The organism is Klebsiella sp. Ech2A (assembly GCF_030078455.1).
Taxonomy (GTDB): Bacteria; Pseudomonadota; Gammaproteobacteria; order Enterobacterales; family Enterobacteriaceae; genus Klebsiella; species Klebsiella terrigena.
The window spans coordinates 51,614-108,794 of sequence record NZ_JAQGFU010000003.1 but is presented as its reverse complement, the minus strand read 5'-3'; the positions used below and the strand labels follow the sequence as shown (position 1 = coordinate 108,794).

The window sequence follows — 57,181 nt, the reverse complement described above, 5'->3', positions numbered from 1 at the left end:
GATGCACTACCACGGCAGCAATACCGGCAACGGCGGAGTAGTGGAAAGCGAGGCTATCGCCAGCCACGGCCGTGAGCACTCGCTGTCGATTACCCTGCCGCCGCTGGCAACCGTCTGGCTGGTACGGGAGGCGGAATGACGACGCTCTTGCCAGGAAAGCCCGCTCCGCTGGGCGCAAGCTATGACGGAAAGGGGGTGAACTTCACCCTCTTTTCCGCCCATGCCGAGCGGGTAGAGCTATGCCTGTTCGATGAGCAGGGGAACGAACGACGTGTTGATCTTCCCGCGCGCAGCGGCGACGTCTGGCACGGCTGGCTGGCCGGCGTTGGCCCGGGTTTGCGCTACGGCTATCGCGTCCACGGCCCGTGGGAGCCCGAGCAGGGGCATCGCTTTAACCCGGCGAAGCTGCTGCTCGATCCCTGCTGCCACCGGGTGGATGGCGCGCTGCCTGACGATGAGCGTCTTCACGGCGGCGACCGGCAGCCCGATAACCGCGATAGCGCGGCAACCGCGCCGAAGTCGCGGGTCGTTGACCTGCATTACGACTGGCTGGGCGACAAGCCGCCGCGCACGCCCTGGGGTCAGACGGTCATTTATGAAGCCCACGTCAAAGGGCTGACGTACCTGCATCCCGGGCTGCCTGAGGAGATTCGCGGCACCTACCGGGCGCTGGGTCATCCGCTGATGATCGACTATTTCAACACGCTGGGTATTACCGCGCTGGAGCTGATGCCGGTGGCGCAGTTTGCCAGCGAACCGCGCCTGCAGCGGATGGGGTTGAGCAACTACTGGGGCTACAACCCGCTGGCGATTTTCGCCCTCGACCCGCGCTATGCCAGCGAGCCCGAGCGTGCGCTCGACGAATTTCGCGACGCGATAAAGGCGCTTCACGCCGCAGGCATCGAGGTGATCCTCGACGTGGTGCTGAACCACAGCGCTGAAATCGATCTTGAAGGACCGACCTTCTCCCTGCGCGGAATCGATAACCGTAGCTATTATTGGATAAGAGAAGACGGCGACTACCATAACTGGACCGGCTGCGGGAACACCATCAACCTCAGCCATCCTGGGGTCGTGGAGTACGCCCGCCAGTGCCTGCGTTTCTGGGTGGATGAGTGTCACGTTGACGGCTTCCGCTTCGATCTGGCTTCGGTTATGGGACGGACGCCGGAGTTTCGTCAGGATGCGCCGCTGTTTGAGGCGATCCGCCGCGATCCGCAGCTGGCAGAGGTGAAGCTGATTGCTGAGCCCTGGGATATCGGCGCCGGTGGCTATCAGGTGGGCAATTTCCCGCCGCTGTTTGCCGAGTGGAACGACCATTTCCGCGATGTTTCGCGCCGTTTCTGGCTGCAGCAAAACGCCTCGCTGGGAGAGTTCGCCCAGCGCTTTGCCGCTTCCAGCGATCTCTTTCAGCACAGCGGGCGGCAGCCTGCGGCGGCGGTCAATCTGATTACCGCCCATGATGGTTTCACCCTGCGCGACTGCGTCTGTTTCAATCAGAAACATAATGAGGCGAACGGGGAAGAGAATCGCGATGGGACTAACAATAACTACAGCAGCAATCATGGTATAGAGGGCTTAGAGGCTACGCTCGACGTGATTGAAAGGCGGCGGGACAGCGTTCACGCCCTGCTGGTGACGCTCCTGCTGTCGCAGGGCACGCCGATGCTGCTGGCGGGTGATGAACACGGCCATAGCCAGCATGGCAACAATAATGCGTACTGTCAGGATAACGCGCTGACCTGGCTCGACTGGGACAAGGCGAACCGCGGGCTGACCGCGTTCACCGCGGCGCTTATTCATCTACGCCGCCGTATCCCCGCCTTAACCGGCAACCGCTGGTGGCAGGAGGGAGACGGCAGCGTTCGCTGGCTCAATCAACACGCTCAGCCGCTGAGCGCTGATGAGTGGCAGCATGGCGCGATGCGTTTGCAGATCCAGCTATCCGAACGCTGGCTGATAACGCTGAACGCCACCCCAGAAGTCACCAATATGGAATTACCCGCGGGGGAATGGCACGCCGTTCTTCCGTTCGCCGGAGAGAGCAATCCGGTCATCATGGATGTCTGGCATGGGCCCGCGCACGGAGTGTGCGTATTTCAAAGGTCGTAAGCCCTGAGGCTTCCGGTAAGTTTCGCGGCGGCAACGCGGCGGGAAGGGCAGGAAGGCTGGGATGTAAAAAGGAGTTAATCATGGTTAGGCTAGAAAAGAACGATCCGTTGATGCTGGCGCGTCAGCTGCCCATCAAAACCGTTGCGTTGATTCTTGCGGGTGGTCGCGGTACCCGACTGAAAGATTTAACGATTAAGCGCGCAAAACCGGCCGTCCATTTTGGCGGTAAGTTTCGCATTATCGATTTCGCATTATCTAACTGCATTAACTCAGGTATTCGCCGCATTGGCGTTATCACCCAGTATCAATCGCACACGCTGGTACAGCATATCCAGCGCGGCTGGTCGTTCTTTAGCGAAGAGATGAACGAGTTCGTCGATTTGCTGCCGGCGCAGCAGCGCGTGCATGGTGAAAACTGGTACCGCGGTACCGCGGATGCGGTGACCCAGAACCTCGATATTATTCGCCGCTACAAGGCGGAGTACGTGGTGATCCTCGCCGGCGATCATATCTATAAGCAGGACTACTCGCGCATGCTTATCGATCACGTCGAAAAAGGGGCACGCTGCACCGTGGCCTGTATGCCGGTGCCCATCGAAGAGGCATCCGCTTTCGGCGTGATGGCGGTTGATGAGAGCGACAAGATCATTGAGTTTGTCGAAAAGCCTGCCGTACCGCCCGCCATGCCGAGCGATGTCAGCAAATCGCTGGCCAGCATGGGTATCTATGTCTTTGATGCCGATTATCTTTATGAGCTGCTGGCGGAAGATGATAACGATGAAAACTCCAGCCACGACTTCGGCAAAGACATCATTCCGAAGATAACCGAAGCTGGCATGGCTTATGCACATCCTTTCCCACTCTCCTGCGTACAGTCGGACCCCGAGGCGGAACCCTACTGGCGCGACGTGGGGACGCTCGAGGCCTACTGGAAAGCCAACCTCGACCTGGCATCGGTGACGCCGGAGCTGGATATGTACGATCAGAACTGGCCGATTCGCACCCACATGGAATCGCTGCCGCCGGCTAAATTCGTTCAGGACCGCTCCGGTAGCCACGGCATGACGCTGAACTCGCTGGTCTCCGGCGGATGCATTATCTCCGGTTCGGTGGTGGTGCAGTCGGTGCTGTTCCCGCGCGTGCGGGTGAACTCATTCTGTAACATTGATTCGGCAGTCTTATTGCCAGAAGTTTGGGTCGGACGCTCGTGCCGCCTGCGCCGCTGCGTGATCGATCGCGCCTGCGTGATTCCGGAAGGCATGGTGATTGGTGAACACGCGGAAGAAGATGCGCGTCGGTTCTACCGCTCAGAGGAAGGTATTGTGCTGGTCACCCGGGATATGCTGCGGAAGTTGGGGCACTCACAGGAGCGATAATGCAGGTCTTACACGTATGTTCAGAGATGTTCCCGCTGTTAAAAACCGGCGGTCTGGCGGATGTCATCGGCGCGCTGCCAGCGGCGCAAATTGCGGAAGGTATCGATACGCGCGTGCTGCTGCCCGCGTTTCCTGATATTCGTCGCGGGATAACCGATGCGCAGGTGGTGACGCGCAGAGACACCTTTGCCGGCCGCATCACGCTGCTGTTTGGCCATTTTAACGGCGTGGGCATCTATCTTATTGATGCACCACATCTTTACGATCGCCCGGGGAGCCCTTACCACGATACCAACCAGCATGCCTACACCGATAACGTGCTGCGCTTTGCGCTGCTTGGCTGGGTAGGTAGCGAAATGGCCTGCGGTCTGGATCCCTTCTGGCGCCCTGACGTTGTGCATGCCCACGACTGGCATGCGGGCCTGACGCCGGCCTATCTGGCGGCGCGCGGCCACCCGGCGAAATCGGTTTTCACGGTGCACAACCTGGCCTATCAGGGGATGTTCTACTCCTGGCATATGAATGAGATCGAGCTGCCGTGGTCGTTCTATAACATGCACGGCCTCGAGTTCAACGGCCAGCTCTCGTTCCTGAAAGCGGGCCTCTATTATGCCGACCATATTACGGCGGTCAGCCCAACCTACGCCCGTGAGATAACCGAACCGCAGTTCGCTTACGGCATGGAGGGGCTGCTGCGCCAGCGGCAGCATGAGGGGCGCCTGTCGGGCATCCTTAACGGCGTAGATTCAAACATCTGGAATCCGCAAAACGATCTGCTGCTGGCCGCGCGCTACGACCGCGATAGTCTCGAAGATAAAGCGGAGAACAAGCGCCAGCTGCAAATTGCGATGGGGCTGAAGGTGGACGACAAGGCGCCGCTGTTTGCCGTGGTCAGCCGCCTGACCAGCCAGAAGGGGCTGGACCTGGTGCTTGAAGCGCTGCCGGGCCTGTTGGAGCAGGGCGGGCAGCTGGCGCTGCTGGGCGCCGGCGATCCGGTGCTGCAGGAGGGCTTCCTGGCCGCGGCGGCGGAGCATCCGGGTAAAGTGGGCGTGCAGATTGGCTACCATGAGGCCTTCTCGCACCGCATTATGGGCGGCGCCGACGTCATCCTGGTTCCCAGCCGCTTTGAACCGTGCGGCCTGACGCAGCTGTATGGCCTCAAGTACGGCACGCTGCCGCTGGTACGGCGTACCGGCGGCCTGGCGGATACCGTCACCGACAGCTCGCTGGAAAACCTGGCCGATGGCCTGGCCAGCGGGTTTGTCTTTGAAGACAGCAACGCCTTGTCGCTACTGCGAGCAATTCGGCGCGCATTCGTTCTGTGGTCGCGCCCTTCGCTCTGGCGTTACGTGCAGCGTCAGGCGATGAGTATGGATTTTAGCTGGCAGGTTGCGGCGAACTCTTATCGCGAACTTTATCAACGCTTGATGTAACCCCAGGAGTCATTGCGATGAATGTACCCTTTAGCTACGCATCACCCACGCTGAGCGTTGAGGCACTGAAGCACTCTATCGCCTATAAGCTGATGTTCATCATCGGCAAGGATCCGGCGATCGCCAACAAGCATGAATGGCTTAACGCCACGCTGTTCGCCGTGCGTGACCGAATGGTGGAGCGCTGGCTGCGCTCGAACCGCGCCCAGCTTTCGCAGGAAGTTCGTCAGGTCTACTATCTGTCGATGGAGTTTTTGATTGGCCGCACTCTCTCTAACGCGCTGCTGTCGCTGGGCATTTATGAAGATGTGAACAAAGCGCTGGAAGAGATGGGGCTCAACCTTGAAGAGCTGATCGACGAGGAGAATGACCCGGGGCTGGGCAACGGCGGGCTCGGGCGCCTGGCGGCCTGCTTCCTCGACTCTCTGGCGGCCCTCGGCCTGCCGGGCCGCGGCTACGGCATCCGCTATGACTACGGGATGTTTAAGCAAAATATCGTCGACGGTCGGCAAAAGGAGTCGCCGGACTACTGGCTGGAATACGGCAACCCGTGGGAGTTTGAGCGCCATAACACGCGCTACAAAGTGCGCTTTGGCGGCCGAATTCAGCAGGAGGGGAAAAACGCCCGCTGGGTGGAAACCGAAGAGATCCTGGCGGAAGCCTACGATCAGATTATCCCGGGCTTCGATACCGATGCCACCAATACCCTGCGGCTGTGGAGCGCTCAGGCCAGCAGCGAAATCAACCTCGGTAAATTCAATCAGGGCGACTACTTCGCGGCGGTAGAAGATAAAAACCACTCCGAAAACGTATCCCGCGTGCTCTATCCGGATGACTCCACCTATTCCGGGCGCGAGCTGCGCCTGCGCCAGGAGTATTTCCTCGTCTCCGCGACGGTGCAGGATATCCTTAGCCGCCACTATCAGCTGCATAAAACCTACGCCAACCTGGCCGACAAAATCGCTATCCACCTCAACGACACCCATCCGGTGCTGTCGATCCCGGAGCTGATGCGTCTGCTGATTGACGAGCATAAGTTTAGCTGGGATGAGGCGTTCGAGGTGACCTGCCAGGTCTTCTCCTACACCAACCATACCCTGATGAGCGAAGCGCTGGAGACCTGGCCCGTTGATATGCTGGGTAAAATTCTGCCGCGCCATCTGCAGATTATCTTTGAGATTAACGACTACTTCCTCAAGACGCTGCAGGAGCAGTATCCCAACGATACCGCGCTGCTGAGCCGGACTTCGATTATCGATGAGTCCAACGGCCGCCGGGTGCGGATGGCCTGGCTGGCGGTGGTCATTAGCCATAAGGTGAACGGCGTTTCCGAGCTGCACTCGAGGCTGATGGTGGAGTCGCTGTTCGCCGAGTTTGCGCGGATTTTCCCGATGCGCTTCACCAACGTGACCAACGGCGTGACCCCGCGCCGCTGGCTGGCGCTGGCGAACCCGCCGCTGTCGAAGGTGCTGGATGACAATATCGGCCGCACCTGGCGTACCGATCTCAGCCAGCTCAAGGAACTGGAGCAGCATATTGATTATCCGACGGTGAACCAGGCGGTGCGCCAGGCGAAGCTGGAGAACAAGCAGCGGCTGGCAAACTATATCGGCCAGCAGCTTAACGTGGTGGTTAATCCGAAGGCGCTGTTTGATGTGCAGATCAAGCGCATCCATGAGTACAAGCGGCAGCTGATGAACGTGCTGCACGTGATTGCGCGCTATAACCGCATCAAGGCCGATCCCGACGCCGAGTGGGTGCCGCGGGTCAATATCTTCGCCGGGAAAGCCGCTTCGGCCTACTACATGGCCAAGCACATTATTCATCTCATTAACGACGTGGCGGCGGTGGTCAACAACGATCCGCAGATCGGCGATAAGCTGAAGATCGTGTTTATCCCTAACTACAGCGTCAGCCTGGCCCAGCTGATTATTCCGGCGGCGGATCTCTCCGAGCAGATCTCGCTGGCGGGAACGGAAGCCTCCGGGACCAGTAACATGAAGTTTGCGCTCAACGGCGCGCTGACCATTGGCACCCTCGACGGGGCTAACGTTGAAATGCTCGAGCACGTGGGCGAGGAGAATATCTTCATCTTCGGCAATACCGCGGAGGAGGTTGAGGCGCTGCGGTCCAGCGGCTACAAACCGCGCGACTACTACGAGCAGGACCCGGAGCTGCACCAGACGCTGACCCAGATCGGTACCGGCCTGTTCAGCCCGTCGGAGCCGGGCCGCTATCGCGACCTGCTGGATTCGCTGATTAACTTTGGCGACCACTATCAGGTGCTGGCGGATTACCGCAGCTACGTTGATTGTCAGGATAAGGTGGACGAGCTCTACCGTCAGCCGGAAGAGTGGGCCAACAAAGCGATGCTCAACATCGCCAATATGGGCTACTTCTCTTCTGACCGTACGATTCAGGAGTACGCCGACCATATCTGGCATATCGATCCGGTGCGGCTGTAACCACCGCGATACCATAGAAAACGGGGCCGTCAGGCCCCGTTTTTTTATCCTTCTTATCCTCTCAGGCCGCGCTTTTCGGCCTGCGAGAAACCCCGCCGGGGCGCCTACGAGGCCAGAGAGAGCTCAGACTTTCCCACGTGCTGCGCCAGCCATTCGCTAATGCGCGCCTGCTGCACGGGGCTGAGCCACATGCCCTGTTTGGTTCGACGCCAGATGGCGTCATCGAGGCTGCGAACCCACTCATGCTCCACGAGGTATTTCAGCTCGGCTTCATAGAACTCGTGGCCAAAATCTTCACCCAGATCGGCAAGCGATGTCGCCTCGCCGAGCAGCCACTCGCTGTTGCTGCCGTAGGTGCGGGCGTAGTGGCGCGCCATCGATTCGCTGATAAACGCGAAGCGGCGGCGCAGTTTGGCGGCGTAATCGTCGCGATCGCCGTCGATCTCGCCCCCGGGCAGAACGGCGGTTTTGGTCCACGCCGGGCCGATACCTTTATAGTACGGCGTCAGCTTTTCCAGCGCGTGCTCTGCCAGCTTGCGGTAGGTCGTGAGCTTGCCGCCAAAGACCGACAGCAGCGGCGCCTGGCCGTTTTCGTCATGAATATCGAGCGTATAGTCGCGGGTGATCGCCTGCGGTGAATCAGATTCATCGTCACACAGCGGGCGGACGCCGGAATAGGTCCAGACGATATCGTCGCGGGACAGCGTCTTTTTAAAGTGCGCGTTGTAGGCGTTGAGCAGGTAGCTAATCTCTTTCTCATCGATCGCCACCTTCTGCGGATCGCCGTTGTACTCTACGTCGGTGGTGCCGATTATCGAGAACTCGTCCATCCACGGGATCACGAATACAATTCGCTTGTCTTCGTTTTGCAGAATGTAGGCCTGCTTCTGGGTATGCACGCGCGGCACCACGATGTGGCTGCCCTTAATCAGGCGGATGCCGTATGGGGAGCGCAGGTGCATCCCTTCATCAAAGAAGTGTTTGACCCACGGGCCGGTGGCGTTCACCAGGCCCCGCGCCTGCCAGGTAAACTTCTCGCCGCTGTCGATATCTTCCGCCTCGACAATCCACAGCCCGTTTTCACGCCGGGCGGAGACGGCACGGGTGCGGGTACGAACCTCGCCGCCCTTGCGCACCACCATCTGCGCGTTCGCCAGCACCAGCCGCGCATCGTCTACCCAGCAGTCGGAATATTCGAAACCGCGCACGATTTCAGGTTTAAGTACCGATTCTGCGCCAAATCGCAAGCCGGTTGAGCTGGGTAAGCTGGTGCGTTTTCCCAGGTGATCGTACATAAACAGACCAATACGGATCATCCACGCCGGGCGCAGATGCGGGCGGTGCGGCAGGCGGAAGCGCATCGGGAACGCGAGATGCGGCGCCATTTTTAGCAGCACTTCACGCTCTGCCAGCGCTTCGCTGACCAGGCGGAATTCGTAGTGTTCAAGGTAGCGCAGCCCGCCGTGAATCAGCTTTGAGCTGGCGCTGGAGGTGGCGCAGGCGAGATCGCGCGCTTCCAGCATCAGTACGGATAAACCACGCCCGGCGGCGTCTGCCGCGATACCGGCACCGTTGATGCCTCCGCCTATCACAATCAGATCTTTGGTTTCCACGTTCGCTACCTCTTGCACTTTCGTTTAAGCTCACAAATGTTCGATATCGCTCAATATAGCAAACAAACGCGCTATTGGTAACATCAAAAAAACATTTCAGAGTGATGCATGTAACATATTGGCGTTTATTTCCCGTCTGACGGTAAACTAGGCAGTAGAATCATGGCCGGCAATCAGCCCGCTATATCACCCCGCAATAAAGAGACAAGAGCACATGGATCACTTTGAATGTATCAACGTAGAAGAGGCGCATCAGAAGCTGCAGCAGGCCATGGCGGTACTGGTGGACATCCGCGACCCGCAAAGCTATGCGATGGGCCACACTCCGGGTGCGTTTCATCTGACCAACGATACGCTGGGCGCGTTTATGCGTGATAACGACTTTGAGACGGCGGTGATGGTGATGTGCTACCACGGCAATAGCAGTAAGGGCGCCGCGCAGTATCTGCTGCAGCAGGGCTATGACAAGGTCTACAGCGTGGACGGCGGGTTCGATGCCTGGCATCGTCACTTCCCGGCGGAAGTGGCTCACGGGACGCTCTGACCCGTTACCGTATACGCTTTAGGGTTCAAACGGCCCCCGTGCCGGGCGCCTGTGCTCGTCCGCGGCTGCCGTCGCCACGCACCTTGAATGATTTTGCGTATATACTGTCCCCCTTTGTGTGGAATAAGCGATCCGCTGCATGTTAATGATTACCTCTTTTGCCAACCCGCGCGTGGCCCAGGCGTTTGTCGACTATATGGCGACCCAGGGCGTTATCCTGACTATTCAGCAGCACAGCCAGAGCGACGTTTGGCTGGCGGACGAGAGCCAGGCCGCGCGGGTTCAGGCTGAACTGACTCGCTTTCTCGACAACCCCGCCGACCCGCGCTACCTCGCGGCAAGCTGGCAATCGGGGCAAACTAACAGCGGGCTGCACTACCAGCGCTTCCCCTTCTTCGCGACCCTGCGCCACAACGCCGGGCCCGTTACGTGGTCGGTTCTGACGCTCTGCGTGCTGGTCTTTGTGCTGCAAAATGTCCTTGGCGACCAGCCGGTTATGCTGCTGCTGGCCTGGCCATACGACCCCTCGCTGAAGTTTGAGGTCTGGCGCTACTTTAGCCATGCGCTGATGCACTTCTCGCTGATGCACATCCTGTTTAACCTGCTATGGTGGTGGTACCTTGGCGGTGCGGTTGAGAAACGGATTGGCAGCGGTAAGCTGGTGGTTATCACCGTCATTAGCGCGTTGCTTAGCGGGTTTGTTCAACATCAGTTTAGCGGCCCCTGGTTTGGTGGCTTATCCGGCGTAGTGTATGCGCTGATGGGCTACGTCTGGCTGCGGGGAGAGCGCGATCCGCAGAGCGGCGTTTATTTACAGCGTGGCTTGATACTCTTCTCCTTAGTATGGTTAATTGCTGGATGGTTTGATGTTTTTGGCATGTCGATTGCGAACGGCGCGCACGTAGCCGGCCTGGTGACCGGACTGGCGATGGCGTTTGTAGATACTCAGCATGTGCGAAAACGAACATAGAGACTCCCCGTCATCCATGATAAGCGAGTCAAATTTTCCCAGGGATATTGCATGAAACAAACACAACGTCATGACGCTATTATCGAGCTGGTAAAAAAACAGGGATATGTCAGTACGGAAGAGCTGGTGGAGCAGTTTGCCGTCAGCCCGCAGACCATTCGTCGTGACCTGAACGATCTCGCCGAACAAAAAATGATCCTGCGCCATCACGGCGGTGCCGCGCTGCCTTCCAGCTCGGTGAACACCTCCTGGCACGACAGGAAGGCGACCCAGACCCAGGAAAAAGAGCGCATTGCCCGCAAGGTTGCCAGCCAGATCCCCGACGGGGCGACGCTGTTTATTGATATCGGCACGACGCCGGAAGCGGTGGCGCACGCGCTGCTGGAACACAACGATCTGCGCATCGTGACCAACAATCTCAACGTTGCGAACACGCTGATGGTGAAGGATGACTTCCGCATCATTCTGGCGGGCGGCGAGCTGCGCAGCCGCGACGGCGGCATTATCGGCGAAGCGACGCTGGATTTTATCTCCCAGTTCCGCCTTGATTTTGGCATTCTCGGCATCAGCGGCGTCGATAGCGACGGCTCGCTGCTGGAGTTTGACTATCATGAGGTCCGCACCAAGCGCGCGATTATTGAAAACTCGCGGCACGTGATGCTGGTGGTGGACCATTCGAAATTCGGCCGTAACGCGATGGTGAACATGGGCAGCATCAGCATGGTTGATGCGGTTTACACCGACGTGATGCCGCCGGCGGGCGTGCTGAAGGTTATTAAGGACAATAACCTGCAGCTGGAGCTGTGCTAAACGGCGTCAGACGCCGTATCCCATCATTTTAAGCAACCGCTGGGCGTGCTGAACGGCATCCTGGCGGTGCGCGACCCCGAGCTTCTGATACAGATTGCGAATGTGCGTTTTAATGGTCGTTGCCGCGACGTCAAGCTCGCCGGCGATCTGCTCGTTGCTGTAGCCGGAATAGATCAGGCCGAGCACCTGCCATTCGCGCTGGGTCAGCGGGCTGGTGCGGATAAGCTCCGGCACTTCCGGGTGGTTGAGCAGCCGTTCGACAAAGCCCTCATCGAAGTGGGCAAACTTGTGGCGATGGTGCTGGTTGATATCGCGCAGAATGCGCTGAGCGCGATGCTGCTCCAGCTCCGGCAGCGTATTGAGCTGAATAAGCTGACGCAGCTGCTGGGCCATGGCCTCGCCTTCAATAACAAAGTGATTGATAAATCCGGTACGGTTGGCGAGGGTGAGCGCTTCCAGCAGGACCTTCTGCGCCTCGCTCTTACGTCCCGCCTGCCAGTAGAGCTGGTTGAGCAGCAGCAGGTTGCGGTTAATATCGCTCATCAGGCGCAGCGAACGTGCGTTTTCATTGAGCTCTTCCAGCACCATTTCGGCGGAATCGAAATCACCGAGCAGGATTTGCGCTCTGGCGATGTTGCGCCATTGGCTCTGCAGGAAGTGGTTATTGGCAAACTCGGGCTTCGGCGTCTGGCGCAGCCAGTTGGCCGCGGCGGCTTTATCGCCGATCATCTGCCAGTAGATCACCCGCACCTTGTCGGCATTTGACACCCAGTCGCTGTGATAGTGGCCGTTGCCGAGCAGGTTTTCCAGCCGGTTCAGGTGGCTGCGGGCGTTGTCCAGATCGCCGCGCGCCAGCGAGCACTGCACCATTAGCGCCAGGCACTGCAGCTGCTGCTGCGGTTGATAGGTTGAAAGGACGTCCATCCCGCCGCGCGCAGAGGCCTCGGCTTCGTCCAGCCGCGCCCAGGCCCACAGCAGCTGCGCGCGAATGCGCAGCAGGAATTCGTGCATCGGCAGCTGCTCGAGATGCTGGTCGCGGATGAGCTGGAAGGCCTTCTCCTGAATTTCCCACGCCGCCTGCAGGAAGCCCTGGGCAAAGAGAATCTCGCTCTGCTGGATCATGCTCCACAGGGCGTAGTGCCAGATATCGTGGCGACGCGCCATCTGCTCGGTCTGCTGCATCACCGCCAGCGATTTGCTCAGCTGGCCCTTGCAGTGCAGCACTTCGCCGTGCACCGAGGTGGCGACGATGCGGCTGTAGTAGCTTGCCAGCGGCAGCTCTTCTAAGGCCACCATCGCCAGGCGTTCGGCTTCTTCCTGATCGCCGGCGTTAATGGCGACCTGCGCGCGCAGGGCGTTAAAGTCGCCGTGCATGGCGATATCCATCTCCGCGTCCATCTCCTGCTCGGCGCGGGCCAGCAGGGTGTTCACTTCGCTGTAGCGGTGCTGGCTCTGCATCAGCCAGGCCTGCAGCAGGATCAGCCGCGGGTTTTCCAGCAAGTTTGACCACGGCAGCGCCGCCAGCGACTGCTCGAGCAGCCCCAGCTCGCTGTGGTTGAACATGCCCCAGGCGTGATTCAGTAAAATGTCGCGCAGCATTTTGGCATCGCCGGCCGCCAGCGCGTGGTGAATCGCTTCGCTGGGGAAGCCCTGCGCCATCCAGCCTTCTGCCGCACAGCGGTGAATTTCGGGCAGCTCGGTCGCCAGCTCCCACTGACAGCGCTGGCGCAGGAAGTTGCCGAACAGCGGATGGTAGCGGAACCACTCGCCGGAATCGTCCATGCGCTGCATGAACAGCCCCTGGCGTTCGATCTCTTCCAGCTGCATCTGGCCGTTCTCTTCGCCGGTAACGCGAACGATGAGCGCATCGTTCATCGAGCGCAGCAGCGAGCTTTTTAGCAGCACGTTACGGGTGCGCGCGTCGACGTTGTCCAGCACCTCATCGACGAGGTAGTCGGAAAGGTGGCTGGCGTTAATGCCGGCGAGGCGGCGGGCGGAGTGCTGGGCGGAGGAGTTATTCTGGCGCGCGGAGAGGGCGATGAGCTGGAGGGCCGTTGCCCAGCCGGCGACGTCGTCACACAGCCTGCTGCTATCTTCGGCCTCAATCGGTGAGGCGAGGCGACAGTCGAAAAATTGTTTTGCTTCCTGGTGGGTAAAGGCCAGCTGCTGGCTGCCAATCTCCAGCAGCTGATCGCGCACGCGCAGGTTGGCAATGCCCAGCTGCGGCAGGTTACGCGACAGGACGACCAGCGTCAGGTTTTCCGGCTGATGGCGCAGGAAGAAGCGCATGGCGTCGTGGATCACCGGGTTATTGATCAGATGATAATCGTCGATGACCAGGAATAATGGACGCTGCCACTCGGCAAGCTCGATGAACAGCTGGGCAAACAGCGAGGGCAGGCTGGCATACTGGCGCTTTTGCACCATCGTTTCGCTGGCCACGCAGTGGCCCCCGGTCGCCTGTTGAATAGAGGCGATCAGATAGCTGGCAAAACGCTCCTGCTGGTTATCGCCTTCATCCAGCGAGAACCACCCGAGCTCATTTTTTCCTGCCGCCCACTGAGAAATGAGCGTGGTCTTGCCGTACCCGGCGGGGCTGGTGACCAGCGCGAGACGATAATTGTTCGCGCCGGAAAGTTTCGCCAGCAATCGTTCGCGAACCACGGTGTGTTCAAGGCGGACTGGGCGACTTAATTTAGACGGAATCAACATAGTTCAACATTTCGCTGTGCAAGAGAGGGGCGATTTTTTTTGCGCTTCGTAATTAATACCTAATAAGGTCGGCGATAATGAAAGTTATTGCAAGTTATGTCCGAATTTTATGCTCTTGAATTTGCACCGTGTCACAAATTCTCAATAAGATCGTCAGCATCCTAAAACCGGTACCAGTGTGCATGCCGTCTGGGTTTGCCTCACTTCCGCCTGCCGGGAAATCACTTTTATTCCCATTTTTTGTAGTTGTTTGTTTTTATTAAGTTAATGTCAGTTAATTCTGATAAGTAATCTCTTTGACGTATTTACATCATCAAACATGTTTATTTTGCTGCAGGCCTAATTGTTATTTGCTGATAATTACCAGGGGCTTTTTTATTCATCCGTGCGGTATTGGGCTGTAACAAATCTGTTAGTACGGTAATTGAACGGTATATTGTTTCCTGGCGGTGAATTTTGCAGCATCTTTTTAGCGGGAGGCTAACGTTATAGTGGCCGCGATCACACTTTTCGCTCATCCCTGCTACTCCTCCCTGCCTAATCCCTGCCGGGATGAGGACGTTACCCCGGGAGGTCGGCACACTAACGCTAACGTTTTAGTAAAGGACCCGGATTTCTTATGTCACAGACTTCTTTTAACAAAGATCGGTTTCAGGCTGCACTGACGCGTCAGTGGCAGCATTTTGGCCTACAGTCCGCTTCTGAGATGACCCAGCGTCAGTGGTGGCGTGCCGTGAGCGGCGCGTTAGCCGAGCTGCTGGCGGCTCAGCCGGCGGCCAGGCCTGCCGAAGGCCAGCGCCACGTTAACTACATTTCGATGGAGTTTTTAATCGGTCGTCTGACCGGTAACAACCTGCTTAACCTTGGCTGGTATCAAGGGGTGAGCCATGAGCTGAAGGCGCACGACGTTCACCTGACTGACCTGCTGGAAGAGGAGATCGATCCGGGCCTGGGTAACGGCGGTCTGGGTCGCCTGGCGGCGTGCTTCCTGGATTCGATGGCCACCGTCGGCCAGTCGGCAACCGGCTATGGCCTGAACTATCAGTACGGCCTGTTCCGTCAGTCTTTCGACGACGGCCAGCAGGCGGAAGCGCCGGATGACTGGGGACGCAGCAGCTATCCGTGGTTCCGCCACAACGAGCAGCTCGACGTGCAGGTTGGGCTTGGCGGCAAGGTCTCGAAAAACGGACTTTGGGAGCCGGCGTTCGTGATTACCGGTGAAGCCTGGGATCTGCCGGTGCTGGGCTATCGCAACAACGTCGCGCAGCCGCTGCGCCTGTGGCAGGCTAAGCACGCGCATCCGTTCAACCTGACCAAATTTAACGACGGCGATTTCCTGCGCGCCGAGCAGCAGGGCATCGACGCGGAAAAGCTGACCAAGGTGCTCTATCCGAACGACAACCACCAGGCCGGGAAAAAGCTGCGCCTGATGCAGCAGTACTTCCAGTGCGCCTGCTCGGTTGCCGATATTCTGCGTCGCCATCACCTGGCGGGCCGTAAGCTGGCCGAGCTGGCGGATTATGAAGTCATTCAGCTGAACGATACTCACCCGACGATTGCGATCCCTGAACTGCTGCGGGTGCTGATCGACGAGCACCAGCTGAGCTGGGACGACGCGTGGGCAATCACCAGTAAAACCTTCGCCTACACCAACCACACGCTGATGCCTGAAGCGCTGGAGTGCTGGGACGAGAAGCTGGTCAAAGCGCTGCTGCCGCGCCATATGCAGATTATCAAAGAGATTAACGCCCGCTTTAAGACGCTGGTGGAGAAAACCTGGCCCGGCGACGAGCAGGTATGGGCTAAGCTGGCGGTGGTGCATGACAAGCAGGTTCGCATGGCGAACATGTGCGTGGTCAGCGGTTTTGCGGTAAACGGCGTGGCCGCGCTGCACTCCGAGCTGGTGGTGAAGGATCTGTTCCCGGAATATCACCAGCTGTGGCCGAACAAGTTCCACAACGTGACCAACGGCATCACGCCGCGCCGCTGGATTAAACAGTGCAACCCGGCCCTGGCCGCGCTGCTCGATAAATCGCTGAAAAAAGAGTGGGCGAACGATCTCGACCAGCTGATTAACCTGGAAAAGTACGCGGATGATGCGGCGTTCCGCCAGAGCTATCGCGAGATTAAGCAGGCCAACAAGGTTCGCCTCGCCGAGTTTGTGAAGGCGCGTACCGGGATCGACATTAACCCGCAGGCGATTTTTGATATCCAGATTAAGCGCCTGCATGAGTACAAACGTCAGCACCTCAACCTGCTGAATATCCTGGCGCAGTATAAAGAGATTCGCGAAAACCCGCAGGCCGACCGCGTACCGCGCGTGTTCCTGTTCGGCGCGAAGGCGGCACCGGGCTACTACCTGGCGAAGAATATCATTTTCGCTATCAACAAGGTGGCGCAGGCCGTCAACAGCGATCCGCTGGTGGGCGATAAGCTGAAGGTGGTCTTCCTGCCGGACTACTGCGTGTCGGCCGCGGAAATGCTGATCCCGGCGGCGGACATCTCTGAACAGATCTCGACGGCGGGTAAAGAAGCCTCCGGTACCGGCAACATGAAGCTGGCGCTGAACGGCGCGCTGACCGTCGGCACGCTGGACGGCGCGAACGTTGAAATCGCCGAGCAGGTGGGCGAGGAGAACATCTTTATCTTCGGTAATACCGTGGAAGAAGTTAAGGCGCTGAAGGCCAAAGGCTACGATCCGCTGAAATGGCGTAAGAAAGACAAGCTCCTGGACGCGGTGCTGAAAGAGCTGGAAAGCGGTAAGTACAGCGGCGGCGATAAGCACGCGTTTGACCAGATGCTGCATAGCCTGCTCAAAGGCGGCGATCCGTACCTGGTGCTGGCTGACTTCGCGACCTATGTGGCCGCGCAGAAGCAGGTGGATGAGCTCTACCGTGACCAGGAAGCCTGGACCCGGGCAACGATCCTGAATACCGCCCGCTGCGGCATGTTCAGCTCCGATCGCTCAATTCGCGATTATCAGCAACGTATCTGGCAGGCAAAACGCTAAGGACAGGCCTATGGAGACGAAACGCCTTGATAACGCCGCGCTAGCGGCGGGGATCAGCCCGAGCTACATCAACGCGCACGGCAAGCCGCAGTCGATTGCCGCGGTGACCAAGCAGCGTCTGCTTGATGCGATGCATCGTACGACCACCGTCGCGAAGGCGGCGGTTAACCCGCTGCCGAACGTACAGGTTTTCACCCACGGCAAAAAAATGTCGCTGCCGGTGGCCGGGCACGGTGAGTTTCACTGGATCCTGACCACCGAAGAAGGGAAGCAGTATCAGGGGCAGGTAAAAGGCGGCGACACGCTGTCGCTGCCGACCAAACTGCCGGAAGGCTACCATACCCTGACGCTCACCCGGAACGGTGACCGCTGGCACTGTCGGGCGATTGTCGCCCCGGTGCGCTGCTACGAGCCGCAGGCCCTGAAAGAGGGGCAGAAGCTGTGGGGCGCCTGCGTGCAGCTGTATACGCTGCGTTCGGAAAAAAACTGGGGGATTGGCGACTTCGGCGACCTGCGCGCGATGCTGCCGGAAATCGCTCAGCGAGGCGGGGCGTTTATTGGCCTCAACCCGATTCATGCGCTCTATCCGGCCAACCCGGAAAGCGCCAGCCCGTACAGCCCCTCCTCGCGCCGCTGGCTGAACGTTATCTATATCGACGTTAACGCGGTCGAAGATTTCCGCCTGAGCAAAGAGGCGCAGACGTGGTGGCAGCTGCCGGCGACCCGGCAGGCTTTACAGGCGGCGCGGCAGACGGATGATGTTGACTACACCGCCGTCACGGCGTTGAAGATGACCGCGCTGCGCATGGCCTGGAAAGGCTTCTCTGCCCGCAGCGATGAGGCGATGACGGAGTTCCGTCAGTTCGTGCAGCGCGAAGGGGAAAGCCTCTACTGGCAGGCGGCGTTTGATGCGCTGCACGCGCGGCAGGTTCAGCAGGATCCGCTGCGCTGGGGCTGGCCGGCCTGGCCAAAGGCGTACCAGGATATCTCCAGCCCGGAGGTGAAAGCGTTCTGTTCGGAACACGCTGATGAGGTGGATTTTTACCTCTGGCTGCAGTGGCTGGCCTGTTCGCAGTTTGCCACCTGCTGGCACACCAGCCAGCGCGATGCGATGCCGATTGGCCTCTATCGCGATCTGGCGGTTGGCGTAGCGGAAGGCGGGTCTGAGACCTGGTGCGATCGCGAGCTTTACTGCCTGAAAGCCTCGGTAGGGGCTCCGCCGGATATTCTGGGCCCGCTCGGGCAAAACTGGGGCCTGCCGCCGATGGATCCGCACATCATCGTCGCCCGCGCCTATGAGCCGTTTATCGAGCTGCTGCGCGCCAATATGCAAAACTGCGGCGCGCTGCGTATCGACCACGTGATGTCGGTGCTGCGCCTGTGGTGGATCCCGTACGGCGAAACCGCCGATCATGGGGCCTACGTTCAGTATCCGGTAGACGATCTGCTCTCTATTCTGGCGCTGGAGAGTAAGCGCCATAGCTGCATGGTGATCGGTGAAGATCTGGGCACCGTGCCGGTGGAAATTGTCAGCAAGCTGCGTAAGAGCGGCGTCTACTCCTACAAAGTGCTCTATTTTGAAAATGACAATGAGAAAACGTTCCGTGCGCCGCAGACGTATCCGGAACAATCAATGGCTGTGGCAACAACGCATGACCTGCCAACGCTGCGCGGCTACTGGGAAAGCGGCGACCTGACGCTCGGTAAATCCCTCGGGCTCTATCCGGATGAAGTGGTGCTGCGCGGGCTATATCAGGACCGGGAGCTGGCGAAGCAGGGGCTGCTGGATGCGCTGCATAAGTACGGCTGTCTGCCCAAGAGGGCCGGGCATAACGCGTCGCTGATGACGATGACCTCAACCCTCAACCGCGGGATGCAGCGCTACATCGCCGACAGCAACAGCGCGCTGCTGGGCCTGCAGCCGGAGGACTGGCTGGAGATGGCTTCACCGGTTAACATTCCGGGCACCAGCACCGAGTATCCGAACTGGCGGCGCAAGCTGTCGACTTCGCTCGAGCAGATGTTTGCCGATGCGCAGGTCAACAAGCTGATCAAGGATTTAGACAAGCGTCGCAGGGCGGCAGCAAAGAAGAAACCGTAATGAGGTAGCGCTTCCCCGGCGGCGGGGAAGCGGCCAAAACGATAAATAAAAAAGGCCGGGTAGCTTCACGCATACCCGGCCTTTTTTATGCTTAATCGACCTTTACACGACCATTCCCAGCAGCAGACAGCCGATCAGGCCGCAGACCGAGATAATCGTTTCCAGCATCGACCACGACTTAATGGTCTCGCCGATGGTCAGGTTGAAGTACTCCTTGAACAGCCAGAATCCCGGGTCGTTGACGTGAGAGAAAATCACGCTGCCGGAGCCGACGGCGATAACCATCAGCTCAGGGCTGACGCCGGTGGTGGCGATCAGCGGAGCCGCGATACCGCCCGCGGTAATGGCCGCAACGGTCGCCGAACCCAGCGCAATACGCAGAACCGCCGCAATGGACCACGCCATAAACAGCGGAGACATGCTGGAACCATGCATCATCGAGGCGATGTACTTATCCATGCCGCTATCAACCAGAACCTGCTTAAAGGCGCCGCCGCCGCCGATAATCAGCAGCATCATGGCGATGATTTTAATGGACGAGGTCAGCGTTTCGTTGATCTGTTCCATCGAGCGGCCGCGGTTGAGGCCAAAGGTAAACAGGGCAATCAGAACGGCGATCAGCGTTGCCATCACCGGGTCACCAAAGAATTCGGCGTATCTGAGGAACGCGTGGCCTTTCGGCAGCAGCATTTCGGCAACGGCACGCATCGCCATCAGCACCACCGGCACCAGAGAGGTCCAGACGCTGACGCCAAAGCCAGGCATCTCTTCTTCAGTGAAGGTCTTCGGGTTGTGCAGGCCTTCCGGAATCGGCTTATCGATGTTTTTCAGGAAGCGGGCGAAGACCGGGCCGGCAAGGATCACGGTCGGGATTGCCAGCAGCGTACCGTACAGCAGGGTTTTACCCATATCGGCGTGGAAGATAGTGGCGATCGCCGTCGGGCCCGGGTGCGGTGGCAGGAAGCCGTGGGTCACGGAGAGCGCGGCTGCCATCGGCACGCCAACGTACAGTAGCGGGATGCGGGCAGATGCGGCGATGGTGAACACCAGCGGCAGCATAAGGACGAAGCCCACTTCATAGAACAGCGCGAAGCCGACGGTGAAGCCGGTCAGAACGACCGCCCATTGGATATGCTTTTTGCCAAATTTAGCGATAAGCGTGGTGGCAATTCGCTGCGCGCCGCCGCAGTCTGCCAGCAGCTTGCCGAGCATTGCGCCAAAGCCCATGATCAGCGCGAGGCTGCCGAGGGTGCCCCCGACGCCGTTTTTGATGGATACGATGACTTTATCCAGAGGCATGCCCTGCATAAGTCCGACGGCGAGCGCCACCAGAATCAAAGCGATGAAGCCGTTCATTTTGAAGCGGATCATCAGCAGTAATAACAGGGCGACCCCGATAGCAACGATGACTAATGGCATAATTTACCTGGCCTTTCATTTGTTATGGGTAACGTAAAACTTCAATCTTGTTCCGTTTGCTCCGGGCGGGGACACAAACTGTATGGCGCCATAAAATCGACTATCACTTCTTATCAGAAAGGATAGCTGGCTATTTTTATAGCAGCGGAACCTGAGAGAGATGATACGGGTAACATATGAAGGTTGAGAATCACCCTGGCGGTGAATATTTTAAATATGAGACTTAAGTCATACTCTTTCCCGGGTTTTTTGCACGTACGACTAGCGATAAGGCGGGAGGGGATGCGTCAGAAGGGAGCGGCCCGGCAGCAAAATACGGCCGGGCTGGGAGTGCGGTATGGCGGGCGGCTTAGTAGTAGGAGTGCTCGCCGCGCTGGTGCTCGGTCAGATCGCGCACGCCTTTCAGGTCCGGGAATTCGTTCAGCAGCTGCTTCTCGATCCCTTCTTTCAGAGTCACGTCGACCATTGAGCAGCCGTTACAGCCGCCGCCGAACTGCAGGATCGCCAGGTTGTCTTCGGTGATTTCCATCAGCGTCACGCGACCACCGTGGCCGGCCAGCTGCGGGTTGATCTGCGATTGCAGCATATACTCAACGCGCTCCATCAGCGGCGCGTCGTCGGAGACTTTACGCATCTTGGCGTTTGGCGCTTTCAGCGTCAGCTGGGAGCCAAGCTGATCGGTCACGAAGTCGATTTCGGCATCTTCCAGGTACGGCGCGCTGAGTTCGTCGACGTACGCGGTCAGCTGCTCAAACTTCAGCGTCGTGTCGGTGTCTTCCACCGCATCCGGTGGGCAGTAGGATACGCCGCACTCAGCGTTTGGGGTGCCGGGATTAATCACAAATACGCGAATTTGTGTCCCTTCTTCCTGATTTACCAGCAGTTTGGCAAAGTGCGCTTGTGCAGCATCGGAAATACGGATCATAGCGTTGGCCTAATAGTTGACTATTTTACTGGGTTATTATACGCCCATCAGCAGGGGTCTACAAGGTACGGCATATACACCATACCTGAACCGTCGCGGCGCCGTTTCGCAAAAGCAGGCGGGATATCTCGGCGACGGTGCTTCCGGTTGTGACGACATCATCCACAATGGCGATATGGTGACCCCGAACCGATAATTCAAGCTGAAACGCATTTTTCAGGTTCCGCTTACGTAACCTCGCGGTGAGCTGATGCTGAGCTGCGGTAGGGCGGCTGCGGCGCAGCGCGTCGCTGCGCCAGGCGGCGTGCGTCCAGCGGGCCAGAGGACGGCACAGCAGATCGCTCTGGTTAAAACCTCGCCGCCATTGCCGCCGCTGCCACAGCGGGACGCCGACAATCCTGTCCGCAGGCGGCAGGCCTTCGCTCTGGCGGATACGCAGCAGCAGCATACGAGCCAGCGCCGGGGCCAGCTCCGGGCGGCGGGTAAATTTCAGCTGGTGGATCAGGCCGCTGAGCGGCGGAAGGTAGTCGCTGACGGCCACCAGCCGCTGCCACGGCGGGGGATCCTGGATGCAGCGACCGCAGGGGACGGTGCCGGTGCCGGCGGGCAGGCCGCAGCGCGGGCATCGGGGCTGACGGGAGGTCAGCGATGCGCTGCAGCGGGAGCAGAACCCCCAGCTGGCAACGGCCAGCGGCATTTGGCATAGCCAGCATAAGCCGTGTGCTGTTAGCATATTTCCCCCTGATATCTGGTGAAAAGAGAACAATAGCTGATGAACGACATCTGGTGGCAAACCGTGGGCGAAGGGAAGTGTCATCTTGTGCTGCTGCACGGATGGGGGCTGAATGCCGGGGTGTGGGATTGCATTACGCCGCAGCTGGCTTCGCACTTCACGCTGCACGTGGTTGACCTGCCGGGCTATGGTCGCAGCAGCGGTTTCGGCGCGCTGTCGCTGGAGGAGATGGCGCAGCAGGTGCTGAAAAAAGCCCCTGAGCAGGCCATCTGGCTGGGCTGGAGCCTGGGGGGCCTGGTGGCAAGCCAGATAGCCTTACAGCATCCTCAGCGCGTGCTGGCGCTGGTTACCGTCGCCTCTTCCCCGAGCTTCAGCGCGCACGACGACTGGCCGGGCATTAAGCCGGAAGTGCTGAGCGGTTTTCAGCAGCAGCTCAGCGACGACTTTCAGCGCACCGTCGAGCGTTTTCTGGCCCTGCAAACGATGGGAACCGAAAGCGCGCGCCAGGATGCCCGGGCGCTGAAAAGCACCGTCCTGTCGCTACCGATGCCGTCGATAGCGGCTCTGAACGGCGGGCTCGAAATCCTGAAAACCGCCGATTTGCGCCAGCCGCTGGCGGCGCTGCCGATGCCGTTCCTGCGGCTGTACGGTCGCCTGGACGGCCTGGTGCCGCGCAAAATCGTCCCCCTTCTTGATACAATGTGGGAAAAGAGTGAATCCATCGTCTTCGACAAGGCGGCCCATGCGCCGTTTATCTCGCATCCGCAGGCGTTTTGCGAGCCGCTACTGAGGCTAAAAAGCAGGCTGAAACTTTTGTTTTAGCGCACCGTGGCAAAAATGCTGCTCCCGGTAATACTTAGAGGGTCGCGGGGAGAGATGATAGCCGTCGTCTTCGCGATCTATAAAAACAACCTTCAGGAGCATTGAAACTATGAAGCTTATAACGAGCGTTGTCGCATCTCTGGTGATTGGAACCCTGTCTTTTGGCGCATTTGCGGCGAAAGAGATTCAAAAAGATGAAGTGGCGTCGATGAATCTGACGAAAGTCGGCAGCATCACCACCTCTAAAACGACCTCGCCGATGGATGCGAAGCGCGATCTGTCGAAAAAGGCGGATGAGCTCGGCGGTAAATACTTCGTGGTGATTGCCGGTGAGAAGAACGAAAAAACGGTTCACGCTAACGCTGACGTCTATAAATAATCCGCCAGGCGGGTCCCCTGGACCCGCTTCTTCCCGCCGACGGCGGCCCGTGCTTACTCTGTACACACCGTCAACGCAGCGACCACCATTCCGTTAAGCAGGCCTTTCCTTCCGGGCAGCTTTTGCAACTGCCGGAGAGGCATCCCTCAGGGTCCTGAGCTACCCGCTGAACCTTGCCCATGGCTTCGAGCCGGCCCAGCATCGCGTCAACCAGCGGCTGCGGCGCGTGCAGACGGGCGCTGAGCTGCGCGGCCTCCATCCGCCCCTGCAGTGCCAGCATATCGCGTACTTCAATTAACGACGCCATCATCACTCCTTAGTGGCAATCGCCGGCCGGGCTCTGGCAGCACGACGACGGCGTTTTGCGCGTCGCCAGCAGCGAGACGTCAACCCGACTGCGCGCGCGACGGAGCAGGCCAAAGAGCACGACGTTGAACAGCACGACGGCGAGGATGCATACCAGGCTGTAGCGCGGGTGCTGGCTAAAGCTCACGGTCTGATAGTAGAGCGTGGAGAGCGAGAAGGCGATATTCAACCCCCACAGGATGGAGAACGACATCCAGCCGCGGCTCGATTCGCGAGCGACGGCGCCCATCACCGAGATACACGGAATATAGAGCAGGACGAAAATCAGATAGCTGTACGCCGCGGCGGCGCTGCCAAATTTGCTGCTCATCACGCCCATGGCGCCGGTTGCCATTTCGCCATCGCCCTTGCTGGCTTCAATCGGGTTCGCCAGCACGCTGAGGCTGAAGGTGCTTTTCAGGCTCTGCCAGGTTTCATCCGCCGCCGCCAGCAGCTCGTCGCCGAGGTGGAATTCCTGAGGATTAAAGGCTTCATTCTGAATATTTTCGGCGGTGTAAAGCGTGTTTAACGTGCCGACGACCACCTCTTTGGCCATTGCGCCGGTAAACAGCCCGACGGTTGCCTGCCAGTTGTCTTCATGAATGCCAATCGGCTTAAATAGCGGGGTGATGACCCGGCTGACCGACGCCAGCGCCGAGTCGTTAATGTTATCCACCAGCTTGCCGTTGAGCGAGAAGCTGTTCAGCGCGCTGAGGAAGATGCTGACGATCACGATGACTTTACCCGCCCGCAGGACGAACCCTTTCAGGCGCTGCCAGGTCTGGATGACCAGACTTTTGATATGCGGTACGTGATAGACCGGCAGCTCCATCACGAACGGCGAGGCTTCACCGCGCATAATGGTGTGCTTGAGCATCAGGCCGGTGAGGATTGCCATCACGATGCCGAGCAGGTACAGCGAGAAGACCGCCAGCGCGCCGTTTTGCCCGAAGAAGGCCGCGGCGAACACGGCAAAGATAGCCAGCCGCGCGCCGCAGGACATAAACGGTGCCATCATGATAGTCATCAGGCGCTCGCGCGGCGCATCCAGCGTACGCGCGCCCATCACCGACGGCACGTTGCAGCCGAAGCCGACAATCAGCGGCACGAAGGATTTCCCCGGCAGGCCCAGCGCCTGCATCAGGCGGTCCATCACGAACGCCGCGCGCGCCATATAGCCGGAGTCTTCGAGGAAGGAGAGGAACAGGTACATCATGCCGATTTGCGGCACCAGCGGCAGCACGGTGTTAATACCGCCGCCGATCCCCTGGGCGAGGAACACGGTCAGCCACTCCGGGAGATGCAGGGTATAGCCCAGCCACTGAATGCCGTGGATAAAGATAGCCACAGATCCGGCGTCGAATATTGGCTGCAGCGCGCCGCCGATGTTGATGGCCAGTAAAAACATCAGATACATGACGAACAGAAAAATGGGCAAGCCAAGCACCCGGTTGAGGATAATTTTATCCATCGCGGCGGTGAATCGGCTCGGCTCGGCGGTCAGCGTGTTGCTGACGGCATCGCAGATGGCGGCAATGCTCTGATAGCGGGCATCGGCAATATGCAGCGCCGGATCGTCAATCTCTTTGCCCAGGTTCGCAAGGGCGGCATCGAGCCTATCGGCGGCGTTGCCGGCGTAGGCGCGGCTGTAGATATCACCTTCCAGCATCTGCAGGCCGAGCCAGCAGCGCTGGCGCTGCGGAATGTCTTTGGACATGGCCTGCGCCAGTTTTTCCGCCTCGCGCAGCAGCGGCTGCGGATAGTGCACCAGCTCAATCGCGCTGTTTTCCTGATGACGATCGATAGCCATTTTCAGGGCTTCGATACCGCGGCCGCGGGTCGATACCAGCGGGATAACCGGGCAGCCAAGGCGCGCGGAGAGGGCATCGACGTCGATGCGAATTTTCTGCTTCTCGGCGATATCCAGCATGTTCAGGGCCACGACGCAGGGGATCCCCAGCTCCAGCAGCTGGAGCGTCAGGTAGAGGTTGCGCTCAAGGTTTGACGCATCCACGACGTTAATCAGCAGGTCGGCGTCGCCGCTGAGAATATAGTGACAGGCAATCTGCTCATCCAGCGAGGTTTGCGAGGAGATGGTGGTCAGCGAATAGGTCCCGGGCAGATCAACCAGCGTGACCTGATTATCCGTGGTGGTAAAGGCTCCCTCTTTACGCTCAACGGTTACGCCGGCCCAGTTCCCCACGCGCTGGCGGGCGCCGGTGAGCTGATTAAATAACGTGGTCTTGCCGGAGTTAGGATTACCAATTAAACCAATGGTTAATTTTTTCATATTTCAGACTCTTATTGCCGGGCCGGGCGTTATTGTGCAACCGCTTCCAGTTCTATTAGGTCGAGATCTTTTTTACGTAATACCAGGCTCACGCGCCGGGTTTCGATATGCACAGGATCGCCAAGCGGCGCCACGCGTACCACGTTAAAAGAGGAGCCAGGCAACATGCCAAGGGATAACAGTTTCTGCCGATAAGCCGGGCTTATATCGCGAGAGAAACCGGTAATTTTCCAAGCGCTATCAGGAGTGAATTGCATAGGGCCTACTTGTATATCGCTAACTGAGCGAGAGCTCACCGTGCAGCAGCGGCTGTGCGGCTTCGGGGGAGCATCGCCAACGAAGAATAATTGATACTGCAAATAATGATAATGAGAATAGTTTTTATCATCAATACATAACGGGCGAAATAATAGACTTTTGCCGGGTAGTTGTCGTTTTGTTGATATTACTCAAGGTCTATGTAGTAACGATAAATAGGTTAAATACTGTTTTTTTCAATTAATGTTTAATTAAGGTTTCATTGGTTAATGAAATGAAAATATCAATAAATAGAATTTCCGTTCGCGCTTATTAACAGCTTACTGGAATTTATTGCGCGCGGTTTGCGCAATATTGCTGCGCTGTCAGCAGAAGAATGCCCCCCGGAACGAGGGGCAGGAGAGGGCTAGCGTTTTTTACCCATGGCCGCCGCCAGCGCGTCCATCATGGCGCTGTTGCCGTTCGACTGCGCTTCACGGCCGCGCGGCTTCGCCGCTTTTGCCGGCGGACGATTGCCCTGCGGGCGCTCGCCGCCGCTGCGGCGCGAGTTGCTCTCGCCTGGCTGCTCATCCAGGCGCATCGTCAGGGCGATACGCTTACGCTGCAGGTCAACTTCCATCACCTTAACCTGGACGATATCGCCCGCTTTGACCACGGTATGCGGGTCTTCCACGAACTTGTTCGATAGCGATGAGATGTGCACCAGGCCATCCTGGTGAACCCCGATATCGACAAACGCGCCAAAGTTGGTGACGTTGGTGACCGCCCCTTCCAGCACCATGCCGGGCAGCAGATCGTTCATGGTTTCTACGCCATCAGCGAACTTCGCGGTTTTGAATTCCGGACGCGGATCGCGGCCCGGTTTTTCCAGCTCTTTGATGATGTCGGTCACCGTCGGCACGCCGAATTTCTCATCGGTGAACTCGCTGGCCCTGAGGTTGCGCAGCTCGCTGCTGTTACCCATCAGCTCTTGTAGCGCCTGCTGAGTGGCGGCCAGAATCCGCTCAACGATCGGATAGGCTTCCGGGTGAACGGTGGAGGCATCCAGCGGGTTATCGCCGTGGTTGATGCGCAGGAACCCCGCGCACTGTTCAAAGGCTTTTGGACCGAGGCGGCTTACCTTCAGCAGCTGCTGGCGGTTCTGGAACTGACCGTTTTCATCGCGCCAGGCGACGATGTTCTGCGCCATCATGCGGGTCAGCCCGGCGACGCGGGTGAGCAGCGGCACGGAGGCGGTATTGAGGTCAACGCCGACGGCGTTTACGCAGTCCTCAACCACCGCATCCAGCCTGCGCGCCAGCTGGGACTGGCTAACATCGTGCTGGTACTGGCCGACGCCGATAGACTTTGGATCGATCTTCACCAGCTCGGCCAGCGGATCCTGCAGGCGGCGGGCGATAGAGACGGCGCCGCGCAGGGAAACGTCAAGGTCCGGGAACTCCAGCGCCGCCAGCTCGGAGGCCGAATAAACCGACGCCCCCGCTTCGCTGACGATCACCTTCTGCGCGGTGACCTTCGGGAACTGCTGCTGCACGTCGAGGAAGAAGCGTTCGGTTTCGCGCGATGCGGTGCCGTTACCGATGGCGACCAGCTCAACGTTGTGCTTTTGACACAGCCCGGCGACCGCCACCGCGGCTTTAGCCGCCTGGCCGGTATGCGGATAGATGGTGTCGGTGGCGACCAGCTTGCCGGTCCCGTCAACGACCGCCACCTTCACGCCGGTACGCAGGCCCGGATCGAGGCCCATCGTCGCGCGCAGTCCCGCAGGCGCCGCCATCAGCAGGTCGTGCAGGTTGCGGGCAAAGACGTTAATGGCTTCATCTTCCGCGCGTTCGCGTACGGTGCCCATCAGCTCGGTTTCGAGATGCATCAGGACCTTGATGCGCCAGGTCCAGCTCACCACCCCTTTACGCCAGCTATCCGCCGGCGCGCCGTTCAGGCGCAGGCCGAGATGGCTGATAATGATCTGTTCGCAGTGGCTCTCTTTCGGCGGCTCGTCGAACTGCGGATCGGCGTTCAGGGCCAGCTGCAGGATGCCTTCGTTGCGGCCGCGGAACATCGCCAGCGCGCGGTGAGAAGGCACGGTTGAAATCGGTTCATGATGATCGAAGTAGTCGCGGAACTTCGCGCCTTCCTCTTCTTTCCCGCTGACCACGGTGGCGACCAGATGCGCGTTCTTCCACAGATAGTCGCGCACCTTTGCCAGCAGCCCGGCATCTTCCGCGAAGCGCTCCATCAGGATATAGCGCGCGCCGTCGAGGGCGGCCTTGGTATCCGCCACGCCGCTGTCGGCATTGATAAATTTGGCGGCTTCGGCTTCCGGATCGTGGGACGGGTCGTTCCATAGCAGATCCGCCAGCGGCTCCAGCCCGGCTTCGATCGCGATTTGCCCGCGGGTGCGGCGCTTTGGCTTATACGGCAGGTAGAGATCTTCGAGCTCGGTTTTGCTCAGGGTGGTGGTGATGGCTTTTTCCAGCGCATCGGTCAGTTTACCCTGCTCGCCGATCGATTTAAGGATCGACTGGCGGCGGTCTTCCAGTTCGCGCAGGTAGCCGAGGCGGGTTTCCAGATTACGCAGCTGCGTGTCATCCAGACCGCCGGTGACTTCTTTACGATAACGTGCAATAAACGGCACGGTGTTCCCTTCATCAAGCAGGCGAACGGCAGCTTCTACCTGTTCAGTCCTGGCCTGAAGTTCACCCGCAATAATGCGGCAGAGCGAATCATTCATCATGGCTTGGCTTCATCTACTGGATCAAAAAATCAGGGGATAGTTATACGGACTGGCACCGCAAAATGCCAGTCGCGGCGGAGGTCTCTCGGAATCTTCCGGGCAGAGATCCGCGAGCAAAGCGGCAAATAAACCGCCTGATGGTGCAGGGCTCTATTTGACGTATTCAATGTCGTTAACGTACCAGCTGGCTTCGCCGGCGGGCGTCTGGACGATCGCCAGGTCGCCGACCTCTTTTTTCAGCAGGGCGCGGGCCATGGGCGAGTCGATCGAGATATAGTCTTTGCGGCCGAAGATTTCATCGTAGCCGACGATGCGAAAGCGCTTGCTGTCGCCGCTGTCGTTTTCAATCTCGACCCACGCGCCGAAGAACACCTTGCCCTCCTGCTGCGGGGAGTAATCAACGATCTTCAGATGCTCAAGACATTTGCTCAAATAGCGTACCCGGCGGTCAATTTCGCGCAGGCGTTTTTTATTATACTGATAGTCGGCGTTTTCACTGCGGTCGCCGAGGCTCGCCGCCCAGGTGACTTTTTTGGTGACTTCAGGACGCTCTTCGCGCCACAGGTAGTCCATCTCTTTTTTAAGTTTTTCATACCCTTCACGGGTGATCAGCGGCGTTTTCATTAATCGTTCTACCTTCTGACTGTCTGGTATTGCGCAGGGTTCTGTGCGGCTGCGCACAATTCGTAGCGCGCAATAATACCGACAGGATAAATAATGTGTCTTATGATTAAATGTATACTTAAGCTGCTGTTAAATATGCTTTGTAACAATTTAGCCTGGAATATATACCAGATTTAGCTGGTGGCCGGCACGGGCTTTTTTGAGAATACGCACTGACCATTGCAGTGAACCTTTGGGAGTATAAACAATGCAAGAGAATTATAAGATTCTGGTTGTCGATGACGACATGCGCCTGCGCGCGCTGCTCGAGCGTTATCTGACCGAGCAGGGCTTCCAGGTTCGAAGCGTAGCCAACGCTGAACAGATGGATCGCCTGCTGACCCGCGAGTCCTTCCACCTGATGGTGCTGGATTTAATGCTGCCTGGCGAAGATGGCCTGTCCATTTGCCGTCGCCTGCGTAGCCAGAGCAACCCGATGCCGATCATTATGGTGACGGCGAAAGGGGAAGAAGTTGACCGCATCGTGGGCCTCGAGATCGGCGCCGACGACTACATTCCCAAACCCTTTAACCCGCGCGAGCTGCTGGCGCGTATCCGCGCCGTGCTGCGCCGTCAGGCGAACGAGCTGCCGGGCGCGCCCTCGCAGGAAGAGGCGGTTATCGCGTTTGGTAAGTTCAAGCTTAACCTCGGCACCCGCGAGATGTTCCGTGAAGATGAGCCTATGCCGCTGACCAGCGGTGAGTTTGCGGTGCTGAAGGCGCTGGTGAGCCACCCGCGCGAGCCGCTCTCCCGCGATAAGCTGATGAACCTTGCCCGCGGCCGCGAATACTCGGCGATGGAGCGCTCCATCGATGTGCAGATCTCCCGCCTGCGCCGCATGGTGGAAGAGGATCCGGCACATCCGCGCTATATCCAGACCGTGTGGGGCCTTGGCTACGTCTTCGTACCGGACGGCTCTAAGGCATGAAACGCGTGCGCTTTTCGCCGCGAAGTTCGTTTGCTCGCACCCTGCTGCTGATCGTCACCCTGCTGTTTGTCAGCCTGGTGACGACCTATCTGGTGGTGCTGAATTTCGCGATCCTGCCGAGTCTGCAGCAGTTTAATAAGGTTCTGGCCTACGAAGTCCGTATGCTGATGACCGACAAGCTGCAGCTCGAGGATGGCACCCAGCTGGTGGTGCCTCCGGCCTTTCGTCGCGAGATTTATCGGGAGCTGGGCATTTCGCTCTACTCCAACGAAGCGGCGGAAGATGCGGGTCTGCGCTGGGCGCAGCACTATGAGTTTTTAAGCCAGCAGATGGCGCACCAGCTCGGCGGGCCAACCGAAGTGCGGGTTGAGGTCAACAAAAGCTCGCCGGTGGTGTGGCTGAAAACCTGGCTCTCCCCCAATATCTGGGTGCGCGTCCCGCTGACGGAAATCCATCAAGGCGATTTCTCGCCGCTATTCCGCTATACCCTGGCGATTATGCTGCTGGCGATCGGCGGGGCCTGGCTCTTTATCCGTATTCAGAACCGACCGCTGGTTGACCTTGAGCACGCGGCGCTGCAGGTTGGGCGGGGCATTATTCCGCCGCCGCTGCGCGAGTACGGGGCGTCAGAGGTTCGCTCGGTGACCCGCGCCTTCAACCATATGGCCGCGGGCGTGAAGCAGCTGGCTGACGATCGCACGCTGCTGATGGCCGGCGTGAGCCACGATCTGCGCACGCCGCTGACGCGTATTCGCCTGGCGACGGAGATGATGGCGGCAGAAGACGGTTACCTTGCCGAGTCGATCAATAAAGACATCGAAGAGTGTAACGCCATCATCGAGCAGTTTATTGACTATCTGCGTACCGGGCAGGAGATGCCGATGGAGCTGGCGGACCTGAACTCGGTGCTGGGTGAGGTTATCGCGGCGGAAAGCGGCTATGAGCGCGAAATTGCCACCGACCTGCAGGCAGGGGAGATCCCGCTGCGCATCCATCCTCTGTCCATCAAGCGCGCGCTGGCCAATATGGTGGTGAACGCCGCGCGCTACGGCAACGGCTGGATTAAGGTCAGCAGCGGAAGTGAAGCAAGCAGCGCGTGGTTCCAGGTCGAGGACGATGGCCCTGGCATCAAGCCGGAGCAGCGCGAGCACCTGTTCCAGCCGTTTGTGCGCGGCGATAGCGCCCGCAGCACCAGCGGTACCGGCCTGGGGCTGGCCATCGTGCAGCGTATTATCGATAACCATAACGGTCGGCTGGAGATAGGTTCCAGCGAGCGGGGTGGGCTGTTGATTCGCGCATGGCTGCCGATCCCCGTTCATCGCGCCCTCGCGCCGGCGAGACTGAACAAAGAGAGCTGATAGCCGCTGCGCCAGGCTGCCAGCCCGTGAAGCCGGGCAACGAGGCATAAAGATGAGGCATAAAAAAGCCGGGCAAAGCCCGGCTTTTTCTTAACGCGCGTTCACGCTTAGCGCTTCGGCCCTGCGGCAACCAGCGCCGCGCCCGCCGGCGTATCGGTATACTTCTCGAAGTTTTCCACAAACAGCTTCGCCAGCTGCTCGGCCTTTTCCTGCCACTGCTCCGGCGAACCGTAGGTGTTGCGCGGATCGAGGATATGGGTATCCACGCCCGGCAGCTCGGTTGGGATCTGCAGGTCGAACATCGGCAGCGTAAAGGTTTCCGCGTCATCCAGCGAGCCGTTAAGGATCGCATCGATGATCGCGCGGGTATCTTTAATCGAAATACGCTTGCCGGTGCCGTTCCAGCCGGTGTTCACCAGGTAAGCCTGCGCGCCGGATGCCTGCATGCGCTTGACCAGCACCTCCGCGTACTGCGTCGGGTGCAGCGACAGGAAGGCGGCACCGAAGCAGGCGGAGAAGGTCGGCGTCGGTTCCGTTACGCCGCGCTCGGTTCCCGCGAGCTTGGCGGTAAAGCCGGAGAGGAAGTGGTACTGCGTCTGATCGGCGGTCAGGCGCGATACCGGCGGCAGTACGCCAAAGGCATCGGCCGTCAGGAAGATAACCTTGGTGGCGTGGCCCGCTTTCGATACCGGCTTAACAATATTTTCGATGTGATAGATCGGGTAGGAGACGCGGGTGTTCTCGGTCTTTGAGCCGTCATCAAAATCAATGGTGCCGTCCGGGCGAACGACGACGTTTTCCAGCAGCGCGTCGCGGCGAATGGCGTGGTAGATATCAGGCTCGGCGGCTTCGGAAAGCTTAATGGTCTTCGCGTAGCAGCCGCCTTCGAAGTTAAACACCCCGTCGTCGTCCCAGCCGTGTTCGTCATCGCCAATCAGGCGACGCTTTGGATCGGTGGAAAGGGTGGTTTTACCGGTACCGGAGAGGCCGAAGAAGACGGCGACATCGCCTTTCTCACCGACGTTGGCCGAGCAGTGCATTGACGCGATGCCCTGCAGCGGCAGCAGGTAGTTCATGATCGAGAACATCCCTTTTTTCATTTCGCCGCCGTACCAGGTCCCGCCGATCAGCTGGATACGCTCGGTCAGGTTGAAGGCGACGAAGTTCTCTGAGTTCAGCCCCTGCTCCTGCCACTGCGGGTTGGTGCATTTCGCGCCGTTCATCACGATGAAATCCGGCTCAAATACCGCCAGCTCTTCATCCGTCGGGCGGATAAACATATTTTTGACGAAGTGCGCCTGCCAGGCCACCTCGGTAATAAAGCGTACGCTCAGGCGGGTGTCGGCATTGGCGCCGCAGAAGGCGTCAACGATAAACAGACGCTTGCCGGAGAGTTGATGGGTAACCAGTCCCTTCAGGTGCTGCCAGGTCTCCTGTGAGAGCGGCTTGTTGTCATTCTTGCCCTTACCCTTATCAGACCACCAGACGGTGTCACGGGTCGTATCGTCACGAACGATATATTTATCTTTCGGCGAACGGCCGGTGAAAATACCGGTATCGACAGCGATAGCACCAAGATCGGTTAATACGCCACGCTCATACCCTTCCAGATTGGGGTCGAGCTCCTCCTTATACAATGTGTCGTAGTCGGGATTGTGGACGATATCCTGGACGTCGTTGATACCATAAGCCTTGAGATCCTGCGGGGTTAAACCATTATTAACGCGCATGTCACTGCTCCTTAGCCAATATATACTGCTTTAAATTGTAGGGGTTATTGAGGGGTATAGACCGCGACCAGGCTCATAGATTTACGTATCTCGACAAACGCCTTGCTGACGGAAAACACGGTGACTCCTGTCACGAAACGGGTGGATTATCTCAGGAAATTGGCTATTGGTGGGGATAGATGTTTCTTAATGGTTAAAAAGTAATTAAAAAAACTGCCGAACTGTGAATGTAATCGCTTTCCTGAAAGAAAATTACGTAACCCTTTCAGTGGGAATCGATTCATCTCGCGCGTAAAAAACTTGACGCCAGGAGCGGCGGGGGAGAAAACCCCCGGCGAAGCGCCTGGCGAAGGGGACGATTAGTGAAGCTGGGGATCGGCCGGGGAAGCGTTATTGCGGATTTCAGCAATATCCATGGCGTTGAAGAGATAGTGATTGCCGCAGTAATCGCAGTGCATATCAATTTCGCCCTCGTCGGCCAGGATGCTATCAATTTCTTCATCCGGCAGGGTCTTCAGCGCGCCCGCACAGCGTTCGCGGGAGCAGGTACATTTGAACTCCACGTTCTGCGGATCGTAAACCGTGACCTCTTCTTCATGATACAGGCGCCACAGGACATCGTTAGCCGGCAGGGTGAAAAGCTCCTCGGCCTTGATGGTCTCCGTCAGGGTCGCCAGGTGCTCGAAATCTGCGGCCTGAGCGTCCTGCGCCGGCATCACCTGCAGCAGCATGCCGCCGGCCATCGGTTTTCCGTCATGTTCACCGGTGCGGATGATCAGGCGGGTCGGCAGCTGTTCCGAGCGCTGGAAGTAATCTTCCAGGCAGGCGGCCAGGGTTTCGCCTTCCAGACCGACGACGCCCTGATAGCGCTCGCCCTCATCCGGAGAGATGGTAATGACCAGATAACCGTTACCCACCAGCGTTTTCAGATCGGCATCTTCCGGGATCTCGCCCTGGATGCGCGCGACGCCGCGCAGCTGCTGCTGGTTAGTGCCGTTAATCACCGCCAGAGAGAGGGGACCGTCACCCTGCAGCTGCACGGTAATATCGCCGGCAAACTTCAGCGTTGCGGTCAGCAGACTGGTAGCAACCAGCAGCTCCGCCAGCACGGTTTTGACCGGCTGCGGGTAGCTATGGTTAGTCAGAATTTGTTCCAGCGTTTCTGAAACGGTTACCAGCTCGCCGCGCACGGCATAGTTTTCAAACAGGTAACGATGTAATTGATCGTGTTGAGTCATAATAGTCTCTCTTGCTGGCAACAGCGCTGCCTGGAGTTCAGGCCGTTATTCACTATCGCCGTGTTTAAATCTCATCAGGTCGCGGCGCTCTTTCTTGTCCGGACGTCTGTCGGGATGCGGCATGGTTAGCGCGTTCATTTTGCGCGCCAGCGCCATTTTTTCGCGTTTCTCGATGCTCTCTACCGTCTCTTCGTACAGCGCGACGGCTTCGCTGGCGGGCCGGCGCTGTTCAGTAATGCCTTTTACGACGACGGTGCGTTCGTCGTTGCCCTGGCGTAGCGTCAGGGTGGCGTCCAGCTCGACGATTTTTCCAGGCTTGCTGCGCTGTCCGTTATAGTGCACCTTGCCGCCTTCAATCATCTCGCGCGCCAGCGCACGGGTTTTATAGATGCGGGCTGCCCAAAGCCATTTGTCCAGCCTGATGGCGACGACGGGCTTCTCTTTCATGGCCTCTCCTTATTGCGTCAGCGAGGGGATCAGGCGCCGGTAATCATTCATGCCAGGATGGCGGGCGTAGCGCTTTTCCGCCAGCCCGGAATCAGGATTGGTCACCCCAAGACAGTAGCGAATCCCGTACTGCGCTGCCGCATCGAGGATCGCCTCGTTGTCATCAACAAACAGCGTTTTATGCGCATCGAAGCCGGTTTCCTCAGCCACCGCACGCCACAGGCGCTGATCCTCTTTCGGATAACCAAATGTGTGGGTGGAAAGCAATAAATCAAGGTGTGCATCAAGACCGGTGTGCTTGAGCTTGACCGCCAGGTTGTGCGGATGGGCGTTGGTCAGCAGGATCCGCCGCTTGCCGCTGGCTTTGAGAGCATCAAGGAACGGCACGGTATCTTCGCGCAGGGCGGCCTTCGGCCCCTGCTCGCTGGTCATCGCACGAATATCCAAATTCAGGCGCTCGCTCCAGTAGTCAAGACAGTACCAGTTTAGCGTATGCTGCACCGCGTGATACTCCTGGCGCATTGCTTCTCTGGCCTCCTGCAGGTTAAGGCCGCGGGCGGCTCCCCAGGTTTCCGGAACCAGCTTTTGCCAGAAATAGTTGTCGAAGGCGAGGTCGAGCAGGGTGCCATCCATATCCAGCAGAACGGTATCAACCTCCTGCCAGGCGATATCAAAGTGCATGGTGAGTCTCCAGCGAGGGGAAATGCGCGACAGGTTAACACACCCCGTCGCGCAAAGGATTACTCGTGATGTTCCGGCGAGGAGATGAGTACCGGGTTCAGGCAGCTTTCATAATACTTCTCAATTTCTTCCATCCGCTGGCGATGGCGCTGGTAGCGGCGGATCGCCAGCACGCCGTGCCAGGACATGCAGCCGAGCATCGCCAGCAGCAGCAGCGTCGTGCCGAGATAGCGCCACAGCCCTGAGCGATCGGGAATGCGGTGCAGATTGATATGCTGCGTGCCGTTGGCATCGGTATAGAGATTGGTGACGATGCCCTCGGCGTGGAAAGGCGTATGCATCAGCATTCCGGCCAGCCGCTGCAGCTCGCCCCACTGATCGTGGGCAGGGTAATCATACAGGCTGACGGTTGGCCACGGCTGATTGACCAGATCGCTGCCCTCATCGCTGGCGATTAAAAAACCGCCGGGAGCCGGGCTGTTCAGCGCCTGCGCCGCGCGCGACGTTTCGCGGATCACGAACGGCGCCGTGGAGGTAGTCACCAGGTTTTCCAGCGACTCGGCGCTGACCGGGCGTAGCAGCACGTTGATGCCGTCCAGTTTGCCCGAGCTGGCGCGTTTGGTCAGGGCATCCCAGCTGCGCGTATTGCCAAGGTTGACCAGCGCATTCTTCAGGCGCGTGCAGTCATCTTGCGCCGAGCACAGGCTATTGGTTTTGATAACGATATCGCCAAAATCATCCAGCAGCACCATTCCCGATTTCTGAATGGCCGAGCGCAGCGCCGGGCTAACGCGTGAATCATCGTCCGGGTCAGGATGCAGCTGGCGCTGGACGGACTGCATCAGCGCGGTGGCTTTGCCGACGATGTCGGACTCCGGTAGCGGCAGGGGAGGGGCATCGTTCCAGACGATTTGCGAGCAGTCAAACGGCATAAACGGCGAGTTCTCTTTTTTTGCCGTCCAGGTATCCGGAGTGTGGATATTGCACATGCCGGTGCCCTTCAGCCGCAGGGTATCGCCGATGCGGACCTGCGACTTCTCCAGCTGAGCGACGGTCGTCGCTTCGATGGTCTGCGCGCCCTTGAGCCACGAAAGCGTGAATTTAAACGGCATATTCAGCGGCACGCTGGCCCACAGCATCACCACCACCAGCAGGGCGCCGGCGGCGATAATGGCGCTGCGTAGCCAGTACTGGAGCGGGAAGTGCCTGACCTCATCGTGTAGCGACAGGAAGCGTCCCTGGCGCGCGACGTGACGGCTGAGGTAGATATCGACATCCGTTTGCTGGCCGAGATCCTGGGCAATCCAGGGCTGCCAGTGGCGGGGATAGATAAGGTCGATGATCCCCAGGGAGATATTATTGATGTGCTCCTGATCGTTTTCACCAAACAGACCCCAGCGTTTTGGCATTCCGCGCAGGCAGTGGATCTCCCGCAGCGCGTTTTTACGCGGCGGAGCATACATTCCCCACAGGCCAGCGAGCAGCAGCAGGAGCCCGCCGCCGAGCAGCCAGGGCGTGAAAACGTAGGGGCTGATCAGGCTGAAGTAAAACAGCAGGAACGCGGCCACGATCAGGACCGCCTCGCGCAGACCGTCGGGGCGGCTAAGCGCATGCTCTTCGGCGGTCTCCTGGCGAATATTCAGCAGCTCGACCTGCTCACTCTCTTCACCGCGGATGGAGGCCTGGGTAGCCGACGCCCTTTCAAGCGCGTAGCCGCGGGCCTCCTGCGGGTAGTCGCTGAGCGCGTGGCCGTTGAGGGCAATAACCAGCGGCAGGCTGTCGGTTGGGATCAGGTCGACGCTATTTTCGTCGTTGATATGCTGTTCCCAAAACGGAGGCAGGTGAACCTCCACTGAATCAAGGAAGTAGCGCCATTTGTTCGGATCGTCGGTGGTGATGCCATAGCGGGTGATGGCCCGGGTTACCGTAATAACGGTCTCGCTCTGCGCGTTCAGCGTCAGAGAGACCGGCGCAACGCTGGCACCGGTAGCCGGTATCTTCTGCGCCTGGCTGAGCCCCTCGAGATACTTTTCTACCGCCCGGCGCTCCTCGGCGGAGAGCTTGCGCGTAGCGGCATCGCTGAAGGCGTGCAGTAAAGGGAGGCGACGACGTCTGGCATGCGCGCGATACCACCACCCGATCAGCAGTGCGCAGAGCAGCAGTGCCGTGAAGAAAATCAGAAAGGTGCCCATGCCCATCCCATCATAGTTACTCTTTTCTTAGCGGTATCGTTGGCTGCCATTAACACTCAAAAGCCATCCTTCAGGATTATGTTACCTGCGATTATGGGCCTGGGAAGAGCGCAAAATCCTCGGGTACGCTGGGTACGCTTCGGTTTCTGCGCGCTATCCGCTCAGACTGCCGGCGACACTTACGCCCGACGGGAGAGGCTCGTCGCGTGAGCCTGCAGTTTGCTACCGGCAGATATTGTGTAAGTAAGGGAAAATTTATTGTGCGTTACAGCAGCATACAAGCTTATCAAAAACGTTAAAATGCAGGAATCGGTAAATTCTCAAATACATTTCAACCTATTGACTTTTTTATCTTTATGATTCTCTCATTGAGCGCTGATACGTTGCAACTATGTAAATTAGTGGCGAATTGAATTGCCGAAAGCGTGCTCCATATCGCACAATGACCTCTGTAATCACAGCATAGACCGATGACGATGAGCAAATCATTACAAAAACCCACCATTCTCAATGTTGAAACGGTAGCGCGTTCGCGTCTTTTTAACGTTGAAAGCGTGGATCTGGAATTCAGCAACGGCGTGCGCCGCGTTTATGAACGTATGCGGCCTTCTACGCGTGAAGCAGTGATGATTGTGCCGATTGTCGATGACCATATTATTCTGATTCGCGAATATGCGGTAGGAACGGAGTCCTACGAGTTAGGCTTCTCGAAAGGGCTGATCGATCCGGGTGAAAGCGTGCTGGAAGCGGCCAACCGCGAGCTGAAAGAAGAGGTTGGCTTCGGCGCGCAGAAGCTGACGTTTCTGAAAAAGCTGAGCATGGCGCCGTCCTACTTTTCCAGCAAAATGAATATCCTGGTTGCCGAAGATCTCTATCCTGAGTCGCTGCCGGGCGATGAGCCGGAACCTTTACCGCAGGTGCGCTGGCCGCTTTCCGAGCTAATGACGCTGCTGGACGAAGAAGATTTTAACGAAGCGCGCAACGTCAGCGCGCTGTTCCTGCTGCGCGAGTGGCTGCAGGCTCAGGGGCGGCTGTAGTTCGAAGCGCGCCTCAAGGTGACGCGGGGCATTGCCCGTACGAATGGATGAAAAAGAAAAAGCGCCCGCAGGCGCTTTTTTTGTCAGAACAGCTCGTGGGTCTCTCCCCCACCGTCGGTGAGGGTCGTCCCCACTTCATGCACCGCCTGCTGGGTGGGCTGCGTGCCGTCAATAAAGTACTCCGCACGACTATTGCCGCCGCTGGCCAGCTGGCCGGTGCTGCGATCGATATTCACCGTAACGATGCCAGACGGCGGCGTTAGCGGCTCTTCCGGCACGCCTTCAAGTACTCTCTTCATAAAGTCATCCCAGGCCGGCTGGGCGCTTTTTGCCCCGCCTTCGTAACCGGAGATCTGCTCTTTAATGGCGCCGGAAGCGGTTGTACGGCCCAGATCGCGTCGATGGTCGTCAAAGCCAATCCATACTGACGTCACGACGCCTGGGCCATAACCTGAGAACCACGCATCTTTCGAGCTGTTGGTGGTCCCCGTTTTGCCGCCGATATCGTGGCGCTGGAGATCGCGGCCGGCGCGCCAGCCGGTTCCCATCCAGCCCGGTTCGCCGAAGATGTTGCTGTTCAGCGCGCTTTTAATCAGGAAGGCCAGCGGCGTATTAATCACGTGCGGCGCGTACTCCGGCGCTCCGCTTTGGGCCACCAGGGCCTGGTTCGCCTGCTCAAGCTGCGGCTGCGGCGGCACCGCCGGGTTTTGCGGATCTTCAGAGGTCGCGACCTCTTCGACGTCTTTATTCTCCAGAACGTTGGACTTCGGCGTATCGCCGTAAATCACCGGGGAGTTGCACTGCGGGCAGGCAACTTTCGGCCGCTCTTCGAAGATGACGCCGCCCTGATCGTTTTCTATCTTGCTGATAAAGAACGGTGTAATCAGGAAACCGCCGTTAGCCATCACCGAGTAGCCGCGGGCAACCTGCAGCGGCGTAAACGAGGCTGAGCCCAGCGCCAGCGATTCGGTATGCACGATGTTCTGCGCCGGGAAGCCGAAGCGCTGCAGATATTCCGCCGCGTAATCAACGCCCATCGCGCGCATCGCGCGAACCATCACCACGTTTTTCGACTGTCCCAGCCCCTGACGCAGACGAATAGGGCCCGCGTACTGCGGCGGGGAGTTTTTCGGCTGCCAGTCAGAACCCGCGCCGGCATCCCAGCGGGAAATGGGCACATCGTTGAGCATGCTCGCCAGGGTTAGGCCTTTATCCATCGCCGCGGTGTAGAGGAACGGCTTAATGTTCGACCCCACCTGACGCAAGGCCTGAGTGGCGCGGTTAAACTTGCTCTGGTTAAAGTCGAAGCCGCCGACCAGCGCGATAATGGCGCCATTTTGCGGGTTAATGGAGACCAGCGCCGAGTTCACGTCCGGTACCTGCGACAGCCACCAGCTGCTGCCCACCTGGCGGACCCAGATCTGTTGTCCCGTCTGCACTACGTCGGTCACTTTGCGCGGCGTCGCGCCCTGCTGGGTATCGGAGATAAAGCGCCGGGCCCAGCGAACGCCGTCCATATTGAGCATCGCCGAAGTGCCGTCGCCGAGCAGCGCAACGGCTTCCTGCGGGTTGGCCGACGTCACGACCGCCGGAGAGAGCGGCCCGGAGCCGGGCTGATTTTTCAACGTGGCGATGATTTTCTTGCTGTTCCACGGGGGTTCGCCCACTTTCCACAGCACCGCTGACGGCCCGCGGTAGCCATGGCGCATATCGTAGTCCAGCACGTTATTGCGTACCGCCTGCTGGGCCGCCTGCTGGTTTTTCCGGGTAATCGTGGTGTAGACGCGGTAGCCGTCTTCATAGGCCTTTTCGCCGTAGCGGTTAACCATCTCCTGGCGCACCATCTCGCTGAGGTACGGCGAGGAGAAGGCGATTTCCGGCGCATGGTATCGGGCATCGATCGCTTCCCCGCGCGCCTGGTCGTACTGAGGCTGCGTGATATAGCCTTCGCTCAGCATACGCGCCAGCACCACGTTGCGGCGGGCGGTCGCGCGGTCCAGCGAGTACAGCGGGTTAAAGGTCGACGGCGCCTTCGGCAGGCCGGCGATGACGGCCATTTCGCTCAGGCTGAGCTGCTCGACCGATTTACCAAAATAGACCTGCGCCGCGGCGCCAACGCCATAGGCGCGATAGCCGAGGTAGATTTTATTGACGTACAGCTCAAGGATTTCATCTTTGCTCAGCAGCTGCTCGATGCGGATCGCGAGGAATGCCTCTTTGATCTTACGCATCAGCGTCTTCTCCGGGCTCAGGAAGAAGTTACGCGCCAGCTGCTGGGTGATGGTGCTGGCACCCTGCGACGCATGGCCGGAGAACATGGCGATGCTGGCCGCACGGAAAATACCGACCGGGTCGACGCCATGATGCTCGTAAAAACGGCTGTCTTCGGTGGCAATAAACGCTTTGAGCAGCTCAGGCGGCATTTGTTGCAGGGTTACGGGAATACGGCGCTTCTCGCCATATTGCGCAATAAGCTCGCCATCCGCGCTGTAGACCTGCATCGGGATCTGCAGGCGCACATCCTTCAGGGTCGCGACGTCGGGGAGCTGTGGCTCAATATATTTATAAAGGCCAAAAATCGAGCCTGCACCCAGCAGAACGCAACAGACTGCAAGGATGAATAGATACTTTACGAACTTCACCGGAGTTTTCCCATTTAGTTTTATTTGGGCAGTTTATAAACAAACGCGCGGTAGTATAAAGGCAAGCCTGGTGCATTGATAGAGCTCAACCCGTAACGGCGGATAAGGAGATATCACCATGGCTTTCAGGAACTGGCGAATAGGGATGCACATCCAGCAGGATAAGATAGCGATCGTGGCGCTGCGGTTTGAGCGCTCCCGCTGGGCGCTGTGCCGCTGGTGGCATATCGCGCTGGCACCCGGCATCGTCCGGAATGGACAGGTGGCTGACGGCATGGCGCTGGCCGAGCGGCTGCGCGGCTGGCGACGAGAGCTGCCGCTACAGCATCAGGTGAGTATCGCGTTTCCGGCCAGCCGAACGCTGCAAAAAAGAGTCCCGTCACCCCAGCTCTCTCTGCGTGAAAGCGAGCAGGCGATGTGGGCGGCCAGCGCCATGGCGCAGCAGCTGGAAATGCCCGTATCCTCGTTATGCGTCGATTATAGCGCATCCCCGGACGCCAGCGAGTGGCGGGTCACCGCCGCTCAGCGACTCGATATCGACGCGCTGCGCCAGCTTGCCGCCCGGCTAAAGCTCAGGGTGAGCGCAATTGTCCCCGATGCCAGCGCGCTGAGCGCCTTTTTCCCCTGGCTACCGGCGGAACTATCAGGCCTTGCGTGGCACGATGAAATGCACTGGATATGGGCTTTGCCGGATAGCTGGGGCAGCTGTCCGCGTGCTGAAGTCACCGCATTTTCTCAGCTCTCTGCGCGATTAAACGCCCGGCAGCTCGGGCTTTGTTCGACCCGGCCTGCCGACGAATGTCGCTTTGACCCGTGGAGCGTGATACATCGCCTGCAGCCTCCGCTCCCCTCCTGCGGCGACAGCTTCGCCGTGGCGCTGGGCCTCGCGCTGGGAGTGCACTGAGCGTGGCGCAGGCTATCAACCTTCTTCCCTGGCGAGCCGCGCGTCGGCGGCAGCGGCTGCGACTTTGGCTACTCTCCGCCGGCGGGCTGCTGCTGGGCCTGCTGCTGGCGCTGTCGGTTTCCCGGACGTCGCGCGAGGCTGACGACAGGCTCGAAGCGGTGAGATTAGCCGCCGAAAATCAGCTTTATGCGGCACTCCAGCAGCGTGAACGCCTGATGCAGGAGCAGCTCCAGCAGCATGAAAAGCAGCGCTTGCGCCACCAGCAGCGGGAGCTGACCCGAGCCTGGCAGCCGCGGCTGGGCAGGATTGCGTCGCTGATGCCGCAACAGGCCTGGCTAACCCGGCTGGAGTATCAGCAAAACACCCTGACCCTCAGCGGCCTGACCCTACGCCTGAACGCCCTATCGGCGCTGGAAACCGCGCTGACGACGGTCGATGGATTTCGGCCAGCCAAAACCGGTGAAACCCGGCGTGATACCGGTGGCCGCTGGCTGTTTAGTTTTTCCCTTGCAGGAGAAAGCCTTTATGCGGGCACTTATTGAGCGCGGGAAGGCATCACTTTTCCCCCTGCGCGGCGGCTGGCTAACGCTGGCGATCGCCTTGCCGCTTACTCTCACCGTCGGTTTGTGGCTGATATCTCCGCCGCCGGCGCAGGAAAGCGTTCGCTCGGACCGTCTGCGCCAGCAGTGGCTGAAGCTGCTCCCGCTGCGGGTAGCCCTTGTCCGGGAGGCGGTCGCCGGGCCCGCGAGGCGGGTTTTTTCCCCGCTTCATCTGCCGGTCAATGGGGCGGCGCTAATTGCCTGGAAGCCCGCAGGAAAGGGCGGGGAGATGGTGCTTGAGCTTCGCTGGCCGTCGGTGCCGGCGCTGTTTTCCTGGCTGGCAGACTGCGGGATGCGGGTCGCCGCGTTTTCGCTACAGCCGCAGAAGCAGGTGCTGCGGCTGAGCCTGCAGCTGGAGGCCGAAGATGCGGAGTAAAGGGTGGCGCCTGGCGCTGCTGCTGTCTGTACCTCTGCCGCTGGCCGGCGAGGCGCGTGATCCCTTCCAGCCGGCGGAAGATCGCTGTCAGGTGGCGGCGCTGACGCAGTGGCGCTACGGCGGGGCGATAGGCTCCCCGCAGCTGTGGATTGGTATCCTGCAGGACAGCGCGGGAAAGTGGCGTCGGGTGAGGGTAAACGACACCCTCGTGGCCGGCTGGAAGATAAGCCTGCTGACGGCGGAAAAAATCGAAATAGCAACGGGGCCGGGATGCGATCCTCTGCACTGGCGCTGGCTGCGTGAGGAAAAAAAAGATGCGATGGATAAGCCTGTTATTTCTGCTGCCGCTGGCGGCAGCGGCGGCCAAAAAAGAGCCGCCGATCTCTCTGGTGGTCGATGAGGTCCCGGTGGTTCAGGTGCTACAAACGCTGGCGGCGCTGCGGCAGCAGAATCTGGTGGTCGCTTCCGACGTGAGCGGGACGCTCTCGCTGCACCTGCACAACGTTCCCTGGCAGCAGGCGCTGAGGTCAGTCGTCGATAGCGCCGGGCTGGCGTTCAGCCAGCAGGGAACGATTCTGTACGTGCATACTTTGGCGTGGAAAAAAGCGCAGCAGGCGCAGCTTGAATCCGATCGCGCAAAGCGAAGACAGAATCTCCCTCTGCAGCGGCAGAGCATCGTGCTGCGCTATGCCGATGCGGGCGAGCTGGCGAAGGACGGCGACAGGCTGCTCAGCCCGCGCGGTAGCCTGACCGTCGATAGGCGCACCAACCGGCTGCTGATTCGGGATGACGCTGAGCATCTGGCCGCGCTGAAGGCCTGGGCTCTGGAGATGGACCTGCCCGTCGGTCAGGTAGAGCTGGCGGCGCATATTGTCTCAATGAGCGAAACCAGCCTGCGCGAGCTGGGGGTGAAATGGAGCCTGGCTGAAGCCAGCAGCGTGCCGGGTGCGGGCAAGTTCACCGCGCTGGGCAGCCAGCTGGCGGTAGGCGATGCCAGTACGCGCACGGGCTTCAATATTGGGCGCATCAACGGGCGCCTGCTGGCGCTGGAGCTGTCGGCGCTGGAGCGAAAGCAGCAGGTCGACATCATCGCCAGCCCGCGGCTGCTGGCTTCCCATATGCAGCCCGCCAGCATTAAGCAGGGGAGCGAAATACCCTATCAGGTTTCCCGCGGAGAGAACGGCGCAACGTCGGTCGAGTTCAAAGAAGCGGTGTTAGGAATGGAGGTGACGCCAACGGTGCTGCAGCAGAACCGCGTGCGCCTGAAGCTGCGAATCAGTGAGAATACGCCGGGTCAGGTGCTGCAGCAGGAAAATGGCGAGGTGCTGGCAATCGATAAGCAGGAAATTGAAACCCAGGTTGAGGTGAACAGCGGTGAAACCCTGGCGCTGGGAGGGATTTTTTCACAAAAAAACAAATCTGCCCGCGACAGTATTCCGCTACTCGGCGATATTCCTCTGCTGGGTCAGCTGTTTCGCCGGGACGGGAAAGATAATGAGCGACGCGAACTGGTTGTCTTCATTACCCCACGGATTCTGGCAGTGCATTAGGCGTTTTTCTTGCTAAACACGTTTCAGGTGTTTGACGTGAGGACGGATTTAGCATACAAGGGGTACCGATTTGAGAGTCGGGTTCGGCATCAATCCTCCCTTTTTGTCCGGTGATTTATTCTCATAATCGTTAAAGACGTATTGAGGCGGTAAGCAAGTTCACCCCCAGAAACATAGCTAGCTATGCACCTGGAGGCGAATAAGTGCAGCCAACGGTGGGGTAGTTTGAATAATGAAGCGTATATTCAGTTGCCAAACCTGCCGGAGTATTGAGATAATTTTTAGTCTGACTCTCGCTCTATTGCATATGAGGTTTCAGTTCATGTCCTGCCGCGCTGGGTATTCGCGAAGCGGGTTTATCATTAACGAATAGTCTTAGTAGTACCGAAAAAATGGCAGAGAAACGCAATATCTTTCTGGTTGGGCCTATGGGTGCCGGCAAAAGCACTATTGGGCGCCAGTTAGCCCAACAGCTCAACATGGAATTTTACGATTCCGATCAAGAGATTGAGAAACGCACCGGCGCTGACGTTGGCTGGGTCTTCGATGTTGAAGGCGAAGACGGCTTCCGCGATCGTGAAGAAAAAATCATCAATGAATTGACGGAAAAACAGGGAATTGTGCTGGCAACAGGCGGCGGCTCTGTAAAATCCCGTGAAACGCGTAACCGTCTCTCCGCCCGCGGCGTGGTGGTCTACCTGGAAACAACGATCGAAAAACAGCTTGCCCGTACGCAGCGCGATAAAAAGCGTCCTCTATTACAGGTTGAAGCGCCGCCTCGCGAAGTGCTTGAAGCGTTGGCAGACGAGCGCAACCCGCTGTATGAAGAGATTGCTGACGTCACTATTCGTACTGACGATCAGAGTGCGAAAGTGGTGGCAAACCAGATTATTCATATGCTGGAAAGCAATTGATTCTGGCTTAATAAAGTGCGTCAGAGTAAAAGCAACTGAGGTGGACGTCGCGTTATGGAGAGGCTTACTGTAACTCTCGGGGAACGTAGTTACCCGATTACCATCGCGGCTGGTTTGTTTAACGATCCAGCTTCCTTTCAGCCACTGCAATCAGGCGACCAGGTTATGCTGGTCACCAATGAAACGCTGGCGCCGCTTTATCTGGATAACGTTCGTTCCGTGCTGGAGCAGGCGGGTGTTAAGGTAGACAGTGTTATTTTACCCGACGGCGAGCAGTACAAAAGCCTGACGGTGATGGATACGGTCTTCACCGCTTTGTTGCAAAAACCGCACGGTCGTGACACCACACTGGTAGCACTCGGCGGTGGCGTGGTCGGTGATTTAACCGGCTTTGCTGCGGCTAGCTATCAGCGCGGTGTGCGTTTTATTCAGGTTCCAACCACCCTGCTGTCGCAGGTGGATTCTTCGGTCGGTGGTAAAACTGCCGTCAATCATCCTCTCGGTAAAAATATGATTGGTGCCTTCTGGCAGCCAGTTTCCGTCGTTGTCGATCTCAACTGTCTTAAGACGTTGCCGGCGCGCGAACTGTCTTCCGGCCTGGCTGAAGTCATTAAGTACGGCGTCATCCTTGACGGTGAGTTCTTCGACTGGCTGGAAAACAACATCGATGCGCTGATGGCGCTGGATGAAAAAGCAATGGCGTACTGTATTCGCCGCTGCTGTGAGCTGAAAGCCGAAGTTGTTGCTGCCGACGAGCGTGAAACCGGGTTACGTGCTTTACTGAATCTTGGACATACTTTTGGTCATGCCATCGAGGCCGAAATGGGCTACGGTAACTGGCTGCACGGCGAGGCTGTCGCTGCCGGTATGGTCATGGCTGCGCGTACGTCCGAACGATTAGGGCAGTTCAGCGCGCAGGATACGCAGCGTCTTATTACGCTGCTGCAGCGTGCGGGTCTGCCGGTCAGTGGGCCGCAGGAGATGACCGCGCAGGCGTATCTGCCCCACATGATGCGTGATAAAAAGGTGCTGGCAGGCGAAATGCGGCTGGTGCTACCGCTCGCTATAGGGAAAAGCGAAGTTCGCGGCGGAGTGTCGCACGATGTAGTTCTTGGCGCGATTGCTGATACTGAGCAGGCGCAACAATAAGAAGGTCTAGCCGCGTCCGCGCGGCGTTATCATTTCAGGTGACATGCAATAGTCGTGAGCATAAGCCTTTTAGTGGGGTGTTAAATGGATGAATTCAAACCAGAAGACGATTTGAAAGCCGATCGCAACGATCGTCGTGCTGGTCGTTCCCGTCAGTCTTCCGAGCGTGATAGCGATCCGCAGATCAATTTTGATGATGTCGATCTTGATGCGGACGAGAGCCGTCCGACGCGCGCCAGTAAAGCACGCCGTGAGCGCGATGAAGAAGAGTATGAAGAAGAGCTGGAGTCTGAAGAAGACGAGGTCGAAGAGCAGCAGGTTGAGCGCCGTCCGCGTAAGCGTAAGAAAGCGCCAGCGAAGCCTGCCTCTCGCCAGTACATTATGATGGGGGTGGGGATCCTCGTGCTGCTGCTGCTGATTGTCGGCATCGGTTCAGCACTGAAGTCGCCATCTTCCTCGAACGAACAAGCGGCGACAGGTGAGAAGAGTATCAATCTGTCAGACGCGCAGGACAATAGCGCTCAGCCTGCCGCGCAGGGCCAGACCGCGGGTAGCACCCAGCAGCAGGACGTTTCTCTGCCGCCAATTGCGTCTAACCCAACCCAGGGCCAGACTACCGCTGAGCCGCAGGGACAGCAGCGCGTCGAGGTTCAGGGCGATCTGAACAACGCGCTGACTCAGCAGCAGGGCCAGATTGACAGCGCCGTGGCTAGCTCGACGTTACCGACCGAACCTGCAACCGTCGCCCCGATGCGCAACGGTACGGCTCCGCGTCAGGCAACCACCGAGCGCCAGACGCAGACCGCCGCCGCACCGCGTCCGGCCGAGCGTAAGCATACGGTTATTGAGCCGAAGCCGATGGCTACCGCGAAAGCACCGGTTGAGTCGAAGCCGGCACAGCCGAAGCGTGTTGAAAGCACCGCCGCTGCGGCTCCGGTGAAAACGCCAGCCGTCGCGCCAGCTAAGCCTGCCGCTACTGCCCAGGCTAAGCCGACTCCGGCCGCCGCGCCTGCGGCAACCGCTACTGCTGCAGCGACCGCTGCTCCGGCGGCGACAGCGGCCGCTTCTGCGGGCAAAACTGCCGGTGACGTGAGCTCGATGAAAGCCGCTCCGTCCAGCAACTACACCCTGCAGCTCAGCTCTTCCTCCAACTACAACAATCTGAGTAGCTGGGCGAAGAAAGAGAAGCTGGATAAGTACGTCGTCTATGAGACTACCCGTAACGGTCAGCCCTGGTACGTGCTGGTCAGCGGCATTTATGCTTCGAAAGATGAAGCTAAACGCGCTGTAGCGACTCTGCCAGCGGACGTGCAGGCGAAAAACCCGTGGGCAAAACCGCTGCATCAGGTCCAGGCTGACCTGAAGTAAGCCGCGGCGTAGTCTTAAGCGCAGGGTGCTGTCGGAGCTTTCTCCACAGCCGGAGAATGTGTAATTATTTAGGCAGCATGAAAAAGAATCGCGCTTTTCTGAAATGGGCGGGGGGGAAATACCCCCTGCTTGACGATATAAAAAAACATTTGCCGCAGGGCGACTGTCTGATTGAGCCCTTTGTAGGCGCCGGGTCGGTATTTCTTAATACCGACTTTTCTCGTTATATCCTCGCGGACATCAACAGCGATTTGATTAGCCTTTACAACATCGTCAAATCGCAGACGGATGATTATGTTACCGCGGCGCAGGAGATGTTTACGCCTGAGAATAACGTGGCGGAGAGATACTACCAGTTCCGTGCTGAATTCAATCAAAGCCAGGACCCGCTTCGTCGTGCGGTGCTGTTCCTGTATCTGAATCGCCATGGCTACAACGGCCTGTGTCGTTACAATCTGCGCGGTGAGTTCAACGTGCCTTTTGGCCGCTATAAGAAGCCCTATTTCCCCGAAGATGAACTGTATCATTTTGCGCAGAAGGCGCAGAATGCCTACTTCTACTGCGAGTCGTACGCCGACAGCATGGCGCGAGCCGACGGGACTTCTGTGGTCTACTGCGACCCGCCGTACGCGCCTTTGTCTGCTACCGCGAACTTTACGGCGTACCATACGAGCAGCTTTAATTCCGAACAGCAGGCCCATCTGGCGCAGCTGGCGGAGAATCTGTTCGAGCAGCGGGTTCCGGTTCTGATTTCTAACCACGATACCGCGCTTACCCGCGAATGGTATCGTCTGGCTAAACTGCACGTCGTCAAAGTTCGACGCAGTATCAGCAGCAACGGTGGTACCCGAAAGAAGGTGGACGAGCTTCTTGCTCTTTACCGTCCGCCGAAGACTAAATAATTTTCAAGGAGATGCGGATGAAGCAGTATTTGATTGCCCCTTCGATTCTGTCGGCTGATTTTGCCCGTTTGGGTGAAGATACCGCCAAAGCGTTGGCTGCAGGTGCAGACGTTGTGCACTTTGACGTGATGGACAACCACTACGTGCCGAATCTGACTATCGGCCCAATGGTGCTGAAAGCGCTGCGCGGCTATGGCATCACCGCGCCTATCGACGTGCACCTGATGGTTAAGCCGGTCGACCGCATCATTCCTGATTTCGCCGCCGCGGGCGCCAGCATCATCACCTTCCATCCGGAAGCGTCAGAGCACGTCGATCGCAGCCTGCAGCTCATCAAAGAGCACGGCTGTAAGGCCGGCCTGGTATTCAACCCGGCAACCCCGCTGAGCTACCTTGATTACGTGATGGATAAGCTGGACGTGATCCTGCTGATGTCCGTCAACCCGGGATTCGGCGGCCAGTCTTTCATTCCGCAGACCCTCGACAAACTCCGTGAAGTTCGCCAGCGCATCGATGCCTCCGGCTACGATATTCGCCTCGAAGTCGACGGCGGCGTAAAAGTTAGCAATATCGCGGATATTGCGGCCGCAGGGGCGGATATGTTCGTTGCCGGCTCGGCCATTTTCGACCAGCCGGACTATAAAACAGTCATCGATCAAATGCGCAGTGAATTAGCGAAGGTTAGTCATGGATAAGTTACAGGCTATTCGCGGTATCGCGTTTGACCTCGACGGCACGCTGGTGGACAGCGCGCCGGGTCTGACGGCGGCCGTTGATAGCGCGCTTTACGCTTTAGAACTCCCGATGGCGGGAGAGGATCGCGTTGTCACCTGGATTGGCAACGGCGCGGACGTGCTGATGGAGCGCGCCCTTATCTGGGCACGTCAGGAGCGCGCGACGCTGCGCGCGGCCGGGGGGAAACCTTCCGCCGATCGCGACGATATCCCGCAGGCCGAGCAGCTGGCGCTGCTGCGCAAGCTGTTTGACCGCTACTATGCTGAAGCCGCGGAAGAGGGCAGCTTCCTGTTCCCGGCGGTCGCCGATACGCTGGGCGCTCTGCACGCCAAAGGGCTGCCGCTGGCGCTGGTCACCAACAAGCCGACGCCGTTCGTTGCCCCGATGCTGGCCGCGCTGGATATCGCTAAATATTTTACCGTGGTTATCGGCGGCGACGATGTGCAGAACAAGAAGCCGCATCCCGAACCGCTGCTGCTGGTTGCGGAAAAGCTGGGGTTGGCTCCCGCTGAGCTGCTGTTTGTCGGCGATTCGCGTAACGATGTCATGGCGGCGAAAGCGGCCGGCTTTGGCTCAGTTGGCCTGACCTACGGCTACAACTACGGTGAGCCCATCGCGCTCAGCGAGCCGGATTGCATCTTTGACCAATTTAACGAACTCCTACCCGCTCTCGGGTTACCGTCCAGTGAAACTCAGGAATTAAAAAATGACTAAGCCCATCGTTTTTAGTGGCGCACAGCCCTCAGGTGAATTGACCATTGGCAACTACATGGGTGCGCTGCGTCAGTGGGTGGGCATGCAGGATGATTTTCAGTGCATCTACTGCATCGTGGATTTGCACGCCATCACCGCGCGTCAGGATCCTGAGAAACTGCGTAAGGCCACGCTGGATACGCTGGCGCTTTACCTTGCATGCGGTATCGATCCTGCGAAAAGCACCATCTTCGTTCAGTCGCACGTGCCGGAGCATGCGCAGCTGGGCTGGGCGCTGAACTGCTACACCTATTTCGGTGAGCTGAGCCGCATGACCCAGTTCAAGGACAAGTCCGCGCGCTACTCGGAAAACATTAACGCCGGCCTGTTTGATTATCCGGTGCTGATGGCGGCCGACATCCTGCTTTATCAAACCAACCAGGTGCCGGTGGGCGAAGACCAGAAGCAGCACCTGGAGCTGAGCCGCGATATCGCCCAGCGCTTCAACGCAATCTACGGCGAAGTGTTCAAGGTTCCTGAGCCGTTTATTCCGAAATCCGGCGCGCGCGTCATGTCGCTGCTTGAGCCGACGAAAAAGATGTCCAAGTCGGACGACAACCGCAACAACGTCATTGGCCTGCTGGAAGACCCGAAATCGGTCGTCAAAAAGATCAAGCGTGCGGTAACGGATTCCGACGAGCCGCCGGTCGTGCGCTACGACCAGCAGAACAAAGCCGGCGTATCTAACCTGCTGGATATTCTCTCCGGCGTGACCGGCCAGAGCATTGCGGAGCTGGAGCAGCACTTCGACGGGAAAATGTACGGTCATCTGAAGGGCGAAGTAGCCGATGCGGTGTCCGGCATGCTGGTTGAGCTGCAGGAGCGCTATAACCGCTTCCGTAACGATGAAGCCTTCCTGAACCAGGTGATGAGAGACGGGGCGGATAAAGCCAGCGCTCGCGCTTCACAAACGCTGAAAGCGGTATACGAAGCGATTGGTTTTGTTGCGAAGCCGTAAGCGGCGGCGATAAAGACCGCACGCACAAAGCCGAAAAAAAGGCGGGTTAATCCCGCCCTTTTGCTTTTTTACCGTTGTCGCTACCTCGCCCGTTCAGCACGCTGCGAGCAGAGGCGCGGCGAATCTTAGTGGTTAGAGAACCAGTTGAGCCTGTCGCGCAGGCTCACCACGCGGCCGACGATAATCAGCGCCGGGCTCGCCATCTGCTGCGCCAGCACGTCCAGCCGATCCAGGGTGCCGGTCACCACCTTCTGGCTGACCGCCGTACCGTTTTCAACAATCGCCGCCGGCATATCTGCCGCCATGCCGTGGGCAATAAGCTTCTCTCTGATCGCTGACGCCTGGTTTAAGCCCATATAAAATACCAGCGTCTGCTTTTCTACCGCCAGGTTTTGCCAGTCCAGCTCGGCCCCGGTTTTCAGATGCCCGGTGACCAGGCGTACGCCCTGCGCGAAGTCGCGGTGGGTCAGCGGAATACCGGAATAGGCGGAGCAGCCGGAGGCGGCGGTGATCCCCGGAACCACCGAGAAGGGAATACCGGCATTACACAGGGTTTCGAGCTCTTCGCCACCGCGGCCGAAAATAAACGGATCGCCGCCCTTCAGACGCACGACGCGGCGGCCGTTCTGCGCTTCCCGCAGCAGGATCTGGTTAATCTCATCCTGCGGTACGCAGTGGTAGCCCGCCCGCTTGCCGACGAATACCCGGTCGGCGTCGCGGCGAACCAGATTCATAATATCGTCTGAGACCAGCCGATCGTAAACCACGACGTCCGCCTGCTGGATCTGCTGCAGCCCTTTCAGGGTCAGCAGACCGGCATCACCCGGCCCGGCGCCCACCAGCACGACTTCACCGCGGTGATCCAGCGGTTCGGTCAGCAGCTGCTCGGTGGTATCGGCTACGGCCTGCCGGTCTTCGTTGGCTAACGACTGCGCCAGGCGGTCGTTCATAAACAGCTTTTCCCAGAAGCGTCGACGCTCGGCCACCGTGGCAAACTGTTTTTTAACCCGCGCCCGCAGCTGGCCAGCATAGTGCGCCAGCTGGCCTAAATGCAGCGGAAGAACCGACTCCAGCTTTTCGCGCAGCAGCCGCGCCAGCACCGGCGACGTCCCGCCGGAGGAGACGGCGACCATCAGCGGCGAGCGGTCGATAATCGAGGGCATAATAAAGCTGGCCTGCTGCGGCGAATCCACGACGTTGCAAAAGATACGTCGCGCTTCCGCCGCCTGGCTGACCTGCTGGTTAACGTCGTTGTCGTCCGTCGCGGCGATCGCCAGCCAGCAGCAGTCGAGCAGTTCGGGATTAAAGCGGTCTTTTACCAGCGTTAGCATCTGCGCATCCGCCCACACCTGAAACTGTGGCGAGAATTCGAGGGCGTTAACCGTTAATTTGGCGCCAGCATCGAGCAGCAGCCGCGCCTTGCGTTCGGCAACATCCCCGCCGCCAACCAGCAGACAGTCGCGATCGCGCAACTGGCAAAAAATGGGTAAGTGATCCACGGAATATCCTCGCAGCAGGGCAATGAGAGATGGTGAGCCGTCGTAGCATAGCAGCGGAGGAGTGACAAAATATACGACTTTTCCGGTGCTTACCGCTTAGTGGGCATAAGCAGAATGTATGGTTCCCTCTGAGGACCAGAGGGAACCTCGGGGCGTCAGGCTTTAAGCTGAACCTTCCCGTCTTTTACCCGCGCGTCAAAATGGGCGATGGAGTGGCTCCCATCTTCCATGCAGACGCCGTCACGCAGACGGAAACGCTGTTTTTTCAACGGGCTGGCAACCCACAGGTCGCCTTCGTGTTCGGCAATGATGCCGCGAGAAAGAACGCTGGCGTTGAAGAACGGATCGATGTTGCTGATCGCAAAAACCCGCTCGTCGTGATAAGGGCGGAAGACGGCAACCTGCTGCTGGCCAAGCAGGGCGCAGACGCCGGTTGCCGGCAGGATTTCGTCAATCTTGCAGATGTTTATCCACTGGCTCATACGTTTTCCTCCACCAGAGTCACCGGAATACGCTCATACGGCGTAGCCGGGCGATGCTGTTCACGTTCCGGCACAACCTGAACGTTCGGGTCACGCTGGCTGCTGTTGATAAAGTGCCTGAAGCGGCTCTGCGCCGCCGGGCTGTTGACGGTTTCAGTCCACTCGCAGGCGAAGGCTGCACGCAGGCGGGCCAGCTCCTCTTCCAGGTGTTCGTTCAGACCCAGCTTATCGTCGATGATGACGCGCTTCAGATAATCGATCCCGCCTTCCATGTTATCCAGCCATGGCGCGGTACGCGTCAGCTTATCGGCGGTGCGGATGTAGAACATCATAAAGCGGTCGAGATACTTGAGCAGCGTTTCACGGTCAAGGTCGGCGGCCAGCAGATCCGCGTGGCGAGGCTTCATCCCGCCGTTGCCGCACACGTAGAGGTTCCAGCCTTTTTCGGTGGCGATGATGCCGACGTCTTTACCCTGCGCTTCCGCACATTCACGCGTACAGCCGGACACGCCAAACTTCATCTTATGCGGCGTACGGATGCCTTTGTAGCGATTCTCCAGCTCGACGCCGAAGCCGACGCTGTCGCCCACGCCGTAGCGGCACCAGGTGCTGCCGACGCAGGTTTTGGCCATACGCAGGGCCTTGGCGTACGCGTGGCCGGTTTCAAAGCCCGCTTCAATCAGCTGACGCCAGATTTCCGGCAGATCGTCTTTCTGAGCGCCAAACATGCCGATACGCTGCGAGCCGGTGATTTTGGTGTAGAGGTTATATTCACGCGCGATGCGGCCGACGGCCACCAGGCCTTCGGGGGTGATTTCGCCGCCTGCGGAACGCGGGATAATCGAGTAGGTCCCGTCTTTCTGGATATTGGCGAGGAAGTTATCGTTGGTCTCCTGCAGCGGCGTATGCTCAGGTTTGAGGATGTACTCATTCCAGCAGGAGGCCAGCAGTGAGCCAACGGTAGGTTTACATACTTCGCAGCCGTAGCCCTTGCCGTGTTTTTCCAGCAGCTCATCGAAGGTTTTGATGCCTTCGACGCGGATCAGGTGGAACAGCTCCTGGCGCGAGTAGGCGAAGTGCTCGCACAGGTTATGGTTAACTTCGATACCCTGTTTTGCCAGCTCGGCGTTCAGTACCTGGGTCACCAGCGGAATACAGCCGCCGCAGCCGGTACCGGCTTTGGTTTCAGCTTTCAGCGCGGCAACGGTATGGCAGCCCTTATTGATGGCGGAGATCAGCATGCCTTTGGTCACGTCGAAGCAGGAGCAGATTTGCGCGCTGTCCGGCAGCTTATCGACGCCAATAGAAGGCTTGCCGCTGCCGGCATGGGGCGGCAGGATCAGCGCGTCCGGGTTTTCCGGCAGTTCGATGGCGTTGAGCACCAGCTGCAGCAGGTTGCCGTAGTCGCTGGTATCGCCAACCAGCACCGCGCCGAGCAGGGTTTTGTTATCTGCGCTGACGATCAGGCGTTTGTAGACTTCTTTGCTCTCATCGAGATAGACGTAGCTGCGTGCGCCAGGCGTGCGGCCATGCGCATCGCCGATGCCGCCAACGTCAACGCCGAGCAGCTTCAGCTTGGCGCTGAGGTCGGCGCCGGTGAAGGCGTTGTCCGTGCCGAGGATATGGTCGACGGTTACCTGGGCCATTTTGTAGCCCGGCGCGACCAGACCATAGACGCGGTTGTTCCAGCTGGCGCATTCGCCAATGGCGTAGATATCCGGATCGGAGGTCTGGCAGGTATCATTCACGACGATACCGCCGCGCTGTGCCACCGCCAGACCGCATTGGGTCGCCAGCTTGTCGCGCGGGCGAATACCGGTGGAGAACACGATGAAATCGACCTGCAGCTCGCTACCGTCGGCGAATTGCATGGTTTTCCGCGCTTCGGTGCCCTGCTGGACGATTTCTTTGGTATTTTTGCTGGTATGAACCTTCACGCCCATACTTTCGATTTTGCGCTTCAGCTGCTCGCCGCCCATATTATCAAGCTGCTCGGCCATCAGCATTGGCGCAAATTCGATAACGTGGGTTTCAACGCCGAGGTTTTTCAGCGCGCCTGCGGCTTCAAGGCCCAGCAGGCCGCCGCCGACGACGGCGCCGCGTTTGCTGCGGCGGGCGCAGGATTCGATAGCGTTGAGATCTTCAATCGTACGGTAAACGAAGCAGTCCTGAGTTTCCGCGCCTTTAATCGGCGGGATCCACGGATAGGAGCCGGTTGCCATCACCAGTTTGTCGTAAAATACGGTGCGTCCCGCGCTGGAGTGAATGACCTTCTCCTGGCGGTTAATCGTAATCGCGCGCTCGCCGATCAGGACGTTAACGCCGTGCTTCTCGTAAAATCCTTCACGAACCAGCGAAAGTTCTTCCGCGGTATGATGGGAGAAGTAAGATGACAGGTGGACGCGGTCGTAAGCGATACGGGGTTCTTCGCAGAACACGGTAATGTCAAACTCTCCGGCAGGCGCCTTATCAAGAAGCTCTTCGATAAAGCGATGGCCAACCATGCCGTTACCGATAATAGCGATTCTGACTTTGCTCATTTTTGCCTCGATTTCTTTTCTAATACCGCCTACCTTAACGATTCAGCCGGTACACTTATTGATGCAAATCAAATTCAATCCTGCCTACCCCTTAATGGGTATTGTCATGATTTATTTGGGTTTTTCTAAGTATTGGAAAACTCAGGCTTTTCCTTTTTGTTGCTTTTATGTACAAAAATGGCAGGAGAACGCGGGGGCGGGCTGAGTGAAAATTAAGCAATTTTAACGGGAGCCATCAAGATGACAGCAGCACCACTTTGGTTGATTCAGAACGTGCGCCTGCCTGGCCGCGATGGGCTATGGCAGATAGCAATAGATAAAGGTTGCTTTGGCGATATTACCCCGATGGGCGACGCGCGCGGCGAGAGTCTTGAAGTGCTCAACGCCCGCGGTGGGCTGGCAATTCCGCCGTTTATTGAACCGCATATTCATCTGGATACGACGCAAACTGCCGGTGAGCCGAGCTGGAATCAATCCGGGACGCT

At 58.6% G+C, this 57,181-nt stretch carries 47 protein-coding genes (1 of these 47 only partly in view); 28 read left to right on the top strand and 19 right to left on the bottom strand.

What is annotated here, in order from left to right:
• The 5 genes from PFH44_RS01795 to glgP all read left to right on the top strand — a co-directional run.
• A partial coding sequence (locus tag PFH44_RS01795; protein WP_283824140.1) for an alpha amylase C-terminal domain-containing protein occupies positions 1-139 on the top strand: 139 nt, incomplete at its 5' end.
• Positions 136-2,112, top strand: a complete 1,977-nt coding sequence (gene glgX, locus PFH44_RS01790) for a glycogen debranching protein GlgX (RefSeq protein ID WP_283824139.1) — start codon at positions 136-138, stop codon at positions 2,110-2,112. The genes PFH44_RS01795 and glgX, both read left to right, overlap by 4 nt.
• An 80-nt stretch (positions 2,113-2,192) precedes the next feature.
• Positions 2,193-3,488, top strand: a complete 1,296-nt coding sequence (gene glgC / locus PFH44_RS01785; RefSeq protein WP_283824138.1) for a glucose-1-phosphate adenylyltransferase — start codon at positions 2,193-2,195, stop codon at positions 3,486-3,488.
• Positions 3,488-4,921, top strand: a complete 1,434-nt coding sequence (glgA, locus tag PFH44_RS01780) for a glycogen synthase GlgA (RefSeq protein WP_045854015.1) — start codon at positions 3,488-3,490, stop codon at positions 4,919-4,921. The genes glgC and glgA overlap by 1 nt, the downstream gene beginning before the upstream one ends.
• Positions 4,922-4,938: 17 nt before the next feature.
• Positions 4,939-7,386, top strand: a complete 2,448-nt coding sequence (glgP, locus tag PFH44_RS01775; protein ID WP_283824137.1) for a glycogen phosphorylase — start codon at positions 4,939-4,941, stop codon at positions 7,384-7,386.
• Between the two features lie 104 nt (positions 7,387-7,490).
• Here glgP and glpD read toward each other — a convergent pair whose 3' ends face one another.
• Positions 7,491-8,999, bottom strand: a complete 1,509-nt coding sequence (glpD, locus tag PFH44_RS01770; RefSeq protein WP_045854017.1) for a glycerol-3-phosphate dehydrogenase — start codon at positions 8,997-8,999, stop codon at positions 7,491-7,493.
• A 214-nt stretch (positions 9,000-9,213) separates the two neighbouring features.
• On the opposite strand from glpD, the gene glpE reads away from it, so the two are divergent.
• The 3 genes from glpE (at position 9,214) to PFH44_RS01755 (ending at position 11,323) form a co-directional block, all read left to right on the top strand.
• On the top strand, positions 9,214-9,543 hold the full coding sequence (glpE, locus tag PFH44_RS01765) for a thiosulfate sulfurtransferase GlpE (protein WP_041143029.1): 330 nt from the start codon (positions 9,214-9,216) through the stop codon (positions 9,541-9,543).
• A gap of 139 nt (positions 9,544-9,682) precedes the next feature.
• Entirely contained in the window at positions 9,683-10,513 is an 831-nt protein-coding gene (gene glpG, locus PFH44_RS01760) for a rhomboid family intramembrane serine protease GlpG (protein ID WP_283824136.1), read from the top strand.
• 51 nt (positions 10,514-10,564) lie between these two features.
• Positions 10,565-11,323: a DeoR/GlpR family transcriptional regulator gene (locus PFH44_RS01755; RefSeq protein WP_045854019.1), complete on the top strand. Its 759-nt coding sequence runs from the start codon at positions 10,565-10,567 to the stop codon at positions 11,321-11,323.
• Between the two features lie 6 nt (positions 11,324-11,329).
• Here PFH44_RS01755 and malT read toward each other — a convergent pair whose 3' ends face one another.
• Positions 11,330-14,035 (bottom strand): HTH-type transcriptional regulator MalT, encoded by a 2,706-nt coding sequence (gene malT / locus PFH44_RS01750; protein ID WP_045854020.1) that lies wholly within the window; start codon positions 14,033-14,035, stop codon positions 11,330-11,332.
• A 619-nt stretch (positions 14,036-14,654) separates the two neighbouring features.
• Here malT and malP point away from each other — a divergent pair.
• Both malP and malQ read left to right on the top strand, forming a co-directional pair.
• Positions 14,655-17,045 carry a maltodextrin phosphorylase gene (gene malP, locus PFH44_RS01745; protein WP_283824135.1) on the top strand — a complete coding sequence of 797 codons (2,391 nt, stop codon included), beginning with the start codon at positions 14,655-14,657 and terminating at the stop codon, positions 17,043-17,045.
• Positions 17,046-17,055: 10 nt separating this feature from the next.
• Positions 17,056-19,146, top strand: a complete 2,091-nt coding sequence (gene malQ / locus PFH44_RS01740) for a 4-alpha-glucanotransferase (protein ID WP_283824134.1) — start codon at positions 17,056-17,058, stop codon at positions 19,144-19,146.
• Between the two features lie 102 nt (positions 19,147-19,248).
• On the opposite strand, the gene gntT is transcribed toward malQ, so the two are convergent.
• From gntT to gntX, 3 genes are all read right to left on the bottom strand, one after another.
• Positions 19,249-20,565 carry a gluconate transporter gene (gene gntT, locus PFH44_RS01735; RefSeq protein WP_283824133.1) on the bottom strand — a complete coding sequence of 439 codons (1,317 nt, stop codon included), beginning with the start codon at positions 20,563-20,565 and terminating at the stop codon, positions 19,249-19,251.
• 349 nt (positions 20,566-20,914) lie between these two features.
• Entirely contained in the window at positions 20,915-21,490 is a 576-nt protein-coding gene (nfuA, locus tag PFH44_RS01730) for a Fe-S biogenesis protein NfuA (RefSeq protein ID WP_045854024.1), read from the bottom strand.
• A 58-nt stretch (positions 21,491-21,548) separates the two neighbouring features.
• Entirely contained in the window at positions 21,549-22,223 is a 675-nt protein-coding gene (gene gntX, locus PFH44_RS01725; RefSeq protein ID WP_283824132.1) for a DNA utilization protein GntX, read from the bottom strand.
• 39 nt (positions 22,224-22,262) lie between these two features.
• Between gntX and bioH the strand changes: the two genes are divergently transcribed.
• Together bioH and PFH44_RS01715 are read left to right on the top strand one after the other, a co-directional pair.
• The gene (gene bioH, locus PFH44_RS01720) at positions 22,263-23,045 is read left to right on the top strand and encodes a pimeloyl-ACP methyl ester esterase BioH (RefSeq protein WP_283824131.1); all 783 of its coding nucleotides are present in this window, start codon (positions 22,263-22,265) and stop codon (positions 23,043-23,045) included.
• Between the two features lie 109 nt (positions 23,046-23,154).
• On the top strand, positions 23,155-23,424 hold the full coding sequence (locus PFH44_RS01715) for a YdgH/BhsA/McbA-like domain containing protein (RefSeq protein ID WP_283824130.1): 270 nt from the start codon (positions 23,155-23,157) through the stop codon (positions 23,422-23,424).
• A 70-nt stretch (positions 23,425-23,494) separates the two neighbouring features.
• Here the strand turns inward: PFH44_RS01715 and feoC are convergent, their stop codons facing one another.
• From feoC to greB, 5 genes are all read right to left on the bottom strand, one after another.
• Positions 23,495-23,731, bottom strand: a complete 237-nt coding sequence (feoC, locus tag PFH44_RS01710; RefSeq protein ID WP_133600048.1) for a [Fe-S]-dependent transcriptional repressor FeoC — start codon at positions 23,729-23,731, stop codon at positions 23,495-23,497.
• A 9-nt stretch (positions 23,732-23,740) separates the two neighbouring features.
• Positions 23,741-26,059: a Fe(2+) transporter permease subunit FeoB gene (gene feoB, locus PFH44_RS01705; RefSeq protein ID WP_283824129.1), complete on the bottom strand. Its 2,319-nt coding sequence runs from the start codon at positions 26,057-26,059 to the stop codon at positions 23,741-23,743.
• Positions 26,060-26,088: 29 nt separating this feature from the next.
• Positions 26,089-26,316, bottom strand: a complete 228-nt coding sequence (gene feoA, locus PFH44_RS01700) for a ferrous iron transporter A (RefSeq protein WP_004868486.1) — start codon at positions 26,314-26,316, stop codon at positions 26,089-26,091.
• A 407-nt stretch (positions 26,317-26,723) separates the two neighbouring features.
• Positions 26,724-29,051, bottom strand: a complete 2,328-nt coding sequence (locus PFH44_RS01695) for a Tex family protein (RefSeq protein ID WP_283824128.1) — start codon at positions 29,049-29,051, stop codon at positions 26,724-26,726.
• A 150-nt stretch (positions 29,052-29,201) separates the two neighbouring features.
• Complete coding sequence (greB, locus tag PFH44_RS01690) at positions 29,202-29,675, bottom strand: transcription elongation factor GreB (RefSeq protein ID WP_045854031.1); 474 nt, start codon at positions 29,673-29,675, stop codon at positions 29,202-29,204.
• Positions 29,676-29,922: 247 nt separating this feature from the next.
• On the opposite strand from greB, the gene ompR reads away from it, so the two are divergent.
• Both ompR and envZ read left to right on the top strand, forming a co-directional pair.
• On the top strand, positions 29,923-30,642 hold the full coding sequence (gene ompR, locus PFH44_RS01685) for an osmolarity response regulator transcription factor OmpR (protein WP_001157751.1): 720 nt from the start codon (positions 29,923-29,925) through the stop codon (positions 30,640-30,642).
• Positions 30,639-32,000, top strand: a complete 1,362-nt coding sequence (envZ, locus tag PFH44_RS01680) for a two-component system sensor histidine kinase EnvZ (protein ID WP_045854032.1) — start codon at positions 30,639-30,641, stop codon at positions 31,998-32,000. Before ompR ends, envZ begins: the two co-directional genes overlap by 4 nt.
• A gap of 107 nt (positions 32,001-32,107) precedes the next feature.
• Here the strand turns inward: envZ and pckA are convergent, their stop codons facing one another.
• The 5 genes from pckA to PFH44_RS01655 form a co-directional block, all read right to left on the bottom strand.
• Complete coding sequence (pckA, locus tag PFH44_RS01675; RefSeq protein WP_283824127.1) at positions 32,108-33,730, bottom strand: phosphoenolpyruvate carboxykinase (ATP); 1,623 nt, start codon at positions 33,728-33,730, stop codon at positions 32,108-32,110.
• A gap of 359 nt (positions 33,731-34,089) precedes the next feature.
• Positions 34,090-34,968, bottom strand: a complete 879-nt coding sequence (gene hslO / locus PFH44_RS01670; protein ID WP_283824126.1) for an Hsp33 family molecular chaperone HslO — start codon at positions 34,966-34,968, stop codon at positions 34,090-34,092.
• Positions 34,969-35,013: 45 nt separating this feature from the next.
• Positions 35,014-35,415, bottom strand: coding sequence for a ribosome-associated heat shock protein Hsp15 (gene hslR, locus PFH44_RS01665; RefSeq protein ID WP_041143011.1), 402 nt, complete (start codon positions 35,413-35,415; stop codon positions 35,014-35,016).
• A 9-nt stretch (positions 35,416-35,424) separates the two neighbouring features.
• Positions 35,425-36,096, bottom strand: coding sequence for a GMP/IMP nucleotidase (gene yrfG / locus PFH44_RS01660; RefSeq protein ID WP_045854035.1), 672 nt, complete (start codon positions 36,094-36,096; stop codon positions 35,425-35,427).
• A gap of 59 nt (positions 36,097-36,155) precedes the next feature.
• Positions 36,156-38,288 (bottom strand): intracellular growth attenuator family protein, encoded by a 2,133-nt coding sequence (locus PFH44_RS01655; protein WP_283824125.1) that lies wholly within the window; start codon positions 38,286-38,288, stop codon positions 36,156-36,158.
• Between the two features lie 476 nt (positions 38,289-38,764).
• Between PFH44_RS01655 and nudE the strand changes: the two genes are divergently transcribed.
• Positions 38,765-39,325: an ADP compounds hydrolase NudE gene (gene nudE, locus PFH44_RS01650; RefSeq protein ID WP_041147478.1), complete on the top strand. Its 561-nt coding sequence runs from the start codon at positions 38,765-38,767 to the stop codon at positions 39,323-39,325.
• Positions 39,326-39,408: 83 nt separating this feature from the next.
• On the opposite strand, the gene mrcA is transcribed toward nudE, so the two are convergent.
• The gene (gene mrcA / locus PFH44_RS01645) at positions 39,409-41,967 is read right to left on the bottom strand and encodes a peptidoglycan glycosyltransferase/peptidoglycan DD-transpeptidase MrcA (RefSeq protein ID WP_283824124.1); all 2,559 of its coding nucleotides are present in this window, start codon (positions 41,965-41,967) and stop codon (positions 39,409-39,411) included.
• Positions 41,968-42,085: 118 nt separating this feature from the next.
• Here mrcA and PFH44_RS01640 point away from each other — a divergent pair, with 118 nt between their 5' ends.
• The 12 genes from PFH44_RS01640 (at position 42,086) to trpS (ending at position 52,175) form a co-directional block, all read left to right on the top strand.
• Entirely contained in the window at positions 42,086-42,871 is a 786-nt protein-coding gene (locus tag PFH44_RS01640) for a type IV pilus biogenesis protein PilM (RefSeq protein WP_283824123.1), read from the top strand.
• A 2-nt stretch (positions 42,872-42,873) separates the two neighbouring features.
• On the top strand, positions 42,874-43,413 hold the full coding sequence (locus PFH44_RS01635) for a PilN domain-containing protein (protein WP_283824122.1): 540 nt from the start codon (positions 42,874-42,876) through the stop codon (positions 43,411-43,413).
• Positions 43,397-43,846, top strand: coding sequence for a HofO family protein (locus PFH44_RS01630; RefSeq protein WP_283824121.1), 450 nt, complete (start codon positions 43,397-43,399; stop codon positions 43,844-43,846). The genes PFH44_RS01635 and PFH44_RS01630 overlap by 17 nt, the downstream gene beginning before the upstream one ends.
• Positions 43,836-44,246 (top strand): HofP DNA utilization family protein, encoded by a 411-nt coding sequence (locus PFH44_RS01625; RefSeq protein ID WP_283824120.1) that lies wholly within the window; start codon positions 43,836-43,838, stop codon positions 44,244-44,246. Before PFH44_RS01630 ends, PFH44_RS01625 begins: the two co-directional genes overlap by 11 nt.
• Positions 44,161-45,396, top strand: coding sequence for a DNA uptake porin HofQ (hofQ, locus tag PFH44_RS01620; RefSeq protein WP_283824119.1), 1,236 nt, complete (start codon positions 44,161-44,163; stop codon positions 45,394-45,396). The genes PFH44_RS01625 and hofQ overlap by 86 nt, the downstream gene beginning before the upstream one ends.
• Before the next feature lie 392 nt (positions 45,397-45,788).
• Positions 45,789-46,310, top strand: a complete 522-nt coding sequence (gene aroK / locus PFH44_RS01615; protein WP_004868452.1) for a shikimate kinase AroK — start codon at positions 45,789-45,791, stop codon at positions 46,308-46,310.
• A gap of 54 nt (positions 46,311-46,364) precedes the next feature.
• Positions 46,365-47,459: a 3-dehydroquinate synthase gene (gene aroB / locus PFH44_RS01610; RefSeq protein ID WP_041143002.1), complete on the top strand. Its 1,095-nt coding sequence runs from the start codon at positions 46,365-46,367 to the stop codon at positions 47,457-47,459.
• Between the two features lie 84 nt (positions 47,460-47,543).
• Complete coding sequence (gene damX, locus PFH44_RS01605) at positions 47,544-48,827, top strand: cell division protein DamX (protein WP_283824118.1); 1,284 nt, start codon at positions 47,544-47,546, stop codon at positions 48,825-48,827.
• 77 nt (positions 48,828-48,904) lie between these two features.
• The gene (gene dam, locus PFH44_RS01600) at positions 48,905-49,729 is read left to right on the top strand and encodes an adenine-specific DNA-methyltransferase (RefSeq protein ID WP_045854044.1); all 825 of its coding nucleotides are present in this window, start codon (positions 48,905-48,907) and stop codon (positions 49,727-49,729) included.
• Between the two features lie 17 nt (positions 49,730-49,746).
• Positions 49,747-50,424, top strand: a complete 678-nt coding sequence (gene rpe / locus PFH44_RS01595; protein WP_041142999.1) for a ribulose-phosphate 3-epimerase — start codon at positions 49,747-49,749, stop codon at positions 50,422-50,424.
• A complete protein-coding gene (gph, locus tag PFH44_RS01590) occupies positions 50,417-51,178 on the top strand; it encodes a phosphoglycolate phosphatase (RefSeq protein WP_283824117.1) in 762 nt (253 codons plus the stop codon). The genes rpe and gph overlap by 8 nt, the downstream gene beginning before the upstream one ends.
• Positions 51,171-52,175 carry a tryptophan--tRNA ligase gene (gene trpS, locus PFH44_RS01585; RefSeq protein ID WP_283824116.1) on the top strand — a complete coding sequence of 335 codons (1,005 nt, stop codon included), beginning with the start codon at positions 51,171-51,173 and terminating at the stop codon, positions 52,173-52,175. The genes gph and trpS overlap by 8 nt, the downstream gene beginning before the upstream one ends.
• Positions 52,176-52,300: 125 nt before the next feature.
• Here trpS and cysG read toward each other — a convergent pair whose 3' ends face one another.
• The 3 genes from cysG to nirB form a co-directional block, all read right to left on the bottom strand.
• Positions 52,301-53,674, bottom strand: a complete 1,374-nt coding sequence (gene cysG, locus PFH44_RS01580; RefSeq protein ID WP_128877009.1) for a siroheme synthase CysG — start codon at positions 53,672-53,674, stop codon at positions 52,301-52,303.
• Between the two features lie 155 nt (positions 53,675-53,829).
• Positions 53,830-54,156 (bottom strand): nitrite reductase small subunit NirD, encoded by a 327-nt coding sequence (nirD, locus tag PFH44_RS01575; protein ID WP_283824115.1) that lies wholly within the window; start codon positions 54,154-54,156, stop codon positions 53,830-53,832.
• The gene (gene nirB / locus PFH44_RS01570; protein WP_283824114.1) at positions 54,153-56,696 is read right to left on the bottom strand and encodes a nitrite reductase large subunit NirB; all 2,544 of its coding nucleotides are present in this window, start codon (positions 56,694-56,696) and stop codon (positions 54,153-54,155) included. Before nirB ends, nirD begins: the two co-directional genes overlap by 4 nt.
• A 240-nt stretch (positions 56,697-56,936) precedes the next feature.
• Between nirB and PFH44_RS01565 the strand changes: the two genes are divergently transcribed.
• Positions 56,937-57,181 carry the start of a cytosine deaminase gene (locus PFH44_RS01565; RefSeq protein ID WP_283824113.1) on the top strand. It continues 1,078 nt past the right edge of the window, so the window shows 245 of its 1,323 coding nt (coding positions 1-245); its start codon is at positions 56,937-56,939; the stop codon falls past the right edge of the window.

Excerpts from the sequence above, each read along its gene's own strand:
- glgX (WP_283824139.1), top strand. The coding sequence starts at position 136 with ATGACGACGCTCTTGCCAGGAAAGCCCGCTCCGCTGGGCGCAAGCTAT.
- glgC (WP_283824138.1), top strand. The coding sequence starts at position 2,193 with ATGGTTAGGCTAGAAAAGAACGATCCGTTGATGCTGGCGCGTCAGCTG.
- glgA (WP_045854015.1), top strand. The coding sequence starts at position 3,488 with ATGCAGGTCTTACACGTATGTTCAGAGATGTTCCCGCTGTTAAAAACC.
- glgP (WP_283824137.1), top strand. The coding sequence starts at position 4,939 with ATGAATGTACCCTTTAGCTACGCATCACCCACGCTGAGCGTTGAGGCA.
- glpE (WP_041143029.1), top strand. The coding sequence starts at position 9,214 with ATGGATCACTTTGAATGTATCAACGTAGAAGAGGCGCATCAGAAGCTG.
- glpG (WP_283824136.1), top strand. The coding sequence starts at position 9,683 with ATGTTAATGATTACCTCTTTTGCCAACCCGCGCGTGGCCCAGGCGTTT.
- PFH44_RS01755 (WP_045854019.1), top strand. The coding sequence starts at position 10,565 with ATGAAACAAACACAACGTCATGACGCTATTATCGAGCTGGTAAAAAAA.
- malT (WP_045854020.1), bottom strand. The coding sequence starts at position 14,035 with ATGTTGATTCCGTCTAAATTAAGTCGCCCAGTCCGCCTTGAACACACC.
- malP (WP_283824135.1), top strand. The coding sequence starts at position 14,655 with ATGTCACAGACTTCTTTTAACAAAGATCGGTTTCAGGCTGCACTGACG.
- malQ (WP_283824134.1), top strand. The coding sequence starts at position 17,056 with ATGGAGACGAAACGCCTTGATAACGCCGCGCTAGCGGCGGGGATCAGC.
- gntT (WP_283824133.1), bottom strand. The coding sequence starts at position 20,565 with ATGCCATTAGTCATCGTTGCTATCGGGGTCGCCCTGTTATTACTGCTG.
- nfuA (WP_045854024.1), bottom strand. The coding sequence starts at position 21,490 with ATGATCCGTATTTCCGATGCTGCACAAGCGCACTTTGCCAAACTGCTG.
- gntX (WP_283824132.1), bottom strand. The coding sequence starts at position 22,223 with ATGCTAACAGCACACGGCTTATGCTGGCTATGCCAAATGCCGCTGGCC.
- bioH (WP_283824131.1), top strand. The coding sequence starts at position 22,263 with ATGAACGACATCTGGTGGCAAACCGTGGGCGAAGGGAAGTGTCATCTT.
- PFH44_RS01715 (WP_283824130.1), top strand. The coding sequence starts at position 23,155 with ATGAAGCTTATAACGAGCGTTGTCGCATCTCTGGTGATTGGAACCCTG.
- feoC (WP_133600048.1), bottom strand. The coding sequence starts at position 23,731 with ATGGCGTCGTTAATTGAAGTACGCGATATGCTGGCACTGCAGGGGCGG.
- feoB (WP_283824129.1), bottom strand. The coding sequence starts at position 26,059 with ATGAAAAAATTAACCATTGGTTTAATTGGTAATCCTAACTCCGGCAAG.
- feoA (WP_004868486.1), bottom strand. The coding sequence starts at position 26,316 with ATGCAATTCACTCCTGATAGCGCTTGGAAAATTACCGGTTTCTCTCGC.
- PFH44_RS01695 (WP_283824128.1), bottom strand. The coding sequence starts at position 29,051 with ATGATGAATGATTCGCTCTGCCGCATTATTGCGGGTGAACTTCAGGCC.
- greB (WP_045854031.1), bottom strand. The coding sequence starts at position 29,675 with ATGAAAACGCCGCTGATCACCCGTGAAGGGTATGAAAAACTTAAAAAA.
- ompR (WP_001157751.1), top strand. The coding sequence starts at position 29,923 with ATGCAAGAGAATTATAAGATTCTGGTTGTCGATGACGACATGCGCCTG.
- envZ (WP_045854032.1), top strand. The coding sequence starts at position 30,639 with ATGAAACGCGTGCGCTTTTCGCCGCGAAGTTCGTTTGCTCGCACCCTG.
- pckA (WP_283824127.1), bottom strand. The coding sequence starts at position 33,730 with ATGCGCGTTAATAATGGTTTAACCCCGCAGGATCTCAAGGCTTATGGT.
- hslO (WP_283824126.1), bottom strand. The coding sequence starts at position 34,968 with ATGACTCAACACGATCAATTACATCGTTACCTGTTTGAAAACTATGCC.
- hslR (WP_041143011.1), bottom strand. The coding sequence starts at position 35,415 with ATGAAAGAGAAGCCCGTCGTCGCCATCAGGCTGGACAAATGGCTTTGG.
- yrfG (WP_045854035.1), bottom strand. The coding sequence starts at position 36,096 with ATGCACTTTGATATCGCCTGGCAGGAGGTTGATACCGTTCTGCTGGAT.
- PFH44_RS01655 (WP_283824125.1), bottom strand. The coding sequence starts at position 38,288 with ATGGGCACCTTTCTGATTTTCTTCACGGCACTGCTGCTCTGCGCACTG.
- nudE (WP_041147478.1), top strand. The coding sequence starts at position 38,765 with ATGAGCAAATCATTACAAAAACCCACCATTCTCAATGTTGAAACGGTA.
- PFH44_RS01640 (WP_283824123.1), top strand. The coding sequence starts at position 42,086 with ATGGCTTTCAGGAACTGGCGAATAGGGATGCACATCCAGCAGGATAAG.
- PFH44_RS01630 (WP_283824121.1), top strand. The coding sequence starts at position 43,397 with ATGCGGGCACTTATTGAGCGCGGGAAGGCATCACTTTTCCCCCTGCGC.
- PFH44_RS01625 (WP_283824120.1), top strand. The coding sequence starts at position 43,836 with ATGCGGAGTAAAGGGTGGCGCCTGGCGCTGCTGCTGTCTGTACCTCTG.
- hofQ (WP_283824119.1), top strand. The coding sequence starts at position 44,161 with ATGCGATGGATAAGCCTGTTATTTCTGCTGCCGCTGGCGGCAGCGGCG.
- aroK (WP_004868452.1), top strand. The coding sequence starts at position 45,789 with ATGGCAGAGAAACGCAATATCTTTCTGGTTGGGCCTATGGGTGCCGGC.
- aroB (WP_041143002.1), top strand. The coding sequence starts at position 46,365 with ATGGAGAGGCTTACTGTAACTCTCGGGGAACGTAGTTACCCGATTACC.
- damX (WP_283824118.1), top strand. The coding sequence starts at position 47,544 with ATGGATGAATTCAAACCAGAAGACGATTTGAAAGCCGATCGCAACGAT.
- dam (WP_045854044.1), top strand. The coding sequence starts at position 48,905 with ATGAAAAAGAATCGCGCTTTTCTGAAATGGGCGGGGGGGAAATACCCC.
- rpe (WP_041142999.1), top strand. The coding sequence starts at position 49,747 with ATGAAGCAGTATTTGATTGCCCCTTCGATTCTGTCGGCTGATTTTGCC.
- gph (WP_283824117.1), top strand. The coding sequence starts at position 50,417 with ATGGATAAGTTACAGGCTATTCGCGGTATCGCGTTTGACCTCGACGGC.
- trpS (WP_283824116.1), top strand. The coding sequence starts at position 51,171 with ATGACTAAGCCCATCGTTTTTAGTGGCGCACAGCCCTCAGGTGAATTG.
- nirD (WP_283824115.1), bottom strand. The coding sequence starts at position 54,156 with ATGAGCCAGTGGATAAACATCTGCAAGATTGACGAAATCCTGCCGGCA.
- nirB (WP_283824114.1), bottom strand. The coding sequence starts at position 56,696 with ATGAGCAAAGTCAGAATCGCTATTATCGGTAACGGCATGGTTGGCCAT.